65 protein-coding genes (1 of these 65 only partly in view) are annotated in these 57,671 nt (G+C 43.1%); 8 read left to right on the top strand and 57 right to left on the bottom strand.

Going from position 1 to position 57,671, the window contains the following annotated elements; translation table 11 throughout:
* The 22 genes from cobS to ACSYSK_RS00500 all read right to left on the bottom strand — a co-directional run.
* On the bottom strand, positions 1-7 hold the beginning of the coding sequence (gene cobS / locus ACSYSK_RS00605; protein ID WP_491715032.1) for an adenosylcobinamide-GDP ribazoletransferase. The gene continues 758 nt to the left of window position 1, outside the view; only the first 7 of its 765 coding nucleotides appear in the window; the start codon lies at positions 5-7; the stop codon falls past the left edge of the window.
* A gap of 71 nt (positions 8-78) precedes the next feature.
* Entirely contained in the window at positions 79-525 is a 447-nt protein-coding gene (locus tag ACSYSK_RS00600; protein WP_491715031.1) for a EutP/PduV family microcompartment system protein, read from the bottom strand.
* 30 nt (positions 526-555) lie between these two features.
* Positions 556-897 (bottom strand): DUF4430 domain-containing protein, encoded by a 342-nt coding sequence (locus ACSYSK_RS00595; RefSeq protein WP_491715826.1) that lies wholly within the window; start codon positions 895-897, stop codon positions 556-558.
* A gap of 90 nt (positions 898-987) precedes the next feature.
* On the bottom strand, positions 988-1,740 hold the full coding sequence (locus tag ACSYSK_RS00590) for a tyrosine-protein phosphatase (protein ID WP_491715030.1): 753 nt from the start codon (positions 1,738-1,740) through the stop codon (positions 988-990).
* A gap of 43 nt (positions 1,741-1,783) precedes the next feature.
* The gene (locus ACSYSK_RS00585; RefSeq protein WP_491715029.1) at positions 1,784-2,128 is read right to left on the bottom strand and encodes a BMC domain-containing protein; all 345 of its coding nucleotides are present in this window, start codon (positions 2,126-2,128) and stop codon (positions 1,784-1,786) included.
* Positions 2,129-2,139: 11 nt separating this feature from the next.
* Entirely contained in the window at positions 2,140-3,315 is a 1,176-nt protein-coding gene (locus ACSYSK_RS00580; RefSeq protein ID WP_491715028.1) for an acetate/propionate family kinase, read from the bottom strand.
* 39 nt (positions 3,316-3,354) lie between these two features.
* Complete coding sequence (locus tag ACSYSK_RS00575; protein WP_491715027.1) at positions 3,355-4,476, bottom strand: 1-propanol dehydrogenase PduQ; 1,122 nt, start codon at positions 4,474-4,476, stop codon at positions 3,355-3,357.
* A 1-nt stretch (position 4,477) separates the two neighbouring features.
* Positions 4,478-5,917 (bottom strand): aldehyde dehydrogenase family protein, encoded by a 1,440-nt coding sequence (locus tag ACSYSK_RS00570; protein ID WP_491715026.1) that lies wholly within the window; start codon positions 5,915-5,917, stop codon positions 4,478-4,480.
* A gap of 1 nt (position 5,918) precedes the next feature.
* On the bottom strand, positions 5,919-6,386 hold the full coding sequence (locus tag ACSYSK_RS00565; RefSeq protein WP_491715025.1) for a GlcG/HbpS family heme-binding protein: 468 nt from the start codon (positions 6,384-6,386) through the stop codon (positions 5,919-5,921).
* A gap of 4 nt (positions 6,387-6,390) precedes the next feature.
* Positions 6,391-6,966 (bottom strand): cob(I)yrinic acid a,c-diamide adenosyltransferase, encoded by a 576-nt coding sequence (locus ACSYSK_RS00560; RefSeq protein ID WP_491715024.1) that lies wholly within the window; start codon positions 6,964-6,966, stop codon positions 6,391-6,393.
* A 15-nt stretch (positions 6,967-6,981) separates the two neighbouring features.
* A complete protein-coding gene (locus tag ACSYSK_RS00555) occupies positions 6,982-7,251 on the bottom strand; it encodes a EutN/CcmL family microcompartment protein (RefSeq protein WP_491715023.1) in 270 nt (89 codons plus the stop codon).
* On the bottom strand, positions 7,233-7,736 hold the full coding sequence (gene pduM / locus ACSYSK_RS00550) for a PduM family microcompartment protein (protein WP_491715022.1): 504 nt from the start codon (positions 7,734-7,736) through the stop codon (positions 7,233-7,235). The genes ACSYSK_RS00555 and pduM overlap by 19 nt, the downstream gene beginning before the upstream one ends.
* A 17-nt stretch (positions 7,737-7,753) precedes the next feature.
* Positions 7,754-8,413 (bottom strand): phosphate propanoyltransferase, encoded by a 660-nt coding sequence (gene pduL, locus ACSYSK_RS00545; protein WP_491715021.1) that lies wholly within the window; start codon positions 8,411-8,413, stop codon positions 7,754-7,756.
* Positions 8,414-8,435: 22 nt separating this feature from the next.
* Positions 8,436-8,711: a BMC domain-containing protein gene (locus ACSYSK_RS00540; RefSeq protein WP_491715020.1), complete on the bottom strand. Its 276-nt coding sequence runs from the start codon at positions 8,709-8,711 to the stop codon at positions 8,436-8,438.
* Positions 8,712-8,728: 17 nt separating this feature from the next.
* Positions 8,729-9,166, bottom strand: coding sequence for a BMC domain-containing protein (locus ACSYSK_RS00535; RefSeq protein WP_491715019.1), 438 nt, complete (start codon positions 9,164-9,166; stop codon positions 8,729-8,731).
* A gap of 14 nt (positions 9,167-9,180) precedes the next feature.
* Positions 9,181-9,534, bottom strand: coding sequence for a glycerol dehydratase reactivase beta/small subunit family protein (locus ACSYSK_RS00530; protein ID WP_491715825.1), 354 nt, complete (start codon positions 9,532-9,534; stop codon positions 9,181-9,183).
* The gene (locus ACSYSK_RS00525) at positions 9,518-11,356 is read right to left on the bottom strand and encodes a diol dehydratase reactivase subunit alpha (RefSeq protein WP_491715018.1); all 1,839 of its coding nucleotides are present in this window, start codon (positions 11,354-11,356) and stop codon (positions 9,518-9,520) included. The genes ACSYSK_RS00530 and ACSYSK_RS00525 overlap by 17 nt, the downstream gene beginning before the upstream one ends.
* Before the next feature lie 19 nt (positions 11,357-11,375).
* Positions 11,376-11,888, bottom strand: coding sequence for a diol dehydratase small subunit (locus tag ACSYSK_RS00520; RefSeq protein WP_491715017.1), 513 nt, complete (start codon positions 11,886-11,888; stop codon positions 11,376-11,378).
* 18 nt (positions 11,889-11,906) lie between these two features.
* Positions 11,907-12,614 (bottom strand): propanediol/glycerol family dehydratase medium subunit, encoded by a 708-nt coding sequence (locus tag ACSYSK_RS00515; RefSeq protein WP_491715016.1) that lies wholly within the window; start codon positions 12,612-12,614, stop codon positions 11,907-11,909.
* A 24-nt stretch (positions 12,615-12,638) separates the two neighbouring features.
* Positions 12,639-14,315, bottom strand: coding sequence for a propanediol/glycerol family dehydratase large subunit (locus ACSYSK_RS00510; RefSeq protein WP_491715015.1), 1,677 nt, complete (start codon positions 14,313-14,315; stop codon positions 12,639-12,641).
* An 18-nt stretch (positions 14,316-14,333) separates the two neighbouring features.
* Positions 14,334-15,155 carry a propanediol utilization microcompartment protein PduB gene (pduB, locus tag ACSYSK_RS00505; RefSeq protein WP_491715014.1) on the bottom strand — a complete coding sequence of 274 codons (822 nt, stop codon included), beginning with the start codon at positions 15,153-15,155 and terminating at the stop codon, positions 14,334-14,336.
* A 13-nt stretch (positions 15,156-15,168) separates the two neighbouring features.
* Positions 15,169-15,465: a BMC domain-containing protein gene (locus ACSYSK_RS00500; protein WP_491715013.1), complete on the bottom strand. Its 297-nt coding sequence runs from the start codon at positions 15,463-15,465 to the stop codon at positions 15,169-15,171.
* A 247-nt stretch (positions 15,466-15,712) separates the two neighbouring features.
* Here ACSYSK_RS00500 and ACSYSK_RS00495 point away from each other — a divergent pair, with 247 nt between their 5' ends.
* Positions 15,713-16,735, top strand: a complete 1,023-nt coding sequence (locus tag ACSYSK_RS00495; protein WP_491715012.1) for a helix-turn-helix domain-containing protein — start codon at positions 15,713-15,715, stop codon at positions 16,733-16,735.
* 31 nt (positions 16,736-16,766) lie between these two features.
* On the opposite strand, the gene ACSYSK_RS00490 is transcribed toward ACSYSK_RS00495, so the two are convergent.
* The 14 genes from ACSYSK_RS00490 to ACSYSK_RS00425 form a co-directional block, all read right to left on the bottom strand.
* Positions 16,767-17,372 (bottom strand): sugar O-acetyltransferase, encoded by a 606-nt coding sequence (locus ACSYSK_RS00490; RefSeq protein WP_491715011.1) that lies wholly within the window; start codon positions 17,370-17,372, stop codon positions 16,767-16,769.
* A 16-nt stretch (positions 17,373-17,388) separates the two neighbouring features.
* Positions 17,389-17,868 carry a 23S rRNA (pseudouridine(1915)-N(3))-methyltransferase RlmH gene (gene rlmH, locus ACSYSK_RS00485; RefSeq protein ID WP_491715010.1) on the bottom strand — a complete coding sequence of 160 codons (480 nt, stop codon included), beginning with the start codon at positions 17,866-17,868 and terminating at the stop codon, positions 17,389-17,391.
* Positions 17,869-18,664: 796 nt separating this feature from the next.
* Positions 18,665-19,918, bottom strand: a complete 1,254-nt coding sequence (locus ACSYSK_RS00480) for a S1C family serine protease (protein WP_491715009.1) — start codon at positions 19,916-19,918, stop codon at positions 18,665-18,667.
* A 132-nt stretch (positions 19,919-20,050) separates the two neighbouring features.
* Positions 20,051-20,866 carry an MBL fold metallo-hydrolase gene (locus ACSYSK_RS00475; RefSeq protein WP_491715008.1) on the bottom strand — a complete coding sequence of 272 codons (816 nt, stop codon included), beginning with the start codon at positions 20,864-20,866 and terminating at the stop codon, positions 20,051-20,053.
* Between the two features lie 17 nt (positions 20,867-20,883).
* Positions 20,884-21,672 (bottom strand): two-component system regulatory protein YycI, encoded by a 789-nt coding sequence (locus ACSYSK_RS00470; RefSeq protein WP_491715007.1) that lies wholly within the window; start codon positions 21,670-21,672, stop codon positions 20,884-20,886.
* Between the two features lie 12 nt (positions 21,673-21,684).
* Positions 21,685-22,998, bottom strand: a complete 1,314-nt coding sequence (locus ACSYSK_RS00465; RefSeq protein WP_491715006.1) for a YycH family regulatory protein — start codon at positions 22,996-22,998, stop codon at positions 21,685-21,687.
* Positions 22,982-24,841 carry a cell wall metabolism sensor histidine kinase WalK gene (walK, locus tag ACSYSK_RS00460; protein ID WP_491715005.1) on the bottom strand — a complete coding sequence of 620 codons (1,860 nt, stop codon included), beginning with the start codon at positions 24,839-24,841 and terminating at the stop codon, positions 22,982-22,984. The genes ACSYSK_RS00465 and walK overlap by 17 nt, the downstream gene beginning before the upstream one ends.
* Before the next feature lie 380 nt (positions 24,842-25,221).
* Positions 25,222-25,935: a response regulator YycF gene (gene yycF, locus ACSYSK_RS00455; RefSeq protein WP_491715004.1), complete on the bottom strand. Its 714-nt coding sequence runs from the start codon at positions 25,933-25,935 to the stop codon at positions 25,222-25,224.
* A gap of 523 nt (positions 25,936-26,458) precedes the next feature.
* Entirely contained in the window at positions 26,459-27,220 is a 762-nt protein-coding gene (gene yaaA, locus ACSYSK_RS00450; RefSeq protein WP_491715003.1) for a peroxide stress protein YaaA, read from the bottom strand.
* Between the two features lie 196 nt (positions 27,221-27,416).
* Entirely contained in the window at positions 27,417-28,256 is an 840-nt protein-coding gene (locus ACSYSK_RS00445) for a PTS system mannose/fructose/sorbose family transporter subunit IID (RefSeq protein WP_491715002.1), read from the bottom strand.
* A 14-nt stretch (positions 28,257-28,270) separates the two neighbouring features.
* Positions 28,271-29,080 carry a PTS mannose/fructose/sorbose transporter subunit IIC gene (locus tag ACSYSK_RS00440; RefSeq protein WP_491715824.1) on the bottom strand — a complete coding sequence of 270 codons (810 nt, stop codon included), beginning with the start codon at positions 29,078-29,080 and terminating at the stop codon, positions 28,271-28,273.
* Positions 29,080-29,571: a PTS sugar transporter subunit IIB gene (locus ACSYSK_RS00435; protein WP_491715001.1), complete on the bottom strand. Its 492-nt coding sequence runs from the start codon at positions 29,569-29,571 to the stop codon at positions 29,080-29,082. Before ACSYSK_RS00435 ends, ACSYSK_RS00440 begins: the two co-directional genes overlap by 1 nt.
* Positions 29,568-29,987, bottom strand: coding sequence for a PTS sugar transporter subunit IIA (locus ACSYSK_RS00430; RefSeq protein WP_491715000.1), 420 nt, complete (start codon positions 29,985-29,987; stop codon positions 29,568-29,570). Before ACSYSK_RS00430 ends, ACSYSK_RS00435 begins: the two co-directional genes overlap by 4 nt.
* Positions 29,988-30,004: 17 nt before the next feature.
* Entirely contained in the window at positions 30,005-30,808 is an 804-nt protein-coding gene (locus ACSYSK_RS00425) for an SDR family oxidoreductase (RefSeq protein ID WP_491714999.1), read from the bottom strand.
* Between the two features lie 193 nt (positions 30,809-31,001).
* Between ACSYSK_RS00425 and ACSYSK_RS00420 the strand changes: the two genes are divergently transcribed.
* Positions 31,002-31,967, top strand: coding sequence for a sugar-binding transcriptional regulator (locus tag ACSYSK_RS00420; RefSeq protein ID WP_491714998.1), 966 nt, complete (start codon positions 31,002-31,004; stop codon positions 31,965-31,967).
* Positions 31,968-32,076: 109 nt separating this feature from the next.
* Positions 32,077-33,318, top strand: coding sequence for an alcohol dehydrogenase catalytic domain-containing protein (locus ACSYSK_RS00415; RefSeq protein WP_491714997.1), 1,242 nt, complete (start codon positions 32,077-32,079; stop codon positions 33,316-33,318).
* A 324-nt stretch (positions 33,319-33,642) separates the two neighbouring features.
* Here the strand turns inward: ACSYSK_RS00415 and ACSYSK_RS00410 are convergent, their stop codons facing one another.
* Positions 33,643-34,593, bottom strand: a complete 951-nt coding sequence (locus ACSYSK_RS00410; RefSeq protein ID WP_491714996.1) for a 1-phosphofructokinase family hexose kinase — start codon at positions 34,591-34,593, stop codon at positions 33,643-33,645.
* 12 nt (positions 34,594-34,605) lie between these two features.
* On the bottom strand, positions 34,606-35,352 hold the full coding sequence (locus ACSYSK_RS00405) for a DeoR/GlpR family DNA-binding transcription regulator (RefSeq protein WP_491714995.1): 747 nt from the start codon (positions 35,350-35,352) through the stop codon (positions 34,606-34,608).
* Between the two features lie 227 nt (positions 35,353-35,579).
* Between ACSYSK_RS00405 and ACSYSK_RS00400 the strand changes: the two genes are divergently transcribed.
* From ACSYSK_RS00400 to ACSYSK_RS00380, 5 genes are read left to right on the top strand one after another with little or no spacing between them, the layout of a single operon-like run.
* Entirely contained in the window at positions 35,580-36,050 is a 471-nt protein-coding gene (locus ACSYSK_RS00400) for a PTS sugar transporter subunit IIA (protein WP_491714994.1), read from the top strand.
* Between the two features lie 19 nt (positions 36,051-36,069).
* Entirely contained in the window at positions 36,070-36,393 is a 324-nt protein-coding gene (locus tag ACSYSK_RS00395) for a PTS sugar transporter subunit IIB (protein ID WP_491714993.1), read from the top strand.
* 29 nt (positions 36,394-36,422) lie between these two features.
* Positions 36,423-37,793: a PTS galactitol transporter subunit IIC gene (locus tag ACSYSK_RS00390; protein WP_491714992.1), complete on the top strand. Its 1,371-nt coding sequence runs from the start codon at positions 36,423-36,425 to the stop codon at positions 37,791-37,793.
* A gap of 21 nt (positions 37,794-37,814) precedes the next feature.
* Positions 37,815-37,976, top strand: a complete 162-nt coding sequence (locus ACSYSK_RS00385; RefSeq protein WP_491714991.1) for a hypothetical protein — start codon at positions 37,815-37,817, stop codon at positions 37,974-37,976.
* 23 nt (positions 37,977-37,999) lie between these two features.
* Positions 38,000-38,743 (top strand): class II aldolase/adducin family protein, encoded by a 744-nt coding sequence (locus tag ACSYSK_RS00380; RefSeq protein WP_491714990.1) that lies wholly within the window; start codon positions 38,000-38,002, stop codon positions 38,741-38,743.
* A gap of 387 nt (positions 38,744-39,130) precedes the next feature.
* Here the strand turns inward: ACSYSK_RS00380 and ACSYSK_RS00375 are convergent, their stop codons facing one another.
* The 19 genes from ACSYSK_RS00375 to ACSYSK_RS00285 all read right to left on the bottom strand — a co-directional run bounded on the left by ACSYSK_RS00375 (position 39,131) and on the right by ACSYSK_RS00285 (position 57,476).
* Positions 39,131-40,258, bottom strand: a complete 1,128-nt coding sequence (locus ACSYSK_RS00375; protein ID WP_491714989.1) for an ABC transporter permease — start codon at positions 40,256-40,258, stop codon at positions 39,131-39,133.
* Entirely contained in the window at positions 40,255-40,926 is a 672-nt protein-coding gene (locus ACSYSK_RS00370; protein WP_491714988.1) for an ABC transporter ATP-binding protein, read from the bottom strand. Before ACSYSK_RS00370 ends, ACSYSK_RS00375 begins: the two co-directional genes overlap by 4 nt.
* The gene (locus tag ACSYSK_RS00365; RefSeq protein ID WP_491714987.1) at positions 40,927-41,673 is read right to left on the bottom strand and encodes a hypothetical protein; all 747 of its coding nucleotides are present in this window, start codon (positions 41,671-41,673) and stop codon (positions 40,927-40,929) included.
* 25 nt (positions 41,674-41,698) lie between these two features.
* On the bottom strand, positions 41,699-41,854 hold the full coding sequence (locus ACSYSK_RS00360; RefSeq protein ID WP_491714986.1) for a hypothetical protein: 156 nt from the start codon (positions 41,852-41,854) through the stop codon (positions 41,699-41,701).
* On the bottom strand, positions 41,855-42,394 hold the full coding sequence (locus tag ACSYSK_RS00355) for a DUF1700 domain-containing protein (protein ID WP_491714985.1): 540 nt from the start codon (positions 42,392-42,394) through the stop codon (positions 41,855-41,857). It lies immediately after the preceding gene.
* Positions 42,395-42,397: 3 nt separating this feature from the next.
* On the bottom strand, positions 42,398-42,703 hold the full coding sequence (locus tag ACSYSK_RS00350; RefSeq protein WP_491714984.1) for a PadR family transcriptional regulator: 306 nt from the start codon (positions 42,701-42,703) through the stop codon (positions 42,398-42,400).
* 151 nt (positions 42,704-42,854) lie between these two features.
* Entirely contained in the window at positions 42,855-43,241 is a 387-nt protein-coding gene (locus ACSYSK_RS00345; RefSeq protein ID WP_491714983.1) for a hypothetical protein, read from the bottom strand.
* Positions 43,242-43,245: 4 nt separating this feature from the next.
* Positions 43,246-44,409 carry an ABC transporter permease gene (locus ACSYSK_RS00340; protein WP_491714982.1) on the bottom strand — a complete coding sequence of 388 codons (1,164 nt, stop codon included), beginning with the start codon at positions 44,407-44,409 and terminating at the stop codon, positions 43,246-43,248.
* A gap of 54 nt (positions 44,410-44,463) precedes the next feature.
* Positions 44,464-45,183 carry a hypothetical protein gene (locus ACSYSK_RS00335; protein WP_491714981.1) on the bottom strand — a complete coding sequence of 240 codons (720 nt, stop codon included), beginning with the start codon at positions 45,181-45,183 and terminating at the stop codon, positions 44,464-44,466.
* A gap of 682 nt (positions 45,184-45,865) precedes the next feature.
* Positions 45,866-46,291, bottom strand: coding sequence for a hypothetical protein (locus tag ACSYSK_RS00330; protein WP_491714980.1), 426 nt, complete (start codon positions 46,289-46,291; stop codon positions 45,866-45,868).
* Between the two features lie 24 nt (positions 46,292-46,315).
* The gene (locus tag ACSYSK_RS00325) at positions 46,316-46,927 is read right to left on the bottom strand and encodes a CPBP family glutamic-type intramembrane protease (protein WP_491714979.1); all 612 of its coding nucleotides are present in this window, start codon (positions 46,925-46,927) and stop codon (positions 46,316-46,318) included.
* Positions 46,917-48,080, bottom strand: coding sequence for an ABC transporter permease (locus ACSYSK_RS00320; RefSeq protein ID WP_491714978.1), 1,164 nt, complete (start codon positions 48,078-48,080; stop codon positions 46,917-46,919). Before ACSYSK_RS00320 ends, ACSYSK_RS00325 begins: the two co-directional genes overlap by 11 nt.
* Positions 48,077-48,742: an ABC transporter ATP-binding protein gene (locus ACSYSK_RS00315; RefSeq protein WP_491714977.1), complete on the bottom strand. Its 666-nt coding sequence runs from the start codon at positions 48,740-48,742 to the stop codon at positions 48,077-48,079. The genes ACSYSK_RS00320 and ACSYSK_RS00315 overlap by 4 nt, the downstream gene beginning before the upstream one ends.
* Before the next feature lie 38 nt (positions 48,743-48,780).
* Positions 48,781-50,064 carry an ABC transporter ATP-binding protein gene (locus tag ACSYSK_RS00310; protein ID WP_491714976.1) on the bottom strand — a complete coding sequence of 428 codons (1,284 nt, stop codon included), beginning with the start codon at positions 50,062-50,064 and terminating at the stop codon, positions 48,781-48,783.
* Positions 50,065-50,470: 406 nt separating this feature from the next.
* Positions 50,471-51,340: a helix-turn-helix domain-containing protein gene (locus tag ACSYSK_RS00305; protein ID WP_491714975.1), complete on the bottom strand. Its 870-nt coding sequence runs from the start codon at positions 51,338-51,340 to the stop codon at positions 50,471-50,473.
* Between the two features lie 415 nt (positions 51,341-51,755).
* Positions 51,756-52,982: an NCS2 family permease gene (locus ACSYSK_RS00300; protein WP_491715823.1), complete on the bottom strand. Its 1,227-nt coding sequence runs from the start codon at positions 52,980-52,982 to the stop codon at positions 51,756-51,758.
* Between the two features lie 77 nt (positions 52,983-53,059).
* Positions 53,060-54,295 carry a NupC/NupG family nucleoside CNT transporter gene (locus ACSYSK_RS00295; RefSeq protein WP_491714974.1) on the bottom strand — a complete coding sequence of 412 codons (1,236 nt, stop codon included), beginning with the start codon at positions 54,293-54,295 and terminating at the stop codon, positions 53,060-53,062.
* 583 nt (positions 54,296-54,878) lie between these two features.
* A complete protein-coding gene (locus ACSYSK_RS00290; protein ID WP_491714973.1) occupies positions 54,879-56,246 on the bottom strand; it encodes an aldehyde dehydrogenase family protein in 1,368 nt (455 codons plus the stop codon).
* A gap of 15 nt (positions 56,247-56,261) precedes the next feature.
* Positions 56,262-57,476, bottom strand: coding sequence for an ArgE/DapE family deacylase (locus tag ACSYSK_RS00285; protein WP_491714972.1), 1,215 nt, complete (start codon positions 57,474-57,476; stop codon positions 56,262-56,264).
* Positions 57,477-57,671: the final 195 nt, after the last annotated feature.

Below are 57,671 nucleotides of genomic sequence, written 5' to 3'. Positions count from 1 at the left end.
AGAACAAAACTAGTCCCCCCCATTTAAGTAGTCTTCAGCCGCCGTTAAGTAATCGGTTTCACTAATGCTTGAGCAAAATTAATCTTCGTTTAGCGACAAAAACAATTTTTCTAACGCGTCCATTCCCTGCCCCGAATAAGCGGATACCTCTAAAATCTGAGCGACACCAGAATCTACTAAACACCGCCGCGCATAATCATTTTGCGTTTTAACGGAGCTATCGATTTTGGTAATTACCCCAATTTTGGCCGCTCCCGTGGGAAACATCGTCGCAAAACCCGGTGGAAAAGTTTGACGTTTTTCTAATGCACTTTGTAAAAACAAAATACACCTAGAATCGATCGCAGTGGTCATCAACGAAGAATACTGCCTGTGTTCCAAAAATTCCCCCGGCGTGTCAATTGCATTATCGTAAAATTCAACCGCCTGAGTTTTATTATAATCAAGAGCAAGGTGATGGATTTTTTGGATCAGTGTCGTTTTACCACAACCAACGGCGCCAATCAGCATCACTCGTTTCATCATTAAATTAACCTTCTCCGCCTTAGTAAAGTATTAATTTCCTAGGACATTCAAACTAAAGACGACTTTATCCTTATTTTTAACCGGTTGTTCGGTAACACCTTTTTTAGCTTGCTTGCCGTTTACCGTATACATCCAATACTTATTGGCATTGGCGTCTTGTGCGTGACCATCGATCTCAGTTACCATTCCCTTATGCATTTTTACCTGCCAGGCTTTTTTCAGCCCAGTAACGACCTTAGCCTTTTTTTGCGGAACGGTGATCTTTTTAGTAGCCAAGGTCTTATGATCTTCCTTGATTTGATATGTAACTTTGATAGTTGGCACACTTTTAGTGGTTTTATTCCCCTGCGAGCACCCTACTGTCACCAACATCAACGTCCCCACAAAGGCCAGTAAAACGACTAACTTCTTATTCCATTTTTTAATCACTCAAATTCTCCTAACACATTTACATTTATTAATTTATTCTAAATAATTCGCTTTCAACCTGTCAAGGTCTTTTGCTGACAAATTCACAAAATTTAGCAAATAATTAGTGACCCCACCAAAAAACCCGTTAATGATCGTCAACGATTCGTCGATGTAATCAACATTTACCGTTGATAATGCGGTTAACGAACGTAAAAAATTATGATTCATGTGTTTTGCCTGCGCTTCTTGGAGCCGCTTGGTCAAGCGGGAAAAAATTAGTGAGTTACTTAGCAAATAGTCCTGCCTGATCATTTCATCGGTAACCCCCAATGCTCCTAACAAAAGCAACGAACACAATCCAGTGCGGTCTTTTCCTGCTGAACAGTGAAACAAAATGCCCTGCTGCTGGTTTTGTAATAATATCCTAAAAAAACGTAAGTAGCCTGCCCTGGGTTGCTCGTTAATCACCAACCGGCGGTAAATATACAGCATCCGGCGATAACCACTAACGGGAGATTGCGCGTAGTACCGATTTAATTGGTCGATACTGATTTGACTTTCAGTCTCATCGTCATCAAATAAGGGTAACTGAATATATTTGATTTGTGCTGGAATCTTATCGGGTCGTTGTATGACTTCCGCTTGTGAACGCAGATCGATCACACAGGTAACGTGTTGCTCTAGCAATTGCTGCGCCCCCGTAGCAGTCAGGTCTGCCAAATCACCAGAGCGAAATAAACACTGTTTTTTAACTTTTTCCCCGGTAGCAGTAGTAATTTCGCCCAGATCACGGACGTTTAACACCCCATCGATTTGTATTATCCTTGCTATGATAACTCACCACCTATCAGGTCTTAGTGATATGAGTAACATCGAAATCGAGCATATCCCTTAATTTGTCAACAACCGCTTGTAATGCAGATTGAACCTCTGACACCTCGCCCACGATCACGACGGAACCGCTGAAACGGTCGATAAAGCCTAACTGGACGTTACTAGCTTTAGTCGCAATATCACCAGCAATGATTGAAGTTTCGCTAGGAGTGATAGTTAAAATCCCCAAGGCATTTTTGTGCACTTGAATTCCTAATTTTTCATAAATATCTTCCGTCGGGTTCGCAATAATATGGGCTAGCGTCACCTGTTTACCCGGAACGTACTCTTGAATAGAGCGTTGCACATTTCTGCTCATCTTTTTTCACCTTACTTATCAACTAAAGTAGCAGTTTGCCTTGCTATGATCAATTCTTCGTTGGTTGGGATCACCAGCACTTTTACCCGACTATCAGCCGCCGAAATCTCTGTGGCATTTGCTTCATTTTTAGCCTGATCGATCTTAATTCCCAGACATTCTAAGCCCGCGCAGATCCTCTTTCTGATCGGCGCCGAGTTTTCACCCACACCGGCCGTAAAAACTAAGGTATCTAAGCCACCTAGATCTACGAAATAACTGCCAATGTACGACTTGATCCGCTGAACATATACCGCCAAAGCTAATTTAGCTCGGTCATTGTGCTCTTGTGCCTGTAACAGATCCCGGACGTCGTTAGAAATGGTCGATAGTCCTAATAAACCCGATTTATTGTTGATCTGTTCTCGTAACTGCGCGGCACTCAAACCTTCTTTTTCCATAATAAAAGATAAGACATTTGGATCCACGTCCCCCGGACGAGTGCCCATCACCAAACCGGCAGCCGGACTGAATCCCATCGAAGTATTCACAGAATGCCCGTCTTTGATCGCGCAAATACTAGCTCCGTTACCTAAGTGACAAGAAATCACCCTGCCAGCCGCACTGTGCCCGTATTTTTGTAAAACAGCACTATAAATAAACTGATGCGACTGACCGTGAAACCCATATTTACGGATCCCGTATTTTTGGTAGTATTGATACGGCAAGGCATACATGTAATTTTGTGGCGGCAACGTACTGTGAAAAGAAGTGTCAAAAACTGCCACCTGAGTAGCAGTTGGCAGAATTTTTTGACAGGCTTCGATCCCCTTCAAATTCGCCGGATTATGCAGAGGTGAGACGTCCGTGAGTTCCGCGATCCTTTTTTTGACGTCGTCATCAACAACGACGGAACTATGGTAGTAATTACCACCATGAGCCACCCGGTGACCTACTCCCACAATTTCTTGCGGATCAGTGATCACGTGAGTCGCTAACAAGGTTTCAATAATTTTTTGGACACCTTGGACATAATCGGTAATTTTTTGCGCGCTTTTGTGAACACCCTGATAATCATACGAAAAAGTACAGCCTTCTTGGCCCAAACGATCAACATTGCCACTCACTAAAATATTTTCAGCAGGCATCTCATATAGTTTAAACTTCAAAGATGAACTTCCAGCATTAATAGCCAAAATTTTGGTCATATCATTTTCCTTCCCTGTACCTGCTCTACCATACTTATTTTAACCTACGACTTGACGATAAATACTTAATAGCTCGTCATCTGTAGGAGGAACTGGAGTAGTGGCAAACGTACTGTCCTTTTTAGCAGCAGCAATGACAACATCTGCTTTTGCTAGCGCCTGATTGGCAGAAACACCAAAACTCTTCAAACTCCGGGGACAATTCATCTGCAACATCATCCGTTTAATTTTTTCAATTAATCTTTTGACAGCTAGTTTATCGGTCAACCCTGGACTGGCGATCCGCGCTTTTACCGCAGCTGCAGCATATTTATGCAGTGCCACCTGACAGTGTTGTGCGTTATATTCGACAACGAAAGGCAAACACATTCCGCAAGCCAAACCATGGGGCACGTGAAAATTAGCTCCCAGTTGATGAGCTAGTGCATGGCAAAAGCCCAAGCCCGCATTGGTAAACGAGATCCCTGCGGCACATGAAGCTTCATGAACCGTTTTGCGTACTTCCAGATCAGTACCATCCTGATAACACGAAACTAAATTGTTAGTGATCACGTCTACACCTTTTTCCGCCAGCGCATCCGTAATCGTATTGGCATCGCTAGAAACTAATGCCTCCAGCGAATGAGTCAAAACGTCCATTCCAGAAAAAGCCGTGACACTTTTAGGAGCCGTCAACACCAGTTCCGGGTCGAGTAAAGCAACGTTAGGCGTGATCTGATCATCAACGATAGGAACCTTAGTCCCCCGCTCTTTATCAGACAAAACAGCAAAACTCGTCACTTCCGAACCAGTCCCGCTGGTAGTCGGGATCGCTACAAATTCGCTCAACTGAGCATGGGCAATCTTCTCTCCGAAAAAGCGGATCAGTTTTCCCGTGTCAATCGCAGATCCCCCACCGACTGCTACTAAAACACTCGGTAAAAAGCTGACGAACTTTTCAACTCCTAGACTGACTTTAGTCAAAGGCGGATCCGGCTGCACGTCAGCAAAGATCAGCAACGAATTCGAACTGGCAATTTGTGTGGTAATAGATTTCAAAGCCTCACTATTAGGTAGGAAAGAATCACAAACTAACATGATTTTCTCCTGCTCAAATTTTTTCAGATAGGCTAACGAATCGCTCCCCGAGTAAATTTTAGTAGGGATCTTAATTTCATCCATATTAATCCTCCCATTTCTTTAAAGCAAAACCTTCGGGACAGGTAAATCTCCGCCGTCTGGTAAACGTCTTCGTGGTAGTAGTCCCCTCGCCTGTCGGAGTAGCAATTGTAAATGCAGCGGCATCGGTGTAATAACCGTTATCGCCCACACCGGTTGCGGCAAAAGTAGGACCATTAGCTACAAAAATGGAGGTATTCATCCGGTGAGCTGCCTGGTTAATGTGTTTAACATTTTCGGAATGGATAGAGGCAGTGTGGTGTAAACCGCCTTCAACTTCTAGAGCGGTTGCTAAGACCCGCTCGAAGTTAGCACATTCTACGATCGGCAAAATCGGCATTAACATTTCGGTTGTTACTAACGGATCATCTTTTTTAGCTTCCATAATGATCACAGTTGGATCGCCGCTATAGGCTACTCCAGCCTGATCAAGGATATAAGTAGCATCCTTACCCACAAACTTGCGGTCCGGGGTCCCGTTATCTTGGATCGTCATCGCTGCGATCTGTTTGATCTTAGCCTCATCCGTCAGTAAAAATGCTCCTTCGTTTTGCATTTTTTGGATGAGTTCATCTTTAACGGATGATTCCACTATTACTTCTTTTTCTGCAGTACACAAAATGTTATTATCAAACGCACACGAGGTGATAATGTTATGTGCGGCTAAATCAATATCAGCAGTTGCGTCGACCATTGCCGGAGGATTACCTGCCCCGGCACCAACGGCTTTTTTACCACTGATCAGTGCCTGGTGCACGACGGCTGGTCCACCTGTTACGGCTAGCATTGCGACGTCTGGGTGTTTCATCACCTGTTGTACCGATTCGATCGAAGGAACGTCCAACGAGACTACCAAATTTTTTAAACCCGTTGCGGCAAAAACGGCTTTATTCAAGTGTTCGATCATCCACCTAGTGATTTTTTTAGCACCCGGGTGAGCCCCAAAGAAGAGCGTATTACCCGCGGAAAGCATCATGATCGAATTATTGATCACCGTTTCGGCTGGGTTAGTACTTGGACCTACCGCACCGATCACGCCGTACGGAGTATATTCATACATCGTCATCCCGCCATCATCGGTAGTCACTTCCGGTTTTAAAGTCTCGACTCCCGGGGTGTTTTCTAAGGCATTTTTGATCTTAATGACCTTAGCAGCGACCGTGCCCATGCCCGTTTCATCCTTGGTAGCCTGCGCGATTTTTTCTACTTGGGGACCAAATTCATCGCGAATAGCTTGGACTACTTTTTTTCGCTGTGCTAATGGTTGATCAACGTAAATTTCTTGGGCCTGTTTAGCGGCTGCTATCGCTTCATCAACGGTATGAAAGATCCCGTTGCCTAAGCCATCGACTTGTTCGTGGCTAGTAGCAGTTCCCCCTTCTTGTTTTTTAAGTTCACTACTTAAAATTTTTCGTATTTCTTCTTCTAAGTTTGCTACTTCCATCTTAAACATTCTCCTTTAAAAACTCCGCAACAGCGGCCTCACAAATTTTTTGATCTTCTATAACTGTTCCGCCGCTGATCCCAATGGCACCCACGATCTGCGTGCCAATATTCACCGGGATCCCGCCTGCAAAAGATACCAGTTGGCCGTCTAACATACTTTCCAACTGATAAAATTGCTCGTGCGGTTGAACTAAATTGCTCAAATCTTTGGTGGGCATCTTCATCGCTACCGCCGACCAGGCCTTCTTTTTTGCCAGCTGCGAACTGGCTAAAAGCGCATTTGGCATGTGATAAAATAGTTGGACCGCACCTGCCTGATCAACAATACATAAAGAAACTGGCACCTTTAATTCTTCAGCCTTGGAAATAGCAGCATTTACTACCCGAATCAGTTTATCTCCCGCAAAAATGTTTTCCTTTAATTGCTGTGCTAATTCAACAGCAACATGTTCTACTTGCTTTTCCATCCTTCTACCTTCCTACACGTTTTCGGTATCTTTTTACGACTTCTGCAACGATTTGTTGTTCATGAAAAGCATAGTCTTCCGCACGGGCTAAAATATAGAGAAAATCCGATAACCGATTAACGTATTGCTCAATTTCCGGACGAAACTCAGCAGTCTTCATCAAACCCGTCAATTTTCTTTCGGCCCGCCGGCAAACAGTCCGACAAACGTGTAACTGTGCCCCTGCCTTAGAAGCTCCTGGCAGGATAAAACTTTTAAGCGGTGGCAACTGCTGAGTATAGTCATCGATCACTTTTTCCATAAATAAAATATCGGCATTTTGAATGACATCACTATGTTTTTTAAAATTAGCAAAATTTTCGGTAGCGATCTCGCCTTGTAATAAGAACATTTTGCGCTGTATTCGCTGTAAAAACTGGATATTTTGTGATACCTGACAAAATTGAACGGCTAAACTGATATTGGCATTTAATTCGTCAAAAGTGCCGTAAGTATCAACACGTAACGAATTTTTAGCCACCCGCCGACCGTCATAAAGACTGGTCGTTCCTTTGTCTCCACCTTTTGTATAGATAGCCATTTGAAACCCAACTTTCTACATATCAAAACTATCAATAATACCTACGATCGCGCAATCGGTCACATCATTTTGGCTAGCGGAACCTGTTGCTCTTCTAGCCCCCGCACCGCGGACCAGCAAGATATACTCGCCAACTCCCGCACCGACCGTATCGACAGCAACTTCTTCGCTTCTAGTTTTATTGCCGTCGGTATCAACAGGTTGCACGATCATTAGTTTACGTCCGACTAATGACTTGTCTTTTTGAGTAGCGACTACACTTCCCATTACTTTTGCCATATACAATCACGATCAGTCCTAACTTTTTTACTAATATTTTTTTGCTGGATCATTAATTGCGCTTCCGCAGTCACTTTTTGCTTCACCGTGGTCAAAAGTAGCGAGCCAGCAATAAGTGGAGCCACTTCATTTTTGCCAATGATTTTAGTGGGAATTGCCGTCACTTTAGCTCCATCATTTAGTTCAAACGAAATTGGCCAGTCTAACAACATCGTCACCGGAATGAAATTCACAGCTTGGTGATTGATCCGCAACGTAAAAGCAACATCATAACCAATTCCCGTTAAGATCCATGAGACCCAGCTAAAATCAAGCTCTCCGCGATACAACCGCACAAGTAAGTTAGGAGTTACCCCCTGCAAAATAATATGATCTGCATCAACAAACTCTTTAGTAGTCGGCGCCGGCTTTTCTGCACTAAAAATAAAAGTTTGGCTGCAATTGTGCCGCTCTTGAATTTTTTGTAAAACTGCTGTAATTAAGTGATCCATTTAGCAGCCAACTCCTTTTACTTTTTCTTAAAAAGAATTTTAGCAGTTGTCTTCGGACCAACGTTTGCCGCACTAGCTTCATCGGTATCCAAATGCAACTCCAAAGCAAATCTGTCGCCCGGACGAGCGATCACATCGTCATAGATGGTCTTTCTTTCCGGTGCGTTGATTTCAACCGCTAAAACGTCGCCTTTTTTCAAATTAAAACGTTGCGCGTCTTGTAGGCTCATGTGAATATGCCGTTTAGCAATGATCACGCCTTGAACTTCGATCTCAGCAAAAGGAGATCTCAACTTAACGCTCGGTGTGCCAGCTAAATTTCCAGACAACCTAATCGGGGGATTAACTCCTAAAATATAAGTGTCCGTGTGCGAAATCTCGATCTGCGAATGCGTCCGAAACGGCCCCAAGATCCGCACATTTTTCAATTCACCACTGGGTCCGATGACATCACAGGTTTGTTCACCAGCAAATTCTCCTGGCTGACTGAGGTCCTTAAATCGCTCCAACTTTTGTCCCGGAAACAGCTTGTCAAAATCTGCTTGCGTTAAGTGAATGTGATGGTTAGAAATGCCGATGGGGATCCGATTAGGGTCCCGCAGTCCCGTGTTGCTACCGGCAACTTCTTTAACAACTTGACGAATTATTAGCCGTAGGTTTTCTTCAGTTAATTCCATAATAAAAATCCCAACTCCTCAATTATTTAATAGTTGGTAAAATGTTTTCTACTTCGGCATGTGGACGTGGAATTACGTAAGATGAAACGACCTCACCGACATTTTCTCCAGCTTGAACTCCAGCTTCAACAGAAGCCTTAACGGCACCGACATCTCCGCGGACCATTACTGTTACTAAGCCACTACCAATTTTTTCTTGCCCGATCATTACCACGTTAGCGGCCTTGACCATCGCATCAGCTGCTTCAATAGAAGCTACCAAACCTCTAGTTTCGATCATTCCAAGTGCATTATTCATAACAAATTCCTCCATTTTTATTTTTTCTTCTTTTTATTTTTAGGTGCTACTGCTTTTTTACTTTCCGGTACCTTTTTGGGCGCTGGGGCCTTTTTAGGCGCCGGTGCTTTTTTAGTCTCAATTGTAACTTCGTCTTTTGGTTCTTGTTTAACTGGGGCTGAGGCGGGCTTTACTTCTGTCGTAAAAATATCATTTTGGTCTAAGTCCGCTACACCCTCGCCGGGATTAGCGATCACCACCGCGCTGACTACCTTAACTGCGGTCGTTTCATTTTTTCCGGCAGCAATCGCTGCTTCTACAGCCGAAACGTCGCCTTGAATTACAACGGTAATATACCCGCCACCCTTGGTATTTTCGATGCTTTTAAGGGTAACGGCAGCAGTTTTGAGCATTTTATCGCAAACGACGATTGCAGTCGGTAACCCTACAACCTCAATATACCCAATTGCTGACATGTTCAAACACTCCTTTATAGTTTAAAAGGGATCCTTTTAACCAACCTAGCGGCGTTAACGCCCACATTTCTCACTTGGTCTGAATGCCTGTCAGTGACAAATAGCGGTTGATCAGGCGCTAAATTTTTGAAATGAGTCACGATTCGAGACTTATCAAAAGAGATCCCAACGGATAGCCGCGAAGCTACAGCAGCCGAATACGCGCGCGCAACCGTTTCTGGAATATCACTTTTTTTGACCTCATAGGGGATCTGCTCTTCTTCTATTCCGTATAACAGCGGCTTTAAGTCGTCAGGGAGCTCTTCTTGTTTTTGTTCCAGGTAGATCAATACCGTTGGCCGCGCAAATCTATTAGTTGCCAAGATCACCACGTCCTTTATCACACGACAGTATCAAGCCCGTTGCAACCGCATTACGAGGCCCTTCACTTCCACGGATGTTTCCTCTTCCCGCTACTAAATTGTAGTGAGACAACTCATCTGTCACCAATTGGGGAATTTCAAAGTCCAGCGCCGAACCACCAACGATCACAACAAAGGGAATATCCCTAATATTTCCAGTAGGACTCACGATAGACAAGGCACGCATTGCGTTAGTCACAAAAACCCGTTTTTTGGCACTCCGCCGAATAGTCCGGATTTTTTCTACGTTTAACTTACCGGGGATCGGCTCGTAACCATTTTCCGTGATCACTACGACCCGAGCAAAAAGTTCGGAAGGCAACGGATCTTCGAAAAATTGAACTGAGCCGTCTTCGTGTCTTAGCTGAAACAGATTTTCAACTTTAGCTAGCGGATATTTTTTAATATCTTCCGCTAAAAATAGATCGTCTAATCCCAGTTCCGTGTTGATAATCATCGTGACCATGTCACCGGCACCCGCCAAATGGATCGCAACTTTTTCATCTTGCTTGTTAATAATAGACGCATCGGTAGAACCCGCTCCTAGATCCAAGATAGCGATCGGTTTTTCCGTTCCTGGCGTCGTTAACGCCCCTAAAATTGCCGACTCAGCTTCAGCACCGCCGATTTCCACGGGAACATTAAGTTCGTCTTGGATCAGATCCGCCACTTGTTGCATTTGTAAATGGTCGGATTTGACCATGGCCGCGATCCCGACCGCTTGTTCCATCGAATATTCACCGGCTAAACCACCACGCACCTTGATGGGAACGGAAGTATCGACCGCCAAAATATCCGTGATCGCAATCTCTTTGTTGGTCTTATCGGTTAAATTAGCCATCGTCTGACGCACATTTTCCAACATCCCACCAACGTTAGTCCCCGGTTCCCCGGAAATGTTATTGATTTTTTTCAAAGAATTAACTGTCTTCATAATGGCCTGTGCACCAGCACCGATCCCGATTTTTTTAGTTTCGCTATCTCCTTCGATGATCAAAGAACCCGCAGGAATAGTTTTTTCTTTGACGTCTCCTTTAGGAGTCCGGATAATGACCGCGGAACGGTTGCCGATCAACGCCCTTGAGATCGGCACTATTTTTTTAGTATCTGCTGAACTCAAGTTAAATAACGTCGCGATCCCGTAAGGATTGGATAACTGCGAAACAACTTGACCTTGAGCCGCAACTTCGACGGCTGCTAACATGTTGCGGGGAACTTTTTCAATATAACCAACTTCATCAACGATCGGGATCGAATGATTCAAACGGTTATTGACTAAAACACCATCATCACCCTGTAAGATAGCGGCAGTGATCTGATAGCCCGCCGCAGTATAGGCGTTTATCAACTGAGCTATATCCGCAAAATCGATTTCCTTAGCAGCGATCACTATATATTCCCGCGTTTTATCCGTCTGTTCCATCAACTGCAACAAATCAACGGTGATCCCGGTACCGATTCCTTTTCCTCCGGGAGTCTCGGGGTTATGCCCGATCATCGTGGATTCCGTAATCACGGTCTCAGTAATAGTTTCCATCGCAACATCGCCGATCACGGGTGTTGCTTCGTTGATCCGGATCAAATCAATATCCGTGATCTCGTATCCTGTTTTTTGCAAAACCTGTCTGATAGCATCTTTGATCCCTACTAAGTTCTTCTTGGTACCTTTGATGCCCGTAGTTGCGGCAATCCCGGACCCAATGAATTCGGGTTGAGTATCAGCAGTAATATTAGCCAAAGCTACTTCCGTTGACGAATTTCCGATGTCTACACTAATTACTTTTGCCATCTAAATTCCCTCACTAACGCTAATTGTCCCCTTTGAGCTTTTTATATCTTTCATAATTTTCTGCAGCTTCTTCGAACCAATGGGAACAAACAGGGGCGTCGTATTTGTCTTTCAATTCAGCCGCAATATCCAGTAAGTCTTGCTTACTTGAACGGTAAGGACGTAACGCGCCATACATTTCCAGTAACCTGTCATCTGGCACCCGCGTTAATTCCGAAGCCCGGATAAAGTTTTGCTGGATCTGTGCCCGCCCCGCTTCGGCTGCAATCTGCCCTTGCATCTTCAATGTTTCCGGGGTGATCCGTAATTCTGTTGCTTTCACTTTTCCGTTCACGACGTCTTCAAAGCTAATGTCGTTAAGCTTTTTACCGGAAGGTGACTTCACCAACTCAGGATGTTTTTTGTATAGTGGAAAATCTTTAGCCGTCAAGGTAACGTCTGACCCTTGAGAACCACTTTTATTCGCCTGTGTCGTCGTTTGTGCGCCTAATTGTTCCGTTATTTTTTTTACTAGGTCTTCTACTTCACTCATAACTTGGACCCTCCACTTTTAATCAAAATTCAGCTCCACTTCCTCAGCTGGCTTACCAACAACCACCTTTTTAGTTTCTTCAATATGTTCCAGTGCGGCTAACGCTTGGTAACTCGGGCGTGACATTTGATCGTTGATCGTTGGTACCGGATCAGGTGACATTCCCTTAGCGTACTGGGCCGCATTCTTACCGATCTTACGGTAAGTTTCAAGCGTCAAAACCGGGGCCTGCGGGAACAACTCCAAATTGTTCAACGGATCTTGGTCTTTTTGGTGAATGATCGTCGTACCCTTAGACTGGATCCCAATTGAAATTCCCGAACCCGACAATTGATCACCTTCACTAGCCATGAAGGAGACGTCGGAAGTCCGGTAAACTTTTACTACCCTAGCAGTTAAACCTTCTTCTTCTACTCCAGCGATTATTTGCCGTAAAACATCCTTATGTTCTAGTTTAAGCAGGGTCCTTTCCAAAGATTCTGCAAATGCCGGACCAACGGCGATCACGATCTCATCTTGAGAATGTCCCGGTTTAGCCACTCCTACTCGCTTGAACCAACCAACATCTTTGATCGGCAATCCCGCTTTATTCGAACCACTGGTAGTGGTCGTTTTCTTGGCTGCATCGTCTTTAAAAGAAATCGGGCTGTCAGCACTCGCACCCATTTCTTGTAAAACTTCTTGAATAATATTTCTCAGCAGTCCTTCATCAATTTCTTGACTCATTAACTGTCCCTCCTTTCCTCAAAATTAAAATTCTACTTTTTGCGGATCGATAGCCCAAGGAATATCCTTGATCTTGTCCCACATTTCTTTGTCTTCCCATACACGATAGCCCGTTCCCGGTCCTTGATAATCGTTCTTATCGTTAACGGCCGAAATACAGGTCCAATCCTTATCAAAGACCGCAGATGTTTGCAGGTAATCGCCACATAATTTTTGTTTAGCTAAGGTAAAGACAGCCTGAGCAATGTCGTCTAAATTGTGATCATCTAATGCCTTGATGATATCGATCACGGTCGTACCCCGTTCCATTAGGTCTTCTCCGGCCTTCATATCCTGCGCTAAATTACGCTTAGGCATATCTTCCGAAGTACTACCATACGTCGCCGCTTCAACTTCTTCATCGGTGATCGTTGGTAAACCTAGTCCTTCAAAGACAGCTTGTACGGCCTGCGCGCCTTTCTTGCGGGCTACGATCGCTTGTTCTTCTGTGATCGGTAAAATACCGCCGTTGATAGCTAGATCACGTTCCATCGTTGTGTAATCGTCGTAATCCAATACATCCGTGTTAGAACCCGCAAACGTATTATCGGAATTTTCCTCAGCTGCATAGCCGGAAGAAATGTAGTCAGTACCAGCGATAAACTGCCCTAACAACCTTTCAGTCCGCCGCATATCCGAATGAGAGAAAGTCTGGTCATTACCAGAAGCACATTCCAAATCCATCATCATGCACAACAGGTTTTCGCCCAAAACTTCACGGATCCCACTCGGAACGGCACCTGGGATCCCGATACAACTGATACTACCATTTTGCAATCCCTGTACCCCGGAGGCTTTAGTGATATAAATACAACGCGCCTCCAAATACAGCATTGATTTACCTTCCGTGTAGCCCATCAAAACTTCGGAACCCGAACCAGAACTAAAACGCATCTTCAGTCCTCGTGAGGCATAGCAAGACGCGAGAAATCCTTTAGACCACGGCGTATCATCGCCATCAGTAAAGACCTTATCTGTCCCATAAACGGAGATCGTTTCCGCATATGCCGTAAAGCCACGCATCCCCAGCTGTAATTCCACCGCTTCTTCTGAAGAACACTGAGTAATTACCCCGGGACGTCCAGCTTGCGAACCGACCATCAGTGCAATCGCATTTAACGGAGCATAACGGGCAACGGCCATGGTAGTTTCCAGCTCTGGAAAACCACGCAACGCACCTTCTGCGGCATCCGCACCAATTTCTACCGGGTTATCTAAGGTGTTAGTAATATGAGCCTGCGTGAACGGCGTCCTACGGGAACGCATCTTTTGGACCGCCATGATCATTTCACCAAAATTCAACTCGTTGATCACTTCGACCGCTTTAGCCGGTGTTAAAGCAGTTACGACTTTAACGACTTCGGAACGAGAAACATTGGGGTCCACCAGCATTTTAGCGATCTTTGTGCTAGACATCTGGTTAGCTTGCTGTGCGTTTTCCAAATTGATCCCGTATTCCGCGATGTACTTATCGATCAAGTCAAATTCTTCTTTACTTTTGCCATCCAACTCGACCACTTCACCGTTTTCCATTTTAAAACTAGGCTCAGGGTCGTTTTTACTGTGCATGGCTACAAAGCCTTCATCGTCCCATTCCTTAACAAATCCATCTTGATGGACTGGACGCTTCTCTAATTTTTCAAACCGTTTTTGTCTCTTCAATTTAAAACCTCCTTCCGCTTACTTAATGTATGACGGAAAATCATTGATCGGTTGCACGCCAAATTCGCCTAACAGCTTCAAGCCAACTTCTCTGCCGGCTAAAACTGCTTGACGTACGGCGCCTGATTCACCACTGATATGGACCATTCCTTCATTAGAATAACTGGTGCCATAACTGGGAGACGCAAATGATAACACGTCGACTCCAGCAGTTTTAACGGCAGTATCAGCCATTACGACACCGATCCCAGCGGGCGCACCACAAATCAACCCGTAAGCCTTGCCTACGGGCGCACCAAAGGCAGTCTGACAAGCCCCAGCAGCCCTAGCAGTAAACTGGCATTCGATATGACCATAAGGTGAGTTATAAACATCACCAAAAGTCCGTGTCAGTTCCTTCAAAGCGACGTTGATCGCTTGCCGAGCATCAGACGGATCTTGACCGCCGATAATGATTAACGAACCGTGGCCGGCTCCGCCCTTAGTATCTCTCGCCAATTGAACAGAAACGACTTCCGTATTCGTTTGCTTAACGGCTTCGTCGATCGCCATAATATGAGGACCGGCTCCCGTCCGAGAGCTTAAAATCCCCAAAACTGGATACTGTTTTTTGAGGTGTAAGTTATCCCTTAAAGTAGGCTCAACACTAGGGATCACCATCCCGATCGTGTTACCGATCTCCATCGAACCAACGAATTCAGGAACTACACTGCTTTCGTTAATTTCACTTAGTTTATTCGTACTTGTGGCTTGCTGTTCGTTAGTTACAGGATCTAAGCCATTTTTGAGTAATTTTTCAACAACATTTTGAATGATAGCTTCCTGATTTTTTTCTCCCATATCTATCTATCCTTTATTTTTTCTTAGCCGTATCATTTTTATGAGGCAACAACTTCTCAACGTCTGTATGAGGACGTGGGATTACGTAACTAGACAACACTTCACCGATATTTTCTGCAGCCGTAACTCCGGCGTCAACAGAAGCCTTGACAGCACCAACATCGCCGCGCACCATCACCGTTACCAACCCGTGACCGATCTTTTCTTGTCCGATCAAGTTTACGTTAGCAGCCTTGACCATCGCATCGGCCGCCTCAATCGAAGCTACTAGCCCCTGCGTTTCGATCATCCCTAATGCTTCTTGTTCCATAATGTAATAACCTCCAGTATGAGTACTATTTTTGCTACTATTTCACACCTTCATTTTAGCGAATTTAGTTAACATAATTTTGACAATTTTCACATGTTCTCACAATGTGAGGTTAAATTACGACAAATTTGTACAAATACAGCAAATTTTTGACTAAATAACAGCGCTTTCTTGAACTTTTGTGGTTTTTTTATTAAAATAATTTTATGTATATGTTCACACATGTTCTTTGATGGGGGTCATTAACATGCAGCAAATTTCCGTACAAACTAGTAAAACGATCACTACCGCATTAACCAATTTTTCTTCTTTAAGCCATATTTCAGTTTATTTTGCTTACCCGAGTTCTTTATTCTCACGGGAAAGCATTGCTTCTTTTAAATTTGCACAAAAAAAATCCCAAACAACTGTTACTCGTAACTTGATTCATTTTCCGGTCATCATGAATACTGAGCTATTGGGGATCCTTTATTGCTCTTTACCACCAATTTCACCGGATAAACTAGAATTGTTACGCAATTATTTGGAATTGATCTTAAATGATTGTTTAAAAGATACGCCTCTACTAGAAATCAAGGTACTAAAGGCGATCAAAGAACAGGATTTTTTACAACTTAAAAAAATTGAAGATTCATTGACGCAAAAACAGGTGCAAGACATTGCCGTCAACAGCGACGGCCCCCTGGAAGAGGCGCTTAAGATCATCAACAAAAACATCCGCGGTCAACTATCCCTAGAATACGTTTCGCAAAAAGTTTTCGTCTCCTCTTCGTACTTAAGCCGCCTATTTAAACAAAGGCTGCACGTCGAATTCACTAAATACATTAACAACTTAAAAATCGCTTTGGCCTGTCAGAAATTAACACAAACGCAAGATAAGGTCAGCAGTATCTGTGCTCAAGTCGGCTACTCGCAAACGAGCTATTTTTCCAAAGTTTTTAAAAACATTACCGGACTGACCCCCAACTCTTTTCGTAAGAAAAACCGTGCACTAAAAAAAATCATCACTATCTCACGTAATTTGTCGTGGAATACTACCGACTCGATCGCCGACATTTCCATCAACTTTTTCCAACAAAACAACATCCCTTATTCGCTTAAAAACGCTAACGACTTAACGTACCTTAACCAGATCGCTAATTTAACCGACGATCATAGTAATTTTAACGGTTGGATATATTTCATCAACGGCAGATCGCCGATGAGTTCGATGAACAGTAAAATCCCCCTAAACGCTGCCGTCATACAATGGGGGTATATCGCACAATAGTAGTATTCCGGACTGGGCATTTACGAAAAACTCAGCGGGGCAATTCCAGCCGGTCTTGTTCGGTAATTTGCCGGCTCACCCGACACGGATTACCAAAAGCCAACACACCAGCAGGAATGTCTCTAGTCACCACGCTGCCAGCCCCGATCACACTTCCCGCTCCGATCGTGACGCCCCCGATCACCGTGACGTTGCCCGCCAGCCAACAATCAGCACCGATCGTGATCGGTTTAGCATACTCGTAATTAAATAAATGCCCGTCCGGCGCGCGGCGCAAATTTCTCTGCGTAAAACAAAGCGGGTGGACCGGTGCCAACAAAGACACGTTAGGCCCCAACATCGTGTGCTCCCCGATCGTCACCGGCGCCGAATCTAAAACCGTTAAGTTATAGTTGATAAAAACCTGTTCGCCGATCGTCGTGAACTGACCGTAATCGAAAAAAACCGGTCCCTGAACGTCAACGTCCGCCCCTAAGTGGGGTACCAATTTTTGCAGCACTTCTTTTCTTTGCGGGTCATCTTCCGCTAAGTTACCATATTTTTGCGACAACAAGTGAGCGGTGTGGCGTAACTCGGTCAGATGCGCATCACTCGGATCATAGATTTGACCACTTAACATTTTTGCTTGTTCATTCATTCAATTACCCCTAACTTTATTTATGGTACGGACTGCCACTATTGATCATAAACGCCCGGTAAATTTGTTCGCTTAACACCAATCTCATCAACTGGTGGGGCAAAGTCAACTTTCCAAAAGACATCTGGGTATCAGCACGTTTTAATACCTGAGGACTCAATCCCAACGACCCGCCGATCACAAAAGTCAAATCGCTTTTGCCATAAGTCAGCAACGAGTTGATTTCCTGCGCAAATTCTTCCGACGAACGCTGTTTTCCTGCAATTGCCAGCGCAAAAACGTACTCTCGTTCCTTGATCTTGGCTAAAATTCGTTCGCCTTCGCGCCGTTTAACGTCTTCCATCTGGGCGCTACTGAGTTTTTCAGGCGCTTTTTCATCGGGAACCTCAACGATCACCAGCTTACAAAATTTTTGCAGCCTTTTGGCGTATTCCGCGATCCCCGCTTTCAGATATTTTTCTTTTAGTTTTCCCACACCGATTATCTTAACATTCACACTAAATCACATCCTAAGAACATTTTATCCACAAAGTTATCCACAGTTTCCACAGATTTAGTACCAGATATTGCGTCAAATTTTATGCCACCACAAGATTTATTGCTAAAACGCTTTTGCGACTTATCCACAATTATCAACAATTATTTTTACTTTATAACAATTAAAAATATTTTAATTAAACAGCTAAATATCAACGTTTTTATTCAAGGATACTGCCTTAAAATCGCAAATAATCCACAGATATCACCAACCCTGTTGATAACTTGTCGACAAATTTTACGTAAATTCAGCACTACTTTTTCACTTTTTCCGTTACATTTTAACTTAGTTGCGGCTAAGTTATCAACAGGTATATTGTTACTTATCCTCATTTTCTCACTTCGTTACCGTTTCCGTCAAAATTGGTCCAAATTTAGCATAGTTATCCGGCTAAAATTCGGCTTCCAAAAAAGACGAATATTTCTCCTCTCACAACAAATAATTTATGACAAAAAGGAGTTGGGACAAAAAGCGCTTAGCAGTCGAGCACTAGCCTAGTTTCAAAGTAAAACCCGCACTTGGGTTTTATTTTGAAACGTAGCTAGGCGCAAACTGCTGCTTTTGGGAGCACGATCAGTCTTATTATTTACGAAATGCAAAAGGCCTGAGACAAATGTGTTTGTCCCAGGCCCATCTAATCGCGCTCCGCAAGGCAACAACCTGTGTCTAGCTACGAACAACAACAAGTCCTAAACCGACTTATTATTGTTCTAGGCTAGTACTCGGTTGCTGAACGCCTTGCTTCGCAGCTTGCTTATTCCGGTTCGTTTCCGTTCGTCGTGTTCTCATCACTTGCTTCCAGTGATAATTTAACGTTAGCTGTCTTTTGCTGCCCGTCATGATAGTACTTCAACGTTACACTATCGCCGATCTTATGGTCATATAGCGCATCCCGCAAGGACACGATGTCACTGACCTTCTTATCATCAAGTCCCGTGATCACATCATACTTACCGATGCTGCCACGCAATGGTGAGTTCGCGTTGACTTTCATCACAACGATCCCGCCCGTCACGCTATCCGGTAACTTCAAAGTTTCCTTACGTGCGTCTTGCGAAACGTCATCCAAATTGACCAACGCGATTCCCAGTGCCGGACGCTTAACTTTGCCGTTAGCGGCCAACTGGTTGACAATTGCAACTACCTCGTTACTTGGGATCGCAAAACCCATGCCTTCAACTGCCGTACCGCCGTCTGGACTAGAGCCCGTATTAGATAATTTCATCGAATTGATCCCAATGATCTGTCCGGCCACGTTGACTAACGGACCACCAGAATTTCCCGGGTTGATCGCAGCGTCGGTTTGGATAACCGTTGCTTGTCCAGTCGCTACACCAGAACTATCCGTCACATCCAAAGTCCGTTTTTTAGCCGAAATGATCCCTTGTGTCAACGATGTAGCGTAATCAGAACCCAAAGGAGACCCGATCGCCAACGCCGTTTCCCCGACTTGGATCTTGTCGGAATTACCAAAACTTCCTACTTGCTTAACGTATTTAGCGTCGATTTTTAATACGGCCAAATCGCTGACTGCATCGTGCCCGACCACCGTGGCGTTAAGCTTATGACCGTCGTTCATCAAAATTTCTACCCTGTTAGAACCAGAAATGACGTGGTTATTCGTGACGATAAAAGCAGTCTTACCTTCCTTTTTATAAATCACTCCTGAACCCTCATCCGTTGCTTGCGCCTGTTGCTTTGGCGTCGCACCAAACAACTTAGCGAGCGAATCGGAGCCACTGTCTTGAGAATAGGCCTTGACCGAAACTACTGCCCCTTTAATTTGATTAAAAGCCCGCGTCGCACTGCTGTTGACCTTGACGTTAACGTTGCTGACTTTAGTTTGGGCCTGCGAGTTAAGCGCATTTTCTGCATGATGCTGGTACCAAGAATATCCGCCAACTACGATCCCGCCACCGATCAGGCCAGCGACTAACGCAATTATAAAAGTTTTCCACCAGCTATTCTGGTGTTGCGGTTCAAACCCGCGATCGTTATCATTGTTCACCCCAAAAACTCCTCTACTTTTTTATCTTAAATTATAGCCCCTTGTCCGCTAAAACGAGAAGTAGCAAGCCCGGTATTTTATGATAACTTAAACAATGAAACGCCCCCAACGTGCTCAATTGCACTTCACAGCCTACACTTCCACCAACGGCGTTGCCTTATCAGGCGCCGTGTCCAGCAATTTGAAATCATGATCTACCGCAAAGTCTTGTTGTTGCATCATCGTTTGCACGGTCAGGTGCGCCAATTCCCTAACGTTATTTTCCTGACTACGATGTCCTAGGTATATTTTTTTAGTATGATTACCCAACGTCTGCATCAGCGCGTTTGCACTATCTTCATTGGACAAATGACCCGTATCGCTTAAGATGCGCTGTTTTAACTCCCACGGATAACTACCCATCCGCAACATCTCGACGTCATGATTGCATTCAAATAAATACCCATTCGCATCGGCGATCGTCTTGCTGATCCGCTGCGAAACGTAACCTGTATCCGTCAAAATCGCAAATGACTTGCCGTGATAGTGAACATTGTAAAATTGCGGGTCGACCGCGTCGTGTGATACCTTAAAACTCTCGACGTCTAAGCCGCCTAACGTTTGTACCTTCCCCGCCGCTAACACGTGTTTTTGTCCCAACGCAATTTTACCGACCTTGGCGGCCATCGCATCCCACGTTTTTTGGTTCGCATAAACATCCATGCCGTAGCGGCGCGCTAGCACTCCCGCACCCTTACAATGATCGGTATGTTCGTGAGTGATAAATAAACTGTCAACGTCTTTTAACGTTCGCCCGATCGAGTTCATTAGTTCTTCGATTTTTTTCCCGGACAAACCGGTATCGATCAAAATTTTATGGTGGGGCGTTTCAAAGTAAGTCGCATTGCCCGTACTACCACTCGCCAGCACGCTGACTTTTAATACATCATCATTTTCACGTGGTTCCATCTAGTAAAGTTCCTCCCTCAATCCAGTACCGCGCCGTTAAAAGCATTGATCCGGCGGTAAGAAGTCACCCCGGCGTTATTTTTAATAATAAAATTCCAACTGGGGATGTAAACCGTGCTGCCATTGACGCTCAGCAATTTAGTATAGCCTAACTCACTAGATTTGACGTTAGTATTAGGTGCTAATTTATTGTACTGATACAGCCAGATCAACGCCCGCCTTTGACTGATCGTCGCCTTTTTTTCCCGCAGGATCTGGGGGGAAAACAAGTAAGTTTGCGTGTAGCCAGTCACCACACCGTTTCTGATCCTAAAAACGATCCGTCCTTGTTTGGAGCACACCGGCCGGTTAAATACTATTTGGGTGTACACGACCTTTTTAGCGGTAGTTAAGTAAGGATCATAGCGGTAGTGCTTGCCGGCGATCACCTGCGTTTTGTCGGCCAGCAAGCGGTCTAGCGTTTTTTTGGCACTCGTTTTAACTTTGATCCTAGGTAAAAACTGGACCGTTAATTCTTGGTCGGCCTTCGCGTAATCGACGTCACTGTCTTTTAACTGTGTTATTTTAGACGCTAAATAATCGCCATCCTTGCTGGCAATGTAATACCCGGCCGCTTTTTTAGCCGACAATTTTCCCTGATACGTGATCTGGTCGTCTTTTAAACTATTAAGCACCGCGGTGATCGTATCATTGGTCGAATTCTGCTCAGTCTTCACACTGTTTTGCGTAAATAAAGCCACCAGCAAAAATACGTCTAACGCGATAAAAGCAATCAAAAAGATGCGTTCGATCTGTTTAAAATTCACTTACCTGCACCCCTATCTGCCACTGAGTAGATCTGCGTAATCGATCCACACTCCATTATACTGAACAAAGTAAGTCGGGATCAGGTCGATCACCTTGGTGGACGAAGAATTTTTGTCCACCTTATAACCGATCCTGATATTAGTCATTTTACTGCGATCATTTCCCTGCGACTCCAATTGCTTTAACACTTGTAACATCGGGGGCAAGGTGATTTTTTGTTGGTTGGACGGCACCGGCACCTGCAACGAGTACAGCGAAAAGATCAATTTTTGGCCGTTTAAGCTGTTGACCTGATACGTGCCGTAATCGTTCGCGGCAATCACCGGAAAATCGTTGATGTAACTACGATAGATCACCATTTTCGTGTTGTTATCATATTCATCATAGCGCACATCGTCTAGTGAACGCCCGATATTTTCCAACTTAGAAAAATCCGCCAACACCTGACGACCCATCGACTTGAACGTCTTTAAATTCGTTTCGTAATTGACGTATTCAACTACCCCGGTTTTATTTTGGACGGTCAAGCGCTGATTTTGCCCGTCGGAATAAATCAAGCGGTCGTTTTGTTTTCTAGTCGTGACCGCCGCCGTACTATTGTTTTTACTCATCAAATGATTGGCAAAAACGCTGGCGTTGTCCTTAGTTAATAGGTAACTATACTGCTGCACACTGACCGGACTGCTAAAGGCGTCCAAATACTGGTCGTGCAAACGAACAAACTGCAGCGGTGTTTTCTGGATCTTTTTATTAACGGCGATCCGCCGCAGGTGACGATAAGAAACTTTAGGGCCCAGCTTGACGTGCCAAACCGTTAGATTGCGGTCATCTGCCAGGTAGACCTGTGGCTTTTTTTGCAGACAAACGATGATCCGGTCAAAATTTTTGTGGCGCAGCTGCCGTTTTTTATCCGGCATGATCTTATGCAACAGCCAAATCGACAACCGATCGGGAAAACGAAAGATCATGTTGTGATCCCGCTGCAAAAAAGCCGTGTACTGATCATCCGTCAGTTTGCGCGCCGGTAACAGCTGCTTGACCCGCCACGTTTTCAAGTCCTTTTGTACCTGCCCCATTAAGTCTTCTTTAGCACTGGACATTTTAACGGTTTGCCCGTTTTGATTAAGCGTGATACTAATAGGACGATAAATGTCGGAATCGTTGACCTTAGCGTTAGTCTGCTGGTTCAAGTTGCCCTTTTTTTGCGAGGTGACCCGGTTATTTTGCAAGTAAGTCGGATTGATCCACAAAAAAGCCGAAAGGAGCAAACTCAACGCCACGACGCTGGCCAAGGCAATGTGAATTAGATTATCCTTCAGCTTCATTCCACAGATCTCCTTCTTCATATTCTTGATAAGGAAGCGCAATGTAAAATGTCGAACCCGCGCCTTCCGTCGATTCGACCCAGATCTTGCCGTGGTGCATCTCGATCACTTCACGCGCGATCGCTAGTCCCAACCCGGTACCACCTTGAGCCCGCGAACGTGCTTTGTCCACCCGGAAGAAACGCTCGAAGATATGTTTCAAATCTTTTTGCGGGATCCCCAAGCCCTGATCGCTGATACTTAAGATCACCTCATGGTGCGTTTTTTGCAGCCGACAGGTGATCACGCCCCCGTCGGGAGAGTATTTGATCGCATTGTTCATAATATTATCGATCACCTGCATAAATTTATCAGTATCGATTTCTACCCACAGATCCTGCTTAGTGAATTCTCGTTTGATCGAATAATGTTTAACGGGATGATCTTCTTGCCCGCTTTTTAGCATCATGTCAAACCGATTGAGGATGTAGGCGACCAGCTCGTTTAAGTTTACCAGTTCCAAATCTAAATTAGCCGTGCCCGCATCGATCCGCGATAAGCTTAACAAATCGTTGATCATCCGGATCATCCGCTCCGTTTCTTCTTGTGTCACCTTTAAAAATTGCGGCGCTACTTCGGGATCCTTCCACGCGCCGTCGTTTAACGCCTCGATGTAGCTGCGCAAACTCGTCAGCGGCGTGCGTAACTCATGGGAGACGTTAGAAACGAACTGCTTACGCTCGCTGTCGATTTTTTGTTGCTCAGTAATGTCATGCAACACGCAGACTAGGCCAGAAATAAACCCAGATTCACGTTGGATCAACGAAAAATAAGCGTTGATGATCTGCGCGTGATCTTTAGTCGATAAATCCAACACTAATGTGTCTTGATTTTCCAACAGATCGCGCAACGTATACCGTTCACGGATATGTAGCACGTCGAGGATCGAACGGCCTTCGATATTTTTGTCCGTTAATAAGTCGCGTGCCATATCATTAGCAATAGTAACGTGACCGCGCCGGTCGGTCGCCAACACTCCATCTGACATGTGAGTCAAGATCGAATTCAACCGCCGCCGTTCCGCGTCAGACGCCAGGCGGGATTCTTCAACTTTGACGGACAGATCGTTGACCGCTTGTGCCAGTTCACCTAACTCATCGTTACCGTAAATATGCACGTGGCCCGAATAATCTTCGGCCGCGATCTGAACAGTTTGTTTCCGCATTTCATCGATCGGTCTAGTGATCGCCCGCGACAAAACGATTGCCAGTCCGATCCCGATCACCGTAGCCACGATCGCAGCCGTGGCAAAAATCAGCGTCACGCTATCGATCGAATTATAAACCGACTCCAAATTAGCGCGCAAATAAACGACCCCGACGATATTGTTGGTGTTACCGCTCGTACTAAAAAGGGGCACGATCGAAACGTAGTAATGTTTGTCATCCAAACGGTTAAAAATCGTCTCGTTATACGCACGTCCGGAATATAATACCCGTTTAACGTTGGTATCGGTGGTCTTTTGCCCGACACTCGCTCTCCCGTTAATATTACTTTCACCACGAATATTGTCCTTAGCATCGATCACTTGCACGTCGGAAATATTTTGGTTATTGATCCCCGTCAAAATCGAATTGATCCGGCGATTAGCACTAGCAGGGTCGCTTAGATTCAAGGCATTGATCAACGAATTGTCGACGTATGGTGCCAATTCCACCCGCTGCTTAAAGGTCTTCAAGTTTTCGCTTTTTAACCGTTGGACAAAAACCGCGCCAACGATTTGGAAGACTAATAGCAACAGTAATACCAATACCAATGCAATTTTAAAATGGATCGAACGAAAGATCCGCAATTTCTTTTGCAACTTCTTCTCCTTTAAAAAAACACTCCATAATAATTAGATTAGCCCTTCCAATTACCATGGAGCACTTTTACAATTTCTTGACCTGGATAGTGAATTACTGACTGATCTTGATCGCGCCAGCTTCCACAACTTGTCTAATTGCGCTCCCCAGACCAGTAACCTGTGTCTAGCTACGTCTGACAACAAGTCCAAGCCCGACTTATTGCCAGCCTAGGCTAGTCCTCGGTTACTAACCGGTCTGGTCTGCAGCTTGATTTAATTGCGCTCGGCAAGCCAGCAGTCTAGGGCCCTAAGCACCCGGCAAAACAAATCCAAGTACCTGATTTGTCCTGCCGCGCCCTTAGTCCACGACTGCTAACCGGCTTACATCACAGCTTGAGTTAATCATTTTCCGGGTTACGCAAATAATAGCCCACGCCACGCCGGGTCACTAACCACACCGGGCGACTGGGATTATCTTCAACTTTTTCCCGTAAACGCCTCATCGTCACGTCGACCGTCCGCACATCGCCAAAATAATCATAGCCCCACACCGTTTGCAACAAGTGCTCGCGTGTCATGATCTGACCAGTATGCTGAGCTAGATAATACAACAGTTCAAATTCACGGTGCGTCAGTTCAATTTCTTCACCGCGCCGCGAAACCGTGTAAGATTCCGGATGGATCACCAAATCACCGATCACGATATCGCGATTCTGCTCCTCATCGGCGTCTTTAGTAGCCTTAGCCACACTATTTTGCCGCCGCAAGTTAGCCTTGACGCGCGCCACTAATTCACGGTTGGAAAACGGCTTAGTTACGTAGTCATCGGCACCCATCTCTAAGCCTAAGACCTTATCGATCTCAGCATCTTTAGCGGTCACCATAATGATCGGCATTTCGTGGGTCTTGCGGACTTCGCGGGCAACTTCTAGCCCATCGATCTTGGGTAACATTAAATCTAAAATGATGAGGTCCGGCGCTACTTCTTCGACTTTTTTAAGCGCTTCTTCGCCGTCGTAGGCGACTTCAACTTGATATCCTTCTTTATTTAGGTTGAATTTAATGATATCGGAAATTGGTTTTTCATCATCAACCACTAAAATTTTTTTCATGGATCCTCCTTGTACGACCAAGCGTAAAATTCAGTTCGTTCTTATTTAAAACAACTAAATCCACTAATAACTCATTTTCATTATAGACCAGCGAAGAACAGAAGAAAAGCAAGCTGCGGAGCTAAGTGTTTAGCAGTCGTGGGCTAAGTGGCACTGAACAGCAAATCCTGCACTTAAATTTGTTGTGAAGTGTCCTTAGAACCTAGACTGCTGCTTTTTAAAAAGCTGTGGAAGCTGGCGCTGAGCCACTGAGGATTAACCTAGCTAGAAAGAAAAGCCTGAACTTAGGCTTTGCTTTTTAGCGTAGTTAAACGTAAGGGGCTGCCAGCTGGAGCGCAATTATGAAAAGCTGTGGAAGCTGGCGCTGAGCCGCTGAGGATTAACCTAGCTAGAAAGAAAAGCCTGAACTTAGGCTTTGCTTTTTAGCGTAGTTAAACGTAAGGGGCTGCCAGCTGGAGCGTAATTATGAAAAGCTGTGGAAGCTGGCGCTTAGCCGCCGCGAATTAATACCACGGCAAAATCATTAGTGCTTAGTCAGATCCAGCTTCGTTCGAAAAACGTAATGTTCGGCCGTGCTGACACTCGGGTCGTACTGATAAGAATAGTCGTTAAATTCCTGCAATTGTGTCGGCGCGCTCAGCTGCTTTTCCGCAATAAAACGAACCATCGATCCGCGCGCCATCTTCGCGTGAGTCGCGCTGGTTTTCCACTTGCCATTTTTGCATTCCTGAAATCCGATCGTCACCAATTGCCGGGGCCCAGTTACCCAAGGACTAATTGCTTTAGCGTACTCTTGCGACGCTAAATTGATCACAACTCGGTCCGTACTAAATAATTTTTCGGCTAGCGAGTCGCCCCAGAATTGGTATAAATTGGGCTGCTCAAAGTCGCTCAACTTATTTTGCATTTCCAAGCGGTACGGACAAATGCCATCAAAAGGCCGCAGTATTCCGTAAAAACCAGAAAGAATGCGTAAATTATTCTGAATATATTCCAGCGCTGGGACCGTGAATAAGTCAGGCGCCATGTACTGATACTGAATGCCACTAAATGCGCTGATCGCCGGAGTCAGCTTTCTTTCTAAATCCAAATCGGCTAACTGCTGCTGTCCTTTTGCTACCACCCGGTCGCTAGCCTGCCAGATCTGTTTTAACTGCGCGGTGGAGCGGCTCTGCAAAAAAGCAGCGAGCTGCTTAGTTTTAGCCAAAAAGACTGGCGTTGTTTGCGGCAAGATAAAATCACGGTCCACTTGCATTTTTTTAGCCGGAGAAATTATGATCTTCATTTTTTCTTTCCTCTAAAATTTCTGTGATATCTATTATCAAGTTACTACTTTTAATATCTGGCAGCAATAAAAAGGAAATCGAGCCCACACCGTTGTTTTAAAAAAAACGATTTCAGCCACCAAAGACACAAAAAGGAGCCTAGGACAAAAACGCACCGTCCTAGACTCTTCGTTACAACCCAACGTTAACCATGATTTACTTCAAAAAGCCCAGCCAATAACCTAAAATTCCTAAACCGAACAGGCCAAAGATCAAAATGATTGGGTTGACTTTCTTCTTTAACAAATACATCATCAACAGCGTCAAGCCTAACGCCGGTAGACTCGGGCAGAGTTGGTCTAAGATATTTTGTAACGTAGTAACAGTCGTTTTACCATTGGTAGTCGTCTTAGAGATCACCAGCGGAATGTTGATCGTCGTCCATTTGGGGATCAAAACTCCCATCACAAACAGGCCTAAAACCGTCGCTCCCTCGGTTAATTTCGGCAACAAATTGCCAGAAATATCCTTGATCAAAGCGATCCCGCGATTGTAACCCATCGTCAGTCCGAACCACTTGAGCGCTAAGCGACAGCCGTTGAACGCTAAGAAAAAGATGATTGGTCCCAACCACGAGCCGGAAAGTGCTAACGACGCACCTAAGGCCGCTAAAATTGGGCGTAAAGTCCCCCACATTACGGGGTCACCGACACCGGCCAGCGGACCCATCAGCCCCACTTTCAAACTCTGGATCGTTCCTTCATCGACGTCTTCTCCGTTAGCGCGGGCTTCTTCCATCGCCATCGTTAATCCGACGACCGGGCCACAAAATCCCGGTGTAACGTTAAAAAACGTGATGTGGCGTTTCAAGGCTGCCACTTGTTCTTTTTTATCATGATATAAGCGGCGGATCGTCGGGATCATATCGACACAAAAGGCTAGCCCGTGGATCGTTTCGTAGTTAAAAGACGCTTGTTGAAAGTTTTCAAAGATAAAAGTCCACAACATATCTTTTTTAGTAACTTTTTTCAGCTGCTTTTCTGGCGTTTCCGTCATTATTTTTCCCTCCTTCAATCATCCAACTCATCTTCAGGCAATTGATCATCAGCGGTTAATTGAGGTTGCGTGACCGCCTCCGTTTTAGCGAATTTAGGATTCAATTGAACGTAAACGATGGCTAAAATTACACCCACGGCACCAAAGGCCAGTAAACTCAGTTTCAAATATGCACCTAAGACAAATCCCAAGTAGAAAAATGGCATTAAGTACTTGACGCTCATCATGTTCAAAACCATCGCGTAACCGACAACGGTGATCATGCCACCGGCTACGTTCAAACCTCCTGTAACGACATCGGGGATCGCATCCAACAAAGTTTTGACCATCGTCGGACTGACGAACACGGCAACTAACGTCGTCGGCAACGAAACTCTCAGTGCCTGCATGAATAGTGCGGAAAAATGCAGCCACTCGATCGTCTTAAATTTGGCATTAGCGGCGGCTTTTTCAGCAGCGTGTTGGAAAAAGACCGTGATCGAACGCACGATAACCGTTAATACCTGGCCGGCTGCTGCGACTGGCAGTGCGATCGCGATCCCCTTAGCGATACTTTGATTGCCGATACAAACTAAAATCGTCGAGATCGTACTGGCCAACGCCGAATCCGGGGACTGCGCGGCACCGATGTTCATCCAACCTAAAGCGATCAATTCTAGCGTTCCGCCTAAGATGATCCCTTTGACCGGGTTGCCCAAGATCAGACCCATCACACTACAAGCGATCAGGGGACGGTGTGTTTGAAATTCGTCCAATACACTGCCCATCCCGGTAATAGACGACCAGATAAAAACTAAAATAATTTGAAACACAGACATCGCTATCACTCCTTATATTTGGCTTTTAACTTATCCATCAAGTCAACGTGCGGGTCGGTTTTTACGGTTTGAATATCCAAATTGACTCCCAGTTCGTGCAACTTGTTAAACGCGTCAACGTCTTGTTGGTTCACCGAAATTGCTTTGGTGATCTGCGTTTTACCGTTCTTAAATTGCATCCCGCCAATATTTAGCGTCTTGATCGCCACTCCTTGTTCGATGATCCGCAACGCTTCTGTCGGGTTAGTGAACAGGTAAAAAACCTTGGTGTCTTGGTATTTAGGATTATTGTAAACGGCGACGGCTTTTTGGGCGTCGACGATATTGACCTTCATTCCCGGAGGACACGCTTGTTTCAGCAAAGTTTTCCTGATCTCATCGTGATAAACTTCTTCGTCTACGATGATCATCCGTTCGGCCTTAGACTCTTTGGACCACACCGTCGTTACCTGGCCGTGGATCAAACGATCATCGATTCGTGCTAACGTAATTTTCACTCTAGGTCATCTTCTTTCTGTTCTTGTAGCTCTACGCTCAATGCCTTAGTGTATGACGGGCTATTTGTCATGATGTTGGTCACTACTTGTGCGACCGATTGCGACTGACACAAATTAGCCACTTCCAAACAAATCGGTAAAGACATCCCGGCTAAAACGTCCGTGACTTTGCCTTGCATGCTCAGAGTTGCGGCCGCATTGTAGGGCGTTCCGGAAAATAAATCACTAATGACCAAAATTTCTTGCTGGTCGTCAAAGCCATTAATAACCGCTTGCATTTTAGTCGTTAAGCTCTCCAAGCCTTCGCCCGTTAAAAAAGGAACTGGCGTAAAATTATTCACCTGACCAAAAATCATCTCGACCGCATTTTTCATTGCGATCGCTGTTCTATCATGTCCCGTTAAAATAATATGCATAATTTAACTCCTATCTTCTATCCACGAGATTTACCACCAGCCACGTTCGTAGTTACACCGGTAATATAGCTGGCACGCTCCGACAAGTAATAAGCCACTAGATCGGCCACTTCTGCCAACCGCCCACTGCGGCCCAACGGCGTAGTAGTTTTACTCTTATAGCCCGCCCGGATATCGGCGACCGTTTTATGCCGGGTGTACGCCAACGCTTGCTCGTAATCCAACGTGCGCAGTCCCGTAGCTTCCATGATCCCGGGAGCGACCCCGACTACCCGCACGTTATATTCGCCTAATTCCTTGCCCCACGAACGGGTAAAACCGTTAATTGCACCTTTGGTAGCGGAGTAAACACTTTGTCCGACAGAGCCCTCTAGCCCGGCTTCCGAAGACATATTGACGATCACCCCGTGGCGCTGTTTTACCAACTGGCGTGCCACTGCTTGCCCCATTAAAAAGACACTTTTAACGTTGACGCTAAACATCTTAGTAAAATCTGCCGCCGTAAATTCGTATTTACCTTGTGGGTCTTTGTCGTCGACCAGTAAACGCGGTAAGTTGATCCCGGCGTTATTGACCAAGCCATCCAACTGACCACGCTGTTGTTGCACCTGCTCAACTAATGCGTTCACATCCGTGGCAGACGTCACGTCGGTTTTAACGTAGGTGTACTTGGCATTATTTTGCTGCCCGGATTGGAGGTCTGCGTTATAAACGTAGGCCCCATCAGCCAGTAACTCACTGACGATCGCGGCGCCGATCCCCGAAGAACCCCCGGTGACGATGAATACTTTATCCGTTAAGTTTAACCAATCTGCTGTCATTTTAATTTCCTCCGTTAGTTAGCTATATTTGTTAGTACCCAATAATTTCACATTCGTGATTTTTATCAACTAGCTATTGTTAATCTATTCACATCGAATAATATGACAACATCATCTTAATGTAAACGCTTTTTGAAATAAACTCACAAATGTGCTATGTTAAGGGCAACTCAAATAAAGGGGAAAACCACACATGACACTTTCAAATTCTGAACAAATGTACCGCCTGATAGAGATCTCCAAACTATATTACGAAAAAAATCTTTCTCAACAACAAATCGCTAACATCGTCCACATCCACCGGACCGAAATCAGTCGTTTGCTCAAGCTCGCCAAAAAAATGGGGATCGTCCAAACCGTCGTTCGGGCGCCTATCAACTCACAAACCCAAGAGTTAGCCGCTTTTTTATGTCGCAATTTCGCGTTAAAACAAGCCGTAGTCGTGCCCACGGACACCAGAGAAACTTACCAAAACACCTTGGATTCGATGGCGCTTTACGCTAACGAAGTCATCAACAACTACTTACAAAACGACACGGTCGTCGGACTATCGTGGGGTAAAACCTTAGCAGCCGTCATCGCTTCTTTTTACCCGCAAGAAACCTACGAACGCGTTAAAGTCGTACCTTTGATCGGCGGGCCCCTCGGCCAACTGGAGATCGCCTGCCAAGCCAATTCATTAGTTTCCAGTCTAAGTGACAAAATTCCTAATTCTACCATTGGGACGTTAAATTCACCGGCTTTCATCAGTTCGTTTGCAGCTAAAAAAGAGATCCTCGCAACTAAAAATAACCTCGATACCGTTAATTCATGGAAACACGTCAACTTGGCGATCATCGGTATCGGCAGCGCTAAAGACGTTAATACCGAAAATTGGCGGGAATTTTATAAGCAAAAAGGAGTAGGAGAGATCTATCACCAATCGATGGTCGGCGATATTTTGTCACAGGCATATTCCATCAGCGGCAACGAATATCAGGAAAATTACCCGAACTTAGTCGGAATGGAGTTAAAAACACTAAAACAAGTGGAAACAACGATCGCGATCGCTGCCGGTGAGAAAAAAATAGACGCCATTATCGGCGGCCTGCGAGCCAAGATCTTCAACGTTTTGATCACCACGGACAACGTGGTCGAACAAATCAAATCACAAATGTGAATAATATCTGAATATGATTGCAAGTGATTTCGTAAGTGTTATATTAAGCCATATCAAGCAATTGTTAATCTATTCAAAATAAATAACATTTGTGAAAGGCTCTGATAATATGCAAAGTACCGGAATTAGGATCCACGGTAAAGAGGACCTCCGTTTAGAAAGTTTCACTCTCCCAGAAATCAAAGACGATGAAATCTTAGCGACCGTCGTTGCAGATACAATGTGCATGTCCTCGTGGAAACTCGCTAAAGAAGGCGAAGACCATAAAAAAACGCCTGCTGACCTGGAACAAAATCCAGCCGTGACTGGCCACGAATTTTGCGGCAAGATCATTAAGGTCGGCAAGAAATGGCAAGGACAGTTTAAAGAAAATCAAGATTATGTAATTCAGCCTAATTTAGCTAGGGACGACACTCCTTTCGTTCCCGGATATTCTTATCCTTACGTGGGCGGCAACGCTACTTACGTCATCATTCCTAACGAAGTCATGGAATTGGGTTGTCTGATCCCCTTTCACGGCCAGGCCTATTACGAAGGCGCTCTGTGCGAGCCTCTCAGTTGCGTGATTGCCGCTTTCGAATCTCAGTTTCACCTGATCCCGCACACCTACGAACATCAAATGGGAATCAAGGCAAGCGGCAACACGTTGATCCTCGGCGGAACCGGCCCAATGGGATTGCTAGCGATCGACTACGCTTTGCACGCCGACAACAAGCCCAAGAACTTAGTGGTAACTGATTTAGATGCCGCCAAATTAAAACGCGCAAAAAAACTCTACCCTTCAGATGAAGTCCAAATCAAATTCGTTAATGTCAACGGGCTGTCCATCGCGGAACAAAAACAAGCATTACTAGCAGCAGTTGACCAGCAAGGTTACGACGACATCTTTAGCATGATCAGCGTCAGTTCACTGGTCACCATGGCCGGTGAGTTATTACGAGCAGACGGCTGTCTCAATCAATTTGCCGGGCCAATCAAAAAAGACTTCAGTGCGACGGTCAATTTCTACGACGTCCACTATAACTTTACCCACGTCGCCGGTACTTCCGGGGGAAACGCTCATAACGAAGAACAGGCCGCCCAAATGATCGCCGCACGCAAGGTCAACGTCGCTAAGGTGATCACCCACGTTTTAGGCTTAAACGCCACTCCCGCAACTATTTTAGCTCAACCGCAAATCGGTGGCGGTAAAAAACTAACTTACGTCAGCAAGAAATTCGACCGCCTAGAATTAGCACAGGTAGACCCCACGTCAGCTCTCGGCAAAATTCTAGCCGCCCACGACGGCTTATGGTCGCCGGAAGCTGAGCAGTGGGTCCTGGCACAGATGCCAGACATCGACACGAAATAAAAAAGCGTGGCGAGCCGCTCTTAGGAGCACGATCGGACTATAAAAAGAGACCAAAAAGAGGCTGGGGCAAAACTTTGTTTTGTTCCAGCCTCTCTTTGGTTTTCCCTAAATAATAGACTTAATCGCATTCGTCAAACCAGCAGTCTAGGTCCTAAGGACACCGCCAACTGGCTTGACTCATAGCTTGTTTGATCGTGCTCCAAAAAGCAGCAGTTTGTGCCTAGCTACGTTTCAAAATAAAACCAAAGTGCGGGTTTTACTTTGAAACTAGGCTAGTGCTCGACTGCTAATCGCTTTTTTCCACAACTCCTTTTTTGTCTCTTTTTATATTTGTTCTACCGCCACTTCGTCAAGCAAACTGGTAAACTTATCAGCGACCAAATAACCCGTTTTGGTCTCTAACGCGTTAGCAGTCCCCGCCGACAAAGCATACTTGATCTCTTGCATAAAAGATAGTTTTTTACTGAACGCGGCCAAGATCCCACCGACAAACGAGTCACCGGAACCCTCAGTATTGATTATTCGTTGGTGCGGAACAGTGGCGCGATAAAAATGGTCCTCATTTTTAATCACGGCTCCCGCTTCCCCCAAAGAAACGAAGATCTGCGGAACCCGGTGCAACAAATCGTTATGCAACAACAACTGTTTGATTTGTTCCGGCTTAGTAGTCACAGGAACTTGAGCAAAATTCGCCAGTTCCTGTTCGTTGGGCTTGATCACGTCGGGGAGTGCGGTCAAACTCAACGTATTTGTCAATGCCTGTTCGGAAGTATCGAGGACTATTTTAGTTTGGGGACTGAACTTTCTGATCAGAGTGATCAAATTAGCGTAACTATTCGTTGCCATTTCAGGATACAAACTGCCGTTCAAAGATAGTGCGGTGATCTGATTAGTTGTTAACAACGTTTTTAACTGCGACTCCAATTGTTGCTCATTTTGCGCAGTCGGCGCGATCCCTAACTCATTGACTTCGGTTTTTTGCCCGTTATCTTGGATAATAGTGTAGCAATTCCTCGTTTCTTTTTGAGTTTGGATAAAATGTGCCCGGTAACGATCGCCTAGCGCCTGTTCCACGATAAACTTACCATTTTCCCCGCCAATAAATCCCGTCGCAATCGTCGGTTCCCCCAGCAATGACGCCACCCTGGCTGCGTTGATCCCTTTTCCGCCCACCATTTTTTGGACGCGGGTCACGCGATTTAAATTCCCGACTTCTAGTTCGTCTACGCGATAAAGGTAGTCTACGGATGGATTTATCGTCACGGTTAAAATCATAAAGATCCCTTCTTAATAAATAATTTTAGTATATTTCGAATAGGTCTTTAATGTTTGTTGATCAATTCCGGAATCAGTTACTAAATAGTCAAAGTCAGATAAATTGCGAAAAGTGATCACGTCGGAACGCCCTAGTTTGGTATGATCAGCCGCGATCACCGTTTTTTTAGCACGTTGAAACGCCACGTTTTGGATCGTACCCTCACTAGAAATGTTAGTAGTCACGTTATTGGCCGTGATACCGTTAGTCGAACCAATCGCAAAGTCAAAATTAAGTCCGGCAAAGATCAGCTCGGCAAAATCACCTAAAAACTCGCCGGTGTTTTTATGTAACTCCCCACCCGTCAAAAACAAGCGACAATTACTTTTAGTCAGCTCCACAAAGGCCGGAAAGCTATTAGTGACTACCGTGAGTTGCCTTTTTTTCAGCAAAGAAGCGGTCGTTAATAACGTCGTCCCCGCACCCAAAAAAATCGTTGCGTTGTCCGGGATCAGCTGTGCGATATTAGCAGCAATTTCTCTTTTTTCAGCAATATTTTTCTTCATCTTTTCGTCGGTCGTAAACTCCGGCAAGCCATTAACCGGTTTAGCGCCGCCGTATGTTTTTTTGATCCTATCTGTTGTGGCTAATTCATTCAGATCCCGCCGAATTGTCATAGTTGAAACATTAAAATTCTGAGCAATCATTTTTGTTGTTTGATAGCCAGTTTGATTTACCAGGTCAACAATTGCTTCCAAACGTTTTTTCTTATCCCTCATTAATTAGCATCCCCTTTAAAACGTTTGTATTTAGTCAACCTAGTATACCAAAAATTCCCTACACCTACACTATAAATGTTTAGCACTTAATGTTCAACTATAAACAATTAAAAAGATTATTCGAACATAAAATGCAATAAATTTGATTTTTTATTGACATAAGCAATTTAAGAGTTATAATGAAAACGATTTATAGTTTAACTTTAAACATCAGGGGGGGTGATGAAATGATTCAAGAAATGTTCCATTCAGAACTGATCGCACTCGATTTACAGTGCGAAAGTGAACAACAATTATTCGATTTGATTGGAGGTGAACTGATCAAGCATAATTTTGCTAAATTAGGTTACATTACGGGTTTGGCTCAAAGAGAAATTCAGTATCCTACCGGACTAATGTTTCCCAGTATTGCCGTAGCCCTCCCCCACGTTGACAGTGAGTACATCGAACGGCCGTTTATCTACATCGCCAAAAACTGTCAGTCACTGGCCGTCAAACAAATGGGAGATTCTCAAGATATGCAAGCTGCTTATTTTTTATTCTTAGGGATCAAAGACGGACGCAAACAGCCCGATCTTTTAGCTAAGCTGATGGAACTCTTCCAAGACGACGCTTTTGTGAGCGAGTTTAGCAAAATGACGAGTCCCACACAGATGTACCACCTTTTTACCAACCGACTAACTGTAAAACAACACTGATCTATTAGGAGGAGAAACCATGAAAACAATTCTTGTTTGTTGTGGCTCAGGAGTAGCCACCAGCCCACAGATCGCCAATAAAATCAACGAGTACTTAGAAAGTGTTGGCCTAGAAAATAACGCTAAAGCAACTCCTAAGCCAATTGAAACCGCCAAGTCTACGATCGAAAGCGACCCCAGTATCATCGCCTACGTCGGAATTGCCCCTGCCGATGCCGAATTACAAGAAGTACTTGATGAACAACACGTTTTTGGCACGGTCGGCTTACCTTGGCTAACTGGCATGGGTGAAGATGATGCCAACGCTAAATTAAAAGAGGTCGTAGAAAATAGTGGCCACTAAGAGCAAAACTGTAAGGAGTGAACTTTACCATGGATGCTAATTCAGTAGTTCAAGCAATTTTAAACGTTGGCGCTCAAGTTTTAGTCCCTATCCTGATCATTATTTTAGGGTTGATCTTTGGGATGAAGCCATCCAAAGCCTTTCTTTCCGGCCTCTATCTCGGCACTGGTTTTATCGGGATGTCGATGGCGATCAATTACTTAACGACTGCCGTCAGTCCAGCGGCTAAAGCACTGGCAAAATACACGGGGATCAATTTACCCGCCGTCGATTTTGGCTGGACCGGTGCGGCTGCCATTACCTGGGCGTGGCCGTTAGCCTTTACTTTTTTCATCGTCGAAATTGCAATTAACCTGATCATGATCCTCGCTAACTGGTCCAAGACAATGAACGCCGACATGTGGAATATTTGGGGGATCGCTTTAACGGCATACATCGTCTATCAGGGTTCTGGTAGTTTGATCTGGGCTTATGTGTGTGCTGGGATCACGGTCGTTATTATGTTAAAAATGGGTGACATGTGGTCGACAGAAATCAAAGACATGCTCGGTTACGAAGGTGTCACCGTCACGCATATCGAAGCCTTTACTGCTGCCATCATGTTTCCGGTCAACAAAATCATGGACTACATCCCAGTCTTCAACAAACGCTGGGATGCCACCGCTTTAAAACGGCGGATCGGGGTTTTAAGTGAACCCGTTGTAATGGGCGCAATTATTGGTTTGATTTTAGCTTTAGCCGGACGCTACAGTATCGGCGACGCGCTCAACTTATCCATCTCGATCGGTGCAGTAATGGCGATCTTTCCTGTTATGGCCAAATTCTTCATGGATGCCCTGACCCCATTTGGAACCACGATGAGTAATTTCATGAAAAAACATATCAAAGGCCGTGAATTCGTGATCGGATTAGACTGGCCGATCCTCGGACAAAGTACGGAACTCTGGGTCACGATGGTCTTACTGATCCCCGTTTCTATCGTTTTCGCTGCTATTTTACCTGGTAATACCATCTTACCGATCGCCGGTGTCATCAATTACTGTTTAGGTGTTGGCGGCTTGCTTTTGACCGGCGGTAACCTCTTACGCATGATCGTTTTAGGCGTGATCTACGAACCTTTATTCTTATACGGCTCTAGTTATTTCGCTAACGTCTTCACCAAATTAGCTAAAAGTACCCACGCGATCCACGTTCCTCACGGTTCTCAGGTTTCATGGAGCTCAATGGAAGCACCTGATCTGCGTTTCTTAATGGCTTGGGCAGGCAAAGGAAATATCTGGGCAATTATCGGACTGGTCGCATTACTTGGATTATTCGTCTTACTATATCTCTATTTCAAAAAACACCCACTGCCAGGCAAAAACTACGAAATGCCAGCTAAAAAAGAAGCAGCTAAGTAGTCAAAGGATAGGTGCACGCTAATGAAAAAAGAACATCATTTTTTCTGGACACTGCTCTCATTTATCGCTTTTCTTCTCTTTTTAGTTGCCATGATCAGTCAGCAATACTGGCTAAATATCTTTGTCATCATCTTAGGACTAACCATCAAAAAATTTGGTTTTGCCCCTAAACAACATAATTAAACATAGTGAAAGGAAGTTTTATCATGAATTTTCCAGCAGGACGGATCCCCTTTGAATTTGAACGCGAAGACCTTGCTAAAGTCGTCAGAGAAACTATGGAACGCAGGGACACTAATATCGTCGGCGGTAATATCAGTATTCGGGTCACCGACGAAAAAGGCAATCAGTATTACGTCATGACACCGACGATGATGTCTGAAGCCTACCTCGGCCACTTAACTGCCGACCAAATCTTAGTGATCGAGCCTCACAGTCGTAAGGTGCTTTCTGGCAACGGCAAAGTTACCCGGGAGATCAACATGCACGAAGCTATCTATGACGTTAACCCGGACATCAAGTGTGTCTTTCATTCCCACGCCGATAAAGCGATGTTTTGGGCTACGACGGGACTAAATATGCCTAACCTAACCGAAGCAACGCAAAAACTCAAAGAGATCCGCACATTAGACTGGCACCCGATGTGCACGGAAGAATTAGCACAGTACGTTTCTGCCGAAGTTAAAAAATTAGGAGATAAGGCTTTGCGCAACGGCTTCTTGTTAAATTCACACGGTACGTTGTTCACCTCCGGAGGTAAGGACATGGACCCATTAACCGCGCTGCATAAGTCGTTAGCCGACGTCGATATTACTGAATGGAACGCACAGGTTGCTTACAAACAAACCGTATTACAAAAGATCGGTGTGTTGGATGGCTACTATTCTGAAGGTAGCAAGATCGGTACGTGGGAAGACGTAGTTGCAGGAAAAGCATTATACAATAAGTAAGCTGTGAAAGCTGGCGCTTAGCAGTCGAGCACAACCTGCTGCCAGCTGAAGCGCAATTAAACAAGCTGTAAGTCAAGCCGATTAGCAGTCGCGGACTAAAAAACGGGGCTTGGGACAAAACAATGAGTTTTGTCTCAGGCTCCGCTTTGCGTATTCGTAAATGATAGTCTTAATCGCGTTTGCCAAACCAGCAATCTAACTTACAGGTGATTAATCGTGCTCCGTAAGACAGCTATCTTGATCTAACTTACTTCACAACTTATTTGATCGTGCTCCAAAAAGCAGCAGTTTGCGCCTAGCTACGTTTCAAAATAAAACCCAAGTGCGGGTTTTACTTTGAAACTAGGCTAGTGCTCGACTGCTAACCGCTTTTTTCCACAACTCCTTTTACCTGATCAGATCAATGATATTTTGGCGCGCTGCCCGTTTAGCCGGCGCGTAACTGAAAATCAGCCCAACGATAAAGACGACTACTAATACAAATAAGTAATTGACCGGCGTGATCAGCACCCGAAAGCCATGCAACGATAATGAATTGACCAATCCTTGGATCCCCAAAGTCAGCGCGACGGAAATCACACCGCCACTCAACGTCAACAGGGTTCCTTCCATTAAAAACTCCAGCGTAATATCGAATTTGCTAGCACCAATCGAACGACGTAACCCGATCTCTTGTGTGCGTTCCGCAATGTTAGCCGTCATCGTCGTCATGATCCCCATGCCAGCCGTGATCAATGAGATACCAGCGATCACTGCGATCACCGCCGCGACCATACCGATCATTTGTTCTAACTGTTTCTTAGCCGTACTTGGATCGGGGCAAGCATAACTGCCAAACAAATGGCTACTTCCCTGTTCTTCTAGGGTAGTGATGATCTGACTTTTTACCTTTTTAGCTTGTTGATCGGATAATCCCTTCGTCAACTTAACTTGCATCTCATAATTATTACGCGTTCTTCCCTTGAGTGCCCGGTAATCGTGCCGGGAAATCTGTGCCCCGGCCGGGTTAGTCATCAGTCCCACCGGATCGTTATAGATCTTTTGCACCTTTAACGGGATGTTGTTGATAAAAACGTAGTCGCCGACAGAGACTCCGGCTAAACTCGTTCCCCGTAAAAAATACCGGTTTAACTTGATCGTATTAGGGTCAACGTTTCCTTGCGGGGAAACTTCTAGCGACTTACTTTTACCCTTGGCATTTACAGTATAGAAATTCGCATCGGCTGCCATCAACTTGACCGCACGCACATGGGCGATGTTGCGCACCAACCGCACGTCTGTCTGGCGAAAACTCCCCGTATCTTCGTTAGGAGAATACTCGATCGTCAGTTTGTCACCGCCAAAGCCCTGAAACATCTGGGTAGAGATCATGTGGCCTAAGCCATTGCCCAATCCCAACACTAACAACACACTCAAAGTCCCAACGATAATCCCAATAATTGACACTAGGTTACGCACAAAACGTTTGCGCACACTAACCATTGCGATTCGCAAATTATTTAGTAATTTTTTCATGATAACAACCGCCCATCTTGAATTTTGATCGTTCGGTCGGCAAATTCCGCCACCACGTCACTGTGTGTCACCATAATAATCGTTTTATGCCGCTGTTCGTGCAGATATTGGATCAGCTTCATGATTTTGATCGAAGTCGTCGAGTCTAGCGCGCCGGTCGGTTCGTCCGCGATGATCACTGCGGGGTCATTGACTAACGCCCGTGCGATCGACACGCGCTGTTGTTGCCCACCTGAAAGCTGCGTCGGATATTGATCAGCCTTGTCCTTTAAGCCGACTTGTTCCAGTAATTCCATGATTTTTTCTTTGTTGGAATTAAACGGACGATTACCATACAGCGCCGGCAAGTTGATGTTATCCATGACGGTGTAGTTGCGCAGCAACTTAAAATTCTGAAAAATAAACCCAATGTACTGATTGCGCAGTCGTGATAAACGCCGGTCACTTTTGACTTGCTTAACGTTTTTGCCATTCAATTGGTATGTGCCCGTGTAGCTGGTGTCTAATAACCCTAAAATGTTAATAAAAGTCGACTTTCCCGAACCCGACGGCCCCATGATCGCCAGAAATTCACCGTCTTCGATCGCCAAGCTAGGAATGTCTAAGGCATAGTTAGAATGGCTGTCATATCTTTTTTCGATTTGTTGTAGTTCAATTAATGCTGCCATTTATTTCTCCTTATATACTAGCTTGGTTCCCGGCGCTAAATACTGCTGGTCAACGTAATCATACTGGTGGTCTTTTTGTTTGATCTGTTCTGGTGCCAACGTTTTAGTAGTGCCGTCTTTGAGTTTGACAATTTGCTTCGTAACCGCCACGCGCGGAACCCGTACTGTTTTAGCAGGAACTGAAACTACCACGTGTTGTCCCAAGCGATAATCTTGCGGCAGCGTGGTCTCAAAGCGGTAATACGATACACCCGCAACTGTCTTGTTAGAGTTCAGTTGTAAATCCGTCACCTGTGCCGGTTGCGCCGTTTCCTGACTGCCGGTCAGTGACTGAACGTTGACTTGGTCGCCTATCGTCATTTTGTCTAAATCATACTCAGAAATTTCACCTTGAGTTTTAAACGGCGTGGTATAAACGTAATTTTGCGTTGTACCGGTCTCAAACACCCCGGTAACTGGCGCAGTTTGTCCCGTCGTTGCTAACTTTTCACCCTTCCAAACATTTTCTCCGTTTTGAACCAATAAATTAGCAGTATTTTCTTTAACTAAGTCATATTTTTGTTGGTAAATAACAGTCGCACTCAACTGTAACGCAGGCGCAGCTTTAACTACATAAGTTTTAGTTTGGGGCTTATTTTGCGCATTCGTTTTTTGCGCGTTGACTTGCCGCCCGTGCCAGAAAATACCCACACCGACTACCAAAATAATCACTGCTAAACTAGTTGCCAAGATCCCTTTTTTCTTCATTATTACTTCCCCCTTTTAATTACTTCTAGTTATGCCAAGTTCCGGTGTACCACTGACCTCCGTAACGCAACATCTTGGTCAGATCAAAACCGAAAATACAAGAAGCTATCAGTACCAAAACTAAACCTACAGCTAACAGGGATAACCCCACTAACAGCACTTTTTTATTAACGTGTAACATTTAATTTTCCCCCTCGCTAAAACTATGAAAGACAAACTGGATCAACGACCATAACCACGGAATGCTGTATAAGAATCCCTGCCATAACACCAAACCAGCACCGCCAAAAAACGCGGCAAGCCCCAGTTGCAAGATAAAATAGGCTAGTCCCCCCTTGACTAACACCACAAAGCTTCCTAATAATAACCAACAACCGGCGAGCAAAAAAGCAACCGTACAGATGAAAAGCGTTACTTCAAGAGCTAACAGGATGATATAACCTGCCAACAATAATGGTCCCCAGACCGGAATCCCCAAAAATAAAAATAAACTTTTTAACTTACTTACCGAAGAAGAAACTTGAACATTTTCATCTGCTAGGATCGCCATCACTACTTTATCTACTCCGCCAACTTTTTGCAGGGCTTGTTGTTCTTGGTAACCGTCTTCTAACAAATCATCCAAGTATTCTTCATAGTAATCGACGTACTGCTTGCCGTTACCAACGCCGTATTTTTTAAGCTTAAGTTGTAACTCGATCAAAAATTCTGCTTTAGTCATTGACTACTTCCCCCTAATAAACGTAATAATTTTCTCGACCTCGGCCCACTCGGCTAAAAACTGTTTGATGGCCGCCTCCCCTACTTCAGTAAGCTGATAATACTTTCTGATCCGATTATTATGGATCCGGCTTTCTTCTTTGATCGCCTTTTGTTTCAATAGCCGTTTTAAAATCGGATACAGCGTTGATTCCGGGATCTCGATGAGCGGTGCCAAGTTTTTAATGATCTCGTAGCCGTAAGATTCGCCTCGCTGCAACTGTGCTAAAACACAGACATCCAGCAAACCTTTTTTTAATTGTAGGTTCATTCAATGCCTCCTTAAACATTATACTATGTAATGCGATGTACTATGTATAAGGTAGTCTATTTAAGTTCAGTTGTCAACCGAAATTTAATAAAAAAGGAGACGTTTTTCGCAACATCTCCTTTATCCTGAATTTTATTACGCATCAACTATCTTACTTATTTTTACTCGTCCATTTAACTGCTAAAAAACTAATCGAAGTTAAAATAAATTCAGTCACTACCGTAGAAATAACGTTGCCTAAACTCGGCGTGAAATCGATCAGCGAATGTTGTTGCACGATCAAGCTTGCCCACGGAAAAAGTAACGAGTATGCAAGAACGATGAGCGCAGCCAGCGCAGATACTAATAAAATATTTACCGCTGAATAACGGCCGGTGCGCGCGTAACTCAGTCGTGCACCCAAAAGAGCCAACAAAACCGACGGCAGCAAAGTCGTTAAAATTACCAACGTTAAGACCGTAAAAGAGTTATACAATAGCAATGTCACTAACATTTCCAGCACTGTAATTACCACAAGAATCCAGTCAAATTTTTTCATTATTTCACCTCAATAAGTCCACTACATTTTTCTGTGACGCCGCCACTGCCGGAAAATACGTAAAAATTAACCCAATGACTGTCGGTAACAAAATCGCCACTATCACGTTTCCTATCGTAAAAATCAACTGAATGCCTAACCACTTACTTAAAAATACGCTCATACTGATTACCAAAATTACCGACAACAACGATGCTAAAAAAATCATCAATCCTCCTTCAAGCATAAATTGATTCCGAATATTTTTTTGCGTGGCGCCAAACGCACGTCTTAACCCAATCTCGTTTCTACGCTCTGCAATCGCAGAATAACTGGAACTCATCACCCCAAATCCTGCTACGATCAGTGAAATTCCCGCCACTCCGGCAATCAAGTTTGTCGCTAATGACGTTGTTTTCTGAATTTGTTCAACGATTTGATGCATGTCTTCTAACACATACGAACCTGAATAATTATTTTCCCCGTAATTGTGCAAATAATGCAATACTTTTCTTTTAGTTTGCGTTTTTTGTGCCGTGTACCAAATTTTCATCCGATTATGCTGCAAAATAAAATTTCTCGTTTGTGAGTTAGCCTGCTGTGATAACAATAAATCCGGTGTTTCTTCTAATCCTTGGTAAACAGCAGTGATGTAATAATTAAAATTGTTTATCCTAACAACTTGATTCAAAACATCCGTAGTGCCATATATTTTTTTGGCTAACGTATTTTTAATTGAAATTTCATTATCATGAGTATTTTTTATCTTACTCAAAGAGTTTCCTTTAAGCACCTTGACATCGGAATTTATATATTTACGTCCAATTCGATCGTAATCTCCGCTTTTTTTTATTCCTATAGCATCACTGTATACGATAACATTATTCAGATTAGAAGTATTCGTTAATTGGACTTTTTGCACGTGTGGTAAACTTTCAATTCCGCGCTGGTCTTTGACCGTAAAACCTGCACCATCACTACTAGTAATACAATTTACCGTAAAAGTTTTTCGCCCACCTGTCACCTCGTATAGCTGTTGTGTGATCGCTTTTTTAACACCATTTCCCAAACTTAAAATCAATAAAATACTCACAATACCGATCATCAGTGACCCCATCGTTAGTAATGTTTGTCGTTTGTTAACATACAAAGATTGCAATAAATTTTTACCTAACATGTTCAATTTCACTTCGTTACCTTCTCACCATCCAATTCATTACTAATAACTTAGCTAACAGCACAATTACTTCATCTTTTTTAGCTGAGAACCCACTGGTACTTCAGTTAATGCTACATAACACTGCTCGTCTTTTTTCGTTACGTTAACTCGTACTGTCTGCCATTTAGAACTTCCTTTTTTCTTGAGTGTGATCCGCCGATTTTTAATGTACTTATTAGGAATCGCCACATCGTGGTACGAAACTAGCAAGTGTAAATGAGTCCCCACCGCGACATTTTGAATCCCCGCCTGTAGATGATAGCGAGAAATTGCAGCGTTCCCGGTCGTTGGCAGCACATCAATTTTACTGATCTGGCTGGCGTAACTATTTTTACCGTCTAAAGTCACGGCCTGCACATTACTTCCGACCTGCAATAAATCCCGATCTAACTCAGAAATAGTAGCATCTACATAGACCTCATCGCTCACAATTTCAAACGTATTGTTATCGTTGACTACAAGTTTTCCTGTAATTGGTGCCATATATTTAGAATCATAAATTACCTCCCCTTGCTCTACGTGATCACCATTACTGACTAGTAGATCCTTATCGTTAGCAGGAGGTAATTTCCTAATTTCTTTAGGCTTAACCACCCCATTTAATACCAAATCTTTTTGCTTAACAACGCGGTAATAACTAGTGTGTGACTTACTAATATTTGTTCGATTGTAATTAGTAATTAAAAAACCTAAACCGACAAAGCCAACGACAATCAAGATTAACAAAATTACCTTATTTTTCATCCACTGTCTTTCCTCCCCTCCACTTTTATTATTGTAAAACAATAAATAATTAATGTAAACAGATAATTTATTGCTGTATTAATTAATAAAATTTGTTTTGTAAAAGCAATTAAAATTTTTACACTTAATATTCTGACAAAAAACGAGATACCAAGTAGTTTTAAAAAAACAACCAGAAATTTTTAGAACAAAAAACAGGCGTTGATTTTTGCTCATCAACGCCTGTTAGTATGAAACCTAAAACCACTTAATTAGCTTTTTTTACGACCATTACTGTAATATGTTACATGATGGTAAGCACCCCAGAACCATGAAACTGATTGTAGTAACTTAAATACTGACATGATAATATCCTCCTTAACACTTGTTTAGTGAAAACCTGAATCACTTAATTAGCTCTTTCTATGACCATTTCTGTCATATGTTACATGATGATAAGCACCCCAGAACCATGAAACCGATTGTAGTAACTTAAATACTGACATGATAATACCTCCCTTCACACAATAAACACATCAAAATTTTCAACATACAATTCAGTAGTATCATTATTCACATTAACAAAACTAAAAAACTTTAGTCGCTAAAATTAAACGATTGGCTATTGAATTATTTTGACACATTCATGTGTATTTTTAGATTTTGAACTTACGTGTACTAAATGTGAATTGCACAGTGCCAATCACTTATTCTTTATTTTTATTACGTACTTTGAGATCAAGTAAAAAAAAGAAGTTATAACTAATTGTTGAACAAAATTAGCTGCATATGTTCCCATATTTATATGGGCATTAAACGTTATGCTTTCAGTAGGACCAAAATGTGTATTATTTTCAATAGTTGTCATAGGAATATATCTCCAAACAACTCCATAAAAAATATAAACAAATAACAAACTTGATAATGTAATTATTATTATTTTTAAAATTTTATTTCTATCCACCAACTCTGTCATCATGTGACCAACTAACCAACTCCAAGTTACAGATAATATCATACTAAAAGCAATAAATTGAATAATATTTATTTTATTTATAATAACTAAACAAAACAAACTAACTAATATCAAAAATGTCAATAAAAATATATCTATCCTTTTTAGCTTCATTATTTTCACCCATCTTCAAAAAATCTAAAAATAAAACCACATTATCAAATCATAAATAGAATGTAAATCCCCTAAAATTACCGTACTTTTAATTTTATAACTTAACAAACCAAATATTAGTCCAAATGGCAAGCGCCAAATAAAATTATCCATGATTGGTAGCCCAAAATGCCCAATAAATGCGAATAACAGAGCTTGTATCATATTTGCTATCCAAAATGTAATACCTACATCAGTAAAAGTTTTAATTAAATATTTCCGATATAAGATTTCTTCTGCAAATCCAGTAATAGTATATGTCATTACTACCACAATGATTTTCCATAATTTTTCAGTTTTCAAATAATTAAATAGTATTATCATCACAATAGTAAAAACCATCACCGAAATAAATTCCAAGGTTAATCGGCTAATAGATGTTAGCATATCCTTATCGTTATATTTATTTAAAAACCAAATACCAACTAAAACAAAGATTAGATAAACAATTTTTGTCCACAACCCCGTCACCAATGCGTCAAGATGCGTTGAAATTAAAAATAATAAAATAGTACCAAACGCCGGAATTGTACCACTCATCACTATAAATAATATATCTTGCAATATTATTAAGCCTTGCTTCTTACTAATAATCATTTAACCCCTCAACAATATTTTGAGTCGCAGCCTTTATTGCTGGAAAATAACTAAAAATCAAACCTATAACAATAGTTGCAACTAAACTTAAAATAATACTAATCAAAGACAAATTCATGGGAACTCCTACAAAATGTGCTATCATACTAATTAAAGACGCAATTAATATTCCAAATATTCCTCCCGCTATAGTTAACAAAGTACCTTCAATTTGAAAAGAAAATTGAATATCAAATTTCGATGCTCCTAAAGACCTACGTATAGCAATTTCTTGACTACGTTCTGAAATTGAAGCATACAAAGAATTCATTACCCCAAAACCAGCAACAAAAAGCGCTACGTAACTAATCATCAAAAACATGAACTTACTTGCTTTAACAGAATCTTTAGATTCCTTTAAAGCTTTATCACGATTTATAACTGCATACCTACCATAATTTTTTGCTATCCCTTTCCGATTTAACTGCCTAGATATTTCATACATCAAATTTTTAGAATATTTTTTGGCAGGGAAAACTATCATACTATCGTAGCTGTTTAAATTGATCTTAGATAAATTTTTACTGCTAATAACTATATCTGGTAATAAAGATGTATCACTCGTAGTATAAAAAATTCCTACAATTTTAAATTTTTGATTCTTAATATACAAATATTTACCTAAAATTTTTGCAGCTTTTTTTCCATTTGATACACTATTTGCCATTTCATCACTAATTACTGCATTGGTTCCGGTCTTCATTTTGTTCAAATTTCCTTTAACAACGGAGAGAGTATTATTCTTATTAACTTCACTTAAAGAACGTATTGTCCGCTGAGAAGTTTGTCCCAACACTTTAACCGCTAATTGTCTTGATAAACCTTGACTTTGTAACTTTACTTTATCAACTCCTTTAATATTTTTTATTAATTTAACGTCATGATATGTAAAACCTGCATTTGAAGTTTTATTACTCGAATCATACATAACAGTAATTGGAGAATTAACACCCAATTGTTTATTTAAATCTTGATTCATATACGAATTGCTGGAAACAACTAATAAAATTGTTAAACTAGCAATTGCAATTGCAATTACTGTCATAAAACTTTTCATTTTATGTCTTGTGATTTGCAAAATAACATCTTTTATAATTTTATTATAAATTTTCATCTTAATACCAATCTTTTATTTATTAATTCATATTTTATTTGTGAATATTCTGCAACATCCCGATCATGAGTAACTAAAACAATTGTTTGCCCATTTTTATTTAACTTTTCTAGTAACTCCACTATCATTACTCCAGTTTCAGCATCCAAAGCACCTGTTGGTTCATCAGCTACTAGCAATTTGGGGCCATTTATTAAAGCACGAGCTATAGCAACTCTTTGTTGCTGACCACCAGACAAATTATTGGGAAATTCATTTATTTTATCAGACAATTCTACCGCTTTAACTACTTCATACAACTTTTCATCAGCAATTTTTGATTCGGAATAAATATTAGAAAGTAATATATTTTCTTTTACGGTGTACTCAGGAAGTAACTTATAATTTTGAAAAATAAATCCAATATTGCGCAATCTTTCTTTAGCAAGATCATCATCTGATAATTTGGATACATCTTTACTATTAAAAAAATATGATCCTTTAAATTTACTATCCAGCAACCCTATAATATTAAGCAAAGTTGACTTACCAGATCCCGACTTACCCATGATAGAAACAAATGAACCCGATGATACTTTAAAATTTAAATTCTCAATTATAAACATATTATCATTATTTGGGTTTTTCTTATTTAAACTGCTAATATTTACTAAAACGTTCATAATTCCTCCCAAATTATTTAAGCTTAAAAAGTTAATAATTAATATTTAAATTGCATTCTTACATAATCACGATATAATGGTAACTTTTTCATAAGCTCTTTATGTTTTCCATTCCCACTAACATGACCATTTTCTATAAAATAAATATTTTCAGCATCCACAACAGTACTGAGTCTATGAGCAATTATCAAAGTCATACGATCCTTCATCAAAATTTTCAAAGCTTTTTGAACCATTGCTTCTGATTCTGAATCTAAACTGGCAGTTGCTTCATCCAACATTAAAATTTTAGGATTTCTTAGAAAAGCTCTAGCAATAGCAATTCGTTGTTGCTGACCACCGCTTAATTTAATACCTCGTGAGCCTACTTCTGTATCTAATCCCTGGTCTAAATCTTTTACAAAACTATCGGCATAAGCTAATTTAAGAACTTGCCATAATTTTTCGTCACTAAATTCAGACTTGCTTAGTCCGTACGTAAGATTATGTCTAATTGAACCAGATATGATCGACGCATCTTGACTAACATATCCTATTTGTGAACGCCAATTATAGAGATTAATATCCTTGATATTTTTATTACCTATTACGATATTACCTTTAGTTGGATTGTAAAGACGTTCAATTAAGCTAAAAACAGTTGACTTTCCTCCACCAGATGGTCCAACAATTGAATCATATATTGCTTCTTTTATACCAATTTTATAAAGATTATCTATATAATTATTACCGTTCTTGCCCTCAAATATTTCTGCTCCAGAGGTTTTTACTAACCGAATTTCGCCTAATGTTTCATTACTAGCTCCACTGAACCTAGCAAGCTCATCTTGTCTTTGCTGTCCAACTTCACTAGACTTTTTCATTATTGGCAACATAATAGCCATAGTTAGCGGTACAGTTACCAACATAATGAGTGTCATTTTCCAATCCATTAAAAACATTATTAAGATCGATCCAAAAAATTGGAGTAATGAACTAACTAATTGAGGAAAAGATATTGTTAATAGATCCTTAATTTGAGTAGTATCACTGATCAGCCGTGATGTTACTTCACCTGACTTTATTTCATCATAATAGCTAATTCTTAAATGAATCAATTTATTCCAAAATAACTTACGTAATTTCGAAACCACATCCTCTCCAAATAGGCTCAAAATAATTCCAGATAATGAACTAAAAATAGCACTAACAATAAACATAATTAAAATAACAGCTACTAACTTCAAACTTACTCCATTCTTTAAATTACTAAGAACCAATTGAACTAATTTAGGAACTATCAGTTGTGTAATACTAGCACCGATACCTAAAAATAAACCCAATAAAAACTTCCAGTACCTTGGATGCGTAATTGTTAGTAAGTTAAAAGTAGTCCTTAGAGCATATTTAGATTTTAAATTTGACTTAACTTTACTCCCCTCCTCCAATCTACTCTTTACTCATAGTTATCTCTATTTAATTTTCCTTTATATAAATCAACTCTCTTCATAAAAAATAAAATGATATATAGTTATATTTTCGCACAACTTATTTACAGTTATCAGTATATCCCTGTCTTTAGTTAATTACTTGAATTTTTGCCAAATGGACTAGTGTAGTGCCAAAAGGCTAAATCGTTAAATATATAATGAATTATAGTTTTTTAATTAAAAAACGGCCAAAAAGTTTTACTGCCCACTTTCTAGCCGTCTTACTGAATTTAGTTTCAGAGAACTAATTCTTTTTCGTCTATTTCTTACTTAGCGGATATTTTTTCAATAATTCTTGCAAATATTTTTCCGTTGCAACTTTTTGCCCCGTTTCGCCCATAAGCTCATAAATTTTGATCACATCTTTGATCTTCCTAACTCCGACTTCATCCTCATAGAGGACTGCCATGATTCCTTCAAAAAAGTTCAATGTTATTTTTTCATACACCATGCTACTTTTAAGCTCGATCCGTTGTAAACTTTTTAAAGTATCTGCAGCTTTAGTGACTTGCCCCGCTATTACATAAAGTTGAAAATAATTTGCTAGCACCCTGAACGCCTCGTTACCATACTTATACATATCACTATAACGTTCAATATGGCGCAAAATTCTCTTTTTTAAAGGTTCTATCTCCGAAAGCTGGTAAACAAACATAACATTACTAAATAGTCTTAATTCATAACGCGTCCATAACTGTGTTTCCTTCAAGTAGTCTAATATCTCAGTCTTAGCCTTTTCATCAAAAGGTTCTTTTTTTATTACATTTTCAAGCAACTGGCAATTATCAACTAAGTGGTGAAATTCAATATTATTCGTTTCAGTTAAAGATACCTTAGCTTTCTTTTTTACTCTCTCAATTTTAGTGACATCGCCAACCGCTCCGGCTTCCTGCAGTTCAGCTAAGTACTGATCGTATTTTCTTCCAGAATAATCATCATCCATATATAACACCTCATCGAAGGTAACGTGTAGCTGATCTAACAGATAGATGAAATTATCAACACTCGTACTTCTTTTCCCGCTTGCAAAACGACTGTACGTTGACATCGTTATCCGCTCTCCAATTAACTGAGTGATCGTCATATTCTTATCTTCTCTAACTTGCGCTATTAATTCACCAATTTCCATTATTAATACCTCCATATATTGTGCAGATTGGCATTACTTTACGCAATTTGGAGAATAAAACCAGAATTACTTTAAATTAATCATATAATTTCTCTTGAAGTAAAACATTTATTTCTACAAGAGGAGTTGATTATAATGATTCTTTGGTTGATTCTATTATCAGCACTTTAGCATTATCTCCGTGAATTGCGTGTGATTAACCGCTAACAAATTAATTATACCAAAAATATTAAGTTACACTGAAATATTTTTTCACGGGAAATGCTAGCTATTCAAATAGCACGAGACTTGTCGTTTACGGCAAGTGCTCGTGCTATTTTTTATTACTGCCCTATTTTGCACCGAAAACAATCGTTCGTGTGAACCGACACGAATACCAATCAGGATCAGGTCATCTTCAGCGTATTTTTGTAACTTAAATCACTGCCGAACAGATCAACTGCAACAAAAACAGCACCGACAAGATCACTAACGTCTTAGACATAGTTTTAGCCTTCCCGACCGCCAATTTAGCGAGCGGATAGGCGACAAAACCAAACGCCAGACCCGTAGCGATCGAACCCGTCAGTGGGATCAGCGCGGTGATCAGAAAAGCAGGAAACCATTCGGAAAAATCCTGCATGTCGATCCCAGCGAGTTGTTCCATCATGACTGCACCCGTGATGATGATCACCGGTGCGATCGCGGCGTTCGGCACGAAGTTTAACAACGGGATCAAGAACAACGAAATGATAAACATCACGCCCGCCGTCAGTGACGTGATTCCTGTTTTACCGCCACTTTCAATGCCCGCCGCGCTTTCAGCCGCAGCGACCGTGGGGCTAGTACCAAAAAAGCTGGAACAAAACGCCGACAAGGCATTGGCCTGGTATGCCCGTTTAAATTTAGGCGAATCCCCCAGTAAGCCCTGCAGCAGTCCGAGCGACTCGAAGGCGAGGATCATCGTCAGCGAGAAAACAGCGATCATAAATTTGATCGTTAACGAGCCGTGAAAGTCATTTTGAAACAGTAGCTGTGGGTATTTTGCCAGTAACGCCAGGTGCGCGTGGCTGCCTTGCCCGCTATTAACGTGAAATAAAATACCCAAGATACTGGTGATGACAATGCCGATCACGAAGCCGCCAAAGGTATTTCGCAGGTACAATATCAAAGTCAAGACTAAGCCAAACAACGCGAGTAAGACTGCCGGACTGCTCAGGTCCCCAACTGCTAGCAGTGAACGCGAACCGCCCGACTGGATCAACTCCGCTTTTTGCAAGCCCAACACTACCAAAAACAAACCGATGCCCGCGGTGATCCCCTGTTTTAAACTCGCTGGGATCGCCTGTGCGAATAATACGCTTAACGGACTAAAGGCAATTATCAAGTACAAAAAACCGCTGACCGCACAGACTGCTAGAGCTTGACGCCACGTAAAATGCATCGCAGCGACTAACGTATAAGTGAAAAAAGCGTTGACACCCATTCCCGGCGTGATCACTACCGGACTATCCGCAATCCAATACATCAAAAAACAACCCAAGGCTGCACTGAAGATCGTGGCGAAAACACTGAGATCAACAGGGATCCCGGCGTCGTGCAGTATCAATGGGTTGACGATGATGATGTAAGAAATTGCAAAAAAGCTCGTGACTCCCGCCATGATTTCGGTTTTCCAACTACTTTTTGCTGCTGATTTCTTATCGTTCAATTCTAATTTACCACCAAACTAAGCTAATTTTACCAAACGAATAATCCCGCCATTGCTCCGGAAAGTAGTGATACTAAGATCCCGGAAAGCAACATGTACCACACGTTGCGCGCGATCAAATCGTTCTTTTCTTTATCTACTAAGCCCTTGAAGGCACCGATGATCATTCCGACGGTTGAGAAGTTCGCAAATGAAGTAACAAACACGGTCAAAGCCACCCGGTAGTGCGGTGAAAAAGCGTTTGTCGCGATCGTCTTAGTCACCTTGCCCATGACGACAAATTCGTTAGTCACTAATTTTTCGCCCATGAACTGCGCAAACTGAAACGCATCGTGCACAGGTAAGCCCATCAACCAAGCAAACGGGAACATCACGATCCCTAAGATATGCTCGAGTGATAACCACGGGTTAAACCAGCCTAAGATCTTATCAACTAAAGCTGCTAAAGCAACAAAGGCGATCACGTTTGCGGCAATGATCAAGATCAAACGGCCAGCGCCCAAGATCGAATCACCCAAAAATGAGAAGAATGGTTCTTTTTTACCATTTTCATCGACTTCGCCACTTTCCTTAGCAGCCGAGCCGCCTAAAGTAGCGATCGTATCTTCTTCTTCAGGAACTACGACCGGGTTAAGCAACGTCGTCACGGTCAAAGCATTGATCACGTTTAACGGTACCGATGTTAGCACGTAAGAAGATGGCATCATTTGCATGTACGAACCTAAGATCGAAGCCGTGATACAACTCATCGACATGAAAGCAATCGTCAAAACACGCTGAGCTTTCATCTGTTTAAGTTGTAGCGAAGAAACTGCGATAGCTTCCGTGTTACCCAAAAACATCATTTCAATGCCGAAAAATGATTCGAATTTCGGCTGACCCGTTAATTTAGATAGCGCCCAACCCAACCATTTAATGATAAAAGGAAGAACACCAATGTAAGTTAAAATATCAAATAATGGCACAATCATTAAAATCGGCAAGAGAACTTGCACGAACCAATCCATTTGCTTAACGTTGACCATACTAGGAATCGCGAAACCAACTCCCACATAGGCAACTTGTACTAAATTATTAAAACCCTTGGCAGCTGCACTAATGATCGTCCGTCCTACTGGGAAACTAATCAAAAACCAGGATAAAAAGATATTGAAGACGACCATAATAGCTACAGCCCGCCAGTTAATATTTTTCCTGTCTTTAGAAAATAACCAACCAATGGCTAGAAAAATTGCGATACCTACAATATTAATCGCTAAGTACAATGTGTTCCTCTCCTTTTTATGTAGCTGTTAGTAGACAATGAACTGCTGCATCACCGGCCAAACTCGAACTATCCTCCTTTTTGGATAACCGGTTTCAATTAGAATAACATATTAACGTTAACTTTTGTAGTAATAAAAAGGAGTAGAGACAAAAAGCGGTCAACAGTTGAGCACTAGAATAGCCCATAACCGTTGACCGACTTATTTTGCAGCTTGGATAATTACGCTCCGCAGGCCAACAATCTGTGTCTAGCTACGTCTGACAACAAGTCCCACTCCGACTTATTGCCAGCCTAGGCTAGTCCTCGATTGCTAAGCGGTCTGGCTCGCAGCTTATTAATTACGCTCCGCCAAGCAGCAGTCTAGGTCCTAAGGACACCTCACAACAAATCCAAGTTCGGGATTTGCTATTCGGTGCCACTTAGTCCACGACTGTTAAGCGCTTGGCTCCGCAGCTTGATCTTAATTACGCTCCAGCTGGCAGCCGCTTACGTTTAACTACGCTAAAAAGCAAAGCCAAGTTCAGGCTTTCCTTCCTAGCTAGATTAATCCTCAGCGGCTAACCGCCAGCTTCCGCAGCTTGTTAATATAGCACCGTCTTAATATTCGCGAACTCGTAGAGCCCCCAGTCACTCAACTCACGACCAAAGCCCGAATCCTTCACTCCACCAAACGGAACTCCCGCTTGCGAACTCAAAATATGATTGATCGCTACTTGCCCCGTTTCGATTCGTGACGCCAATTTCTGTCCGCGCGTCACCGAACCCGTATAGATAGCTCCGCCTAAACCATAGCGCGAGTCATTTGCCAATGCTACCAACTCGTCATCCGACTCCACCCGATATAACTGGGCTACGGGACCAAATAATTCGGTGCCATACAACGGATTATTCGGCTGCATCCCACTGATGATCAGGGGATTAAACCCAGTACCTTTACCTGCCAATTCCGTGAGCTTGCCGTACAGTAACTGCGCTCCACCAGCTAAGGCATCTTGGACCTGCTGTTTCAATGTCTGTTGCGCACCCTTAGATGACAACGGTGCCAACGTCGTGTTTTCGTCCAGCGGGTCGCCTAACTGGTAGTGCGCGAATTCCTTTTTTAACAGCGCTAAAAATTCATCGTACACCTTAGCATCGACCAAGTAACGTTTAGCCGCGGTGCAAACCTGACCGGCATTTGTCAAACGCGCAGCAGCTGCATCGTGAGCAGCCCGGGGTAGATCAGCGTCATCTAATACCGCAAAAATATCCGTGCCGCCTAGTTCCATCGTCGCTTTTTTCAAATATTTACCGGCGCTCGCCGCGATTTTTCTACCAGCACCTTCGGAACCGGTCAACGCCACTCCTTGGACCCGTGGATCGGCGATAATGCGGTCGACCTGTTCGTAATCAGCGAAGACATTGGTAAAAGCACCCAACGGGATCCCCGCTTGGTCACAGGCCTCTTGAAATGCTAGAGCAGCTTGCGGCACGATACTGGCGTGTTTTAAGATCACCGGGTTGCCTAAGATAAAGTTCGGCGCAAACACCCGCATCACCTGCGCGTAAGGAAAGTTCCACGGCTCGACCGCTAACACGATCCCGATACCAGCAAATTCAACGTGTGCCGGACCCGTCGGGATATTAGAGTACGGGCGTTTTTGCAGTAACTGCTTGCCATTTTCCGCGTAGTATTGTGCAAACTCAGCTGTCTTTTGCACCTCGCCACGTGCCTGACCGATCAATTTGCCCATGTTGGTCGTCAAAAAATGTGCGTAGTGCTCCTGGCGGTTGGTGAATTCCTGAGCTAGTTTGGCCAGTAACTCAGCCCGCTCGTCTACCGCTCTTTTTTGTGCTAGTTGGTAAAAGCCCTCGGCCTGATTCAAAACATCGTCCAGTTGCTCGTCTGTGATCATGCTAAATTCCTTGATCAGTTCACCACTATAGGGATTAATTGCTCGATAAGCCATGTTGTCCTCCTTAATTTAAGCTAAATACTGCTTAAAGATCTGCTGGTAAATTGCAATAAAATCAGTATACAACTTAGCGGAAACGTATTCGTTATCTTCGTGGGGATTGTCGTTACCCGGGCCGAACACAACGTAATTGAAATTACGCGGCTGCTTTACTAATAGTTTAGAAGCGTCCGTGCCACCGGAAATCCCAAACTTAACGATCTTATTAGGCTCATACTTGCCACCCATCGCCGTGATCGTTTGTTTTTCCTTTTCTGCTTGTTGGGCGCTCAACTGGCGGGCTTTAACGTACGGCTCGCCTACTTGCTGCACTAAATTGACGATTTTGGCGTCCGGATTACCTAATATCGGAATAATGTTCATTCCCACCGTCACTTCGATCTGGCCGGTCGTTTGTTCGTTATATTTAGCCACCACCGTGTCGATTAGCTGCAAGATCTCGGCGTTAGCGAATTCCGGGATCGTGCGGATATTGATCTGCGCTTGAGCAAAGGCCGGGATCGCGTTGACCTGATTGCCACCACTGATCGTGTCGATGTTAAAAACCGTTTCACCCAAGACGTCGTTTTTCACACCCGTCATCTTGGTCGTAACCGCCGCTTTGATCTGCGCTAATACTGCCAGTAAATGTTCCACCGCGTTATTACCTAACGCCGGCATCGAACTGTGCGCCGCTTTGCCATGAGACGAAACGGTAATGTCCAGTTCGCCTTTATTGGCGTAAACTGCGCGGTACCCGGTCGGCTCTCCGATCAACAGCGCGTCGGCGTCTTGCATATATCCCTGTTCTTCTAATTCCTGTGCGCCGGCCTGACCGACTTCTTCACCCGCCGTCGCTAACAAACGCAACGTGCCGTTGAGCTGAACGCCGTCTTCTTTGAGTTTGAGCATCGCTAACACCATCGCTGCCAAACCGCTTTTCATATCGGTCGTGCCCCGGCCAAACAACTTGTCACCGTCTTGTACCAATTTGAACGGGTCGGTCGCCCATGCCTTCGTGTCCGCCTCTACGACGTCCATGTGTCCTGAAATCACCAAAACTGGCTTACCACTCCCCATTTCAGCAACAAAATTTGCCCGTTGCGGCTGTCCCGAAAGCGGCAAGACCTGATTTTTGATCCCTGCTTGGTCAAATAAAGTTTTCAGATACCGTGCGACTTGTAATTCATGATCATTGACTGATTTAAATTCGACTAGCTTTTGTAATAAAGTAATTGGTTCCATCCTAAGACTTCTTTCCGGTTAACTAAATTAAAGTGCTACCATTATGATATACCAGAAAACGCAATTAGACACGACCTGGGTCTCATCTAATTGCGTTTCAAATATCTTCGCCATGAATCGCGCTTCGCGAGGCAATACTTTGTGTCTAGAATTCAAGTACAGAATTTACTCCGCCGTGAATTTAGTCCACAACTG

The sequence above is a fragment of the Ligilactobacillus sp. ESL1201 genome (genome assembly GCF_058503265.1).
Note: the sequence above shows the minus strand (reverse complement) of the source record. Positions and strands in the feature narration are given on the sequence as shown.

Bases quoted from the DNA above. Each gene is read 5' to 3' on its own strand.
- ACSYSK_RS00390 (WP_491714992.1), top strand. From the start codon at position 36,423: ATGGATGCTAATTCAGTAGTTCAAGCAATTTTAAACGTTGGCGCTCAA.
- ACSYSK_RS00495 (WP_491715012.1), top strand. From the start codon at position 15,713: ATGCAGCAAATTTCCGTACAAACTAGTAAAACGATCACTACCGCATTA.
- ACSYSK_RS00420 (WP_491714998.1), top strand. From the start codon at position 31,002: ATGACACTTTCAAATTCTGAACAAATGTACCGCCTGATAGAGATCTCC.
- ACSYSK_RS00380 (WP_491714990.1), top strand. From the start codon at position 38,000: ATGAATTTTCCAGCAGGACGGATCCCCTTTGAATTTGAACGCGAAGAC.
- ACSYSK_RS00300 (WP_491715823.1), bottom strand. From the start codon at position 52,982: ATGGCGGGAGTCACGAGCTTTTTTGCAATTTCTTACATCATCATCGTC.
- ACSYSK_RS00405 (WP_491714995.1), bottom strand. From the start codon at position 35,352: ATGAGGGATAAGAAAAAACGTTTGGAAGCAATTGTTGACCTGGTAAAT.
- ACSYSK_RS00375 (WP_491714989.1), bottom strand. From the start codon at position 40,258: ATGAAAAAATTACTAAATAATTTGCGAATCGCAATGGTTAGTGTGCGC.
- ACSYSK_RS00365 (WP_491714987.1), bottom strand. From the start codon at position 41,673: ATGAAGAAAAAAGGGATCTTGGCAACTAGTTTAGCAGTGATTATTTTG.
- ACSYSK_RS00320 (WP_491714978.1), bottom strand. From the start codon at position 48,080: ATGAAAATTTATAATAAAATTATAAAAGATGTTATTTTGCAAATCACA.
- ACSYSK_RS00515 (WP_491715016.1), bottom strand. From the start codon at position 12,614: ATGAGTCAAGAAATTGATGAAGGACTGCTGAGAAATATTATTCAAGAA.
- ACSYSK_RS00600 (WP_491715031.1), bottom strand. From the start codon at position 525: ATGATGAAACGAGTGATGCTGATTGGCGCCGTTGGTTGTGGTAAAACG.
- ACSYSK_RS00400 (WP_491714994.1), top strand. From the start codon at position 35,580: ATGATTCAAGAAATGTTCCATTCAGAACTGATCGCACTCGATTTACAG.
- ACSYSK_RS00290 (WP_491714973.1), bottom strand. From the start codon at position 56,246: ATGGCTTATCGAGCAATTAATCCCTATAGTGGTGAACTGATCAAGGAA.
- ACSYSK_RS00355 (WP_491714985.1), bottom strand. From the start codon at position 42,394: ATGACTAAAGCAGAATTTTTGATCGAGTTACAACTTAAGCTTAAAAAA.
- ACSYSK_RS00415 (WP_491714997.1), top strand. From the start codon at position 32,077: ATGCAAAGTACCGGAATTAGGATCCACGGTAAAGAGGACCTCCGTTTA.
- ACSYSK_RS00575 (WP_491715027.1), bottom strand. From the start codon at position 4,476: ATGGATGAAATTAAGATCCCTACTAAAATTTACTCGGGGAGCGATTCG.
- yycF (WP_491715004.1), bottom strand. From the start codon at position 25,935: ATGAAAAAAATTTTAGTGGTTGATGATGAAAAACCAATTTCCGATATC.
- ACSYSK_RS00560 (WP_491715024.1), bottom strand. From the start codon at position 6,966: ATGGCTATCTATACAAAAGGTGGAGACAAAGGAACGACCAGTCTTTAT.
- ACSYSK_RS00305 (WP_491714975.1), bottom strand. From the start codon at position 51,340: ATGGAAATTGGTGAATTAATAGCGCAAGTTAGAGAAGATAAGAATATG.
- ACSYSK_RS00535 (WP_491715019.1), bottom strand. From the start codon at position 9,166: ATGTCAGCAATTGGGTATATTGAGGTTGTAGGGTTACCGACTGCAATC.
- ACSYSK_RS00465 (WP_491715006.1), bottom strand. From the start codon at position 22,998: ATGAAGCTGAAGGATAATCTAATTCACATTGCCTTGGCCAGCGTCGTG.
- ACSYSK_RS00325 (WP_491714979.1), bottom strand. From the start codon at position 46,927: ATGATTATTAGTAAGAAGCAAGGCTTAATAATATTGCAAGATATATTA.
- ACSYSK_RS00520 (WP_491715017.1), bottom strand. From the start codon at position 11,888: ATGAGTGAAGTAGAAGACCTAGTAAAAAAAATAACGGAACAATTAGGC.
- ACSYSK_RS00410 (WP_491714996.1), bottom strand. From the start codon at position 34,593: ATGATTTTAACCGTGACGATAAATCCATCCGTAGACTACCTTTATCGC.
- ACSYSK_RS00385 (WP_491714991.1), top strand. From the start codon at position 37,815: ATGAAAAAAGAACATCATTTTTTCTGGACACTGCTCTCATTTATCGCT.
- ACSYSK_RS00445 (WP_491715002.1), bottom strand. From the start codon at position 28,256: ATGACGGAAACGCCAGAAAAGCAGCTGAAAAAAGTTACTAAAAAAGAT.
- ACSYSK_RS00315 (WP_491714977.1), bottom strand. From the start codon at position 48,742: ATGAACGTTTTAGTAAATATTAGCAGTTTAAATAAGAAAAACCCAAAT.
- ACSYSK_RS00585 (WP_491715029.1), bottom strand. From the start codon at position 2,128: ATGAGCAGAAATGTGCAACGCTCTATTCAAGAGTACGTTCCGGGTAAA.
- ACSYSK_RS00425 (WP_491714999.1), bottom strand. From the start codon at position 30,808: ATGACAGCAGATTGGTTAAACTTAACGGATAAAGTATTCATCGTCACC.
- ACSYSK_RS00360 (WP_491714986.1), bottom strand. From the start codon at position 41,854: ATGTTACACGTTAATAAAAAAGTGCTGTTAGTGGGGTTATCCCTGTTA.
- ACSYSK_RS00490 (WP_491715011.1), bottom strand. From the start codon at position 17,372: ATGAATGAACAAGCAAAAATGTTAAGTGGTCAAATCTATGATCCGAGT.
- pduB (WP_491715014.1), bottom strand. From the start codon at position 15,155: ATGGGAGAAAAAAATCAGGAAGCTATCATTCAAAATGTTGTTGAAAAA.
- ACSYSK_RS00395 (WP_491714993.1), top strand. From the start codon at position 36,070: ATGAAAACAATTCTTGTTTGTTGTGGCTCAGGAGTAGCCACCAGCCCA.
- ACSYSK_RS00540 (WP_491715020.1), bottom strand. From the start codon at position 8,711: ATGAATAATGCACTTGGAATGATCGAAACTAGAGGTTTGGTAGCTTCT.
- ACSYSK_RS00335 (WP_491714981.1), bottom strand. From the start codon at position 45,183: ATGAAAAATAAGGTAATTTTGTTAATCTTGATTGTCGTTGGCTTTGTC.
- pduM (WP_491715022.1), bottom strand. From the start codon at position 7,736: ATGGATCACTTAATTACAGCAGTTTTACAAAAAATTCAAGAGCGGCAC.
- ACSYSK_RS00285 (WP_491714972.1), bottom strand. From the start codon at position 57,476: ATGGAACCAATTACTTTATTACAAAAGCTAGTCGAATTTAAATCAGTC.
- ACSYSK_RS00525 (WP_491715018.1), bottom strand. From the start codon at position 11,356: ATGGCAAAAGTAATTAGTGTAGACATCGGAAATTCGTCAACGGAAGTA.
- ACSYSK_RS00330 (WP_491714980.1), bottom strand. From the start codon at position 46,291: ATGAAGCTAAAAAGGATAGATATATTTTTATTGACATTTTTGATATTA.
- ACSYSK_RS00580 (WP_491715028.1), bottom strand. From the start codon at position 3,315: ATGACCAAAATTTTGGCTATTAATGCTGGAAGTTCATCTTTGAAGTTT.
- ACSYSK_RS00350 (WP_491714984.1), bottom strand. From the start codon at position 42,703: ATGAACCTACAATTAAAAAAAGGTTTGCTGGATGTCTGTGTTTTAGCA.
- ACSYSK_RS00345 (WP_491714983.1), bottom strand. From the start codon at position 43,241: ATGAAAAAATTTGACTGGATTCTTGTGGTAATTACAGTGCTGGAAATG.
- pduL (WP_491715021.1), bottom strand. From the start codon at position 8,413: ATGGAATTAACTGAAGAAAACCTACGGCTAATAATTCGTCAAGTTGTT.
- ACSYSK_RS00370 (WP_491714988.1), bottom strand. From the start codon at position 40,926: ATGGCAGCATTAATTGAACTACAACAAATCGAAAAAAGATATGACAGC.
- ACSYSK_RS00565 (WP_491715025.1), bottom strand. From the start codon at position 6,386: ATGGAAAAGCAAGTAGAACATGTTGCTGTTGAATTAGCACAGCAATTA.
- ACSYSK_RS00500 (WP_491715013.1), bottom strand. From the start codon at position 15,465: ATGGAACAAGAAGCATTAGGGATGATCGAAACGCAGGGGCTAGTAGCT.
- ACSYSK_RS00475 (WP_491715008.1), bottom strand. From the start codon at position 20,866: ATGGAACCACGTGAAAATGATGATGTATTAAAAGTCAGCGTGCTGGCG.
- ACSYSK_RS00430 (WP_491715000.1), bottom strand. From the start codon at position 29,987: ATGCATATTATTTTAACGGGACATGATAGAACAGCGATCGCAATGAAA.
- ACSYSK_RS00570 (WP_491715026.1), bottom strand. From the start codon at position 5,917: ATGGAAGTAGCAAACTTAGAAGAAGAAATACGAAAAATTTTAAGTAGT.
- yaaA (WP_491715003.1), bottom strand. From the start codon at position 27,220: ATGAAGATCATAATTTCTCCGGCTAAAAAAATGCAAGTGGACCGTGAT.
- ACSYSK_RS00595 (WP_491715826.1), bottom strand. From the start codon at position 897: ATGTTGGTGACAGTAGGGTGCTCGCAGGGGAATAAAACCACTAAAAGT.